This window comes from Desulfonatronovibrio magnus (genome assembly GCF_000934755.1).
GTDB classification, from domain to species: Bacteria; Desulfobacterota; Desulfovibrionia; order Desulfovibrionales; family Desulfonatronovibrionaceae; genus Desulfonatronovibrio; species Desulfonatronovibrio magnus.
Genome location: NZ_JYNP01000017.1, coordinates 1 through 57671, shown reverse-complemented (window position 1 = coordinate 57671; position 57671 = coordinate 1). Strand labels below are relative to the sequence as shown.

General features: G+C 42.9%; 53 protein-coding genes and 1 tRNA gene (1 of these 54 running past the window's edge). 31 read left to right on the top strand and 23 right to left on the bottom strand.

The features are described from left to right. Nucleotides 1-311, top strand: partial view of a PAS domain S-box protein gene (locus tag LZ23_RS22155; protein ID WP_052507049.1) — the 3' portion only. It extends 4081 nt beyond the left edge of the window; the window shows 311 of its 4392 coding nt (coding positions 4082-4392); the start codon falls outside the window, past its left edge; it ends in the stop codon at nucleotides 309-311. A gap of 44 nt (nucleotides 312-355) precedes the next feature. Here LZ23_RS22155 and LZ23_RS02555 read toward each other — a convergent pair whose 3' ends face one another. Together LZ23_RS02555 and xerD are read right to left on the bottom strand one after the other, a co-directional pair. Further along, a complete protein-coding gene (locus LZ23_RS02555; RefSeq protein ID WP_045211329.1) occupies nucleotides 356-3019 on the bottom strand; it encodes a CBS domain-containing protein in 2664 nt (887 codons plus the stop codon). Beyond that, nucleotides 3016-3939 carry a site-specific tyrosine recombinase XerD gene (gene xerD / locus LZ23_RS02550; protein WP_045211327.1) on the bottom strand — a complete coding sequence of 308 codons (924 nt, stop codon included), beginning with the start codon at nucleotides 3937-3939 and terminating at the stop codon, nucleotides 3016-3018. Before xerD ends, LZ23_RS02555 begins: the two co-directional genes overlap by 4 nt. Nucleotides 3940-4107: 168 nt before the next feature. Here xerD and folK point away from each other — a divergent pair, with 168 nt between their 5' ends. The 5 genes from folK to LZ23_RS02520 all read left to right on the top strand — a co-directional run bounded on the left by folK (nucleotide 4108) and on the right by LZ23_RS02520 (nucleotide 8520). Continuing rightward, entirely contained in the window at nucleotides 4108-4608 is a 501-nt protein-coding gene (gene folK / locus LZ23_RS02545) for a 2-amino-4-hydroxy-6-hydroxymethyldihydropteridine diphosphokinase (RefSeq protein ID WP_084590866.1), read from the top strand. Nucleotides 4609-4779: 171 nt separating this feature from the next. After that, a complete protein-coding gene (locus LZ23_RS02540) occupies nucleotides 4780-5058 on the top strand; it encodes a YHS domain-containing protein (RefSeq protein WP_045211326.1) in 279 nt (92 codons plus the stop codon). A gap of 60 nt (nucleotides 5059-5118) precedes the next feature. Further along, the gene (gene fsa / locus LZ23_RS02535) at nucleotides 5119-5760 is read left to right on the top strand and encodes a fructose-6-phosphate aldolase (RefSeq protein WP_045211324.1); all 642 of its coding nucleotides are present in this window, start codon (nucleotides 5119-5121) and stop codon (nucleotides 5758-5760) included. Nucleotides 5761-6245: 485 nt separating this feature from the next. Then, on the top strand, nucleotides 6246-8255 hold the full coding sequence (locus tag LZ23_RS02525; protein ID WP_045211320.1) for a tetratricopeptide repeat protein: 2010 nt from the start codon (nucleotides 6246-6248) through the stop codon (nucleotides 8253-8255). A gap of 31 nt (nucleotides 8256-8286) precedes the next feature. Continuing rightward, entirely contained in the window at nucleotides 8287-8520 is a 234-nt protein-coding gene (locus LZ23_RS02520) for a hypothetical protein (protein WP_045211386.1), read from the top strand. 219 nt (nucleotides 8521-8739) lie between these two features. Here the strand turns inward: LZ23_RS02520 and LZ23_RS02515 are convergent, their stop codons facing one another. Continuing rightward, entirely contained in the window at nucleotides 8740-9363 is a 624-nt protein-coding gene (locus LZ23_RS02515; protein WP_052507048.1) for a lysophospholipid acyltransferase family protein, read from the bottom strand. Nucleotides 9364-9765: 402 nt separating this feature from the next. On the opposite strand from LZ23_RS02515, the gene yedF reads away from it, so the two are divergent. Continuing rightward, nucleotides 9766-10386, top strand: a complete 621-nt coding sequence (gene yedF / locus LZ23_RS02510) for a sulfurtransferase-like selenium metabolism protein YedF (protein WP_045211318.1) — start codon at nucleotides 9766-9768, stop codon at nucleotides 10384-10386. 72 nt (nucleotides 10387-10458) lie between these two features. After that, nucleotides 10459-11319 (top strand): menaquinone biosynthesis protein, encoded by an 861-nt coding sequence (locus LZ23_RS02505; RefSeq protein ID WP_045211317.1) that lies wholly within the window; start codon nucleotides 10459-10461, stop codon nucleotides 11317-11319. Nucleotides 11320-11928: 609 nt separating this feature from the next. Here the strand turns inward: LZ23_RS02505 and rpsT are convergent. The 8 genes from rpsT to mfd all read right to left on the bottom strand — a co-directional run bounded on the left by rpsT (nucleotide 11929) and on the right by mfd (nucleotide 22879). Next, nucleotides 11929-12189, bottom strand: a complete 261-nt coding sequence (gene rpsT / locus LZ23_RS02500; protein ID WP_045211316.1) for a 30S ribosomal protein S20 — start codon at nucleotides 12187-12189, stop codon at nucleotides 11929-11931. A 277-nt stretch (nucleotides 12190-12466) separates the two neighbouring features. Further along, on the bottom strand, nucleotides 12467-14554 hold the full coding sequence (gene glyS / locus LZ23_RS02495; RefSeq protein ID WP_045211314.1) for a glycine--tRNA ligase subunit beta: 2088 nt from the start codon (nucleotides 14552-14554) through the stop codon (nucleotides 12467-12469). A gap of 35 nt (nucleotides 14555-14589) precedes the next feature. Further along, nucleotides 14590-15465 (bottom strand): glycine--tRNA ligase subunit alpha, encoded by an 876-nt coding sequence (gene glyQ, locus LZ23_RS02490; protein ID WP_045211312.1) that lies wholly within the window; start codon nucleotides 15463-15465, stop codon nucleotides 14590-14592. A gap of 131 nt (nucleotides 15466-15596) precedes the next feature. Beyond that, nucleotides 15597-16310, bottom strand: a complete 714-nt coding sequence (recO, locus tag LZ23_RS02485) for a DNA repair protein RecO (protein ID WP_045211310.1) — start codon at nucleotides 16308-16310, stop codon at nucleotides 15597-15599. A 16-nt stretch (nucleotides 16311-16326) separates the two neighbouring features. After that, nucleotides 16327-17328, bottom strand: a complete 1002-nt coding sequence (locus LZ23_RS02480; protein ID WP_045211308.1) for a helix-turn-helix domain-containing protein — start codon at nucleotides 17326-17328, stop codon at nucleotides 16327-16329. A 132-nt stretch (nucleotides 17329-17460) separates the two neighbouring features. Next, entirely contained in the window at nucleotides 17461-18387 is a 927-nt protein-coding gene (locus LZ23_RS02475) for a SurA N-terminal domain-containing protein (RefSeq protein WP_045211306.1), read from the bottom strand. 40 nt (nucleotides 18388-18427) lie between these two features. Further along, nucleotides 18428-19387, bottom strand: coding sequence for a peptidyl-prolyl cis-trans isomerase (locus LZ23_RS02470; protein ID WP_084590864.1), 960 nt, complete (start codon nucleotides 19385-19387; stop codon nucleotides 18428-18430). A gap of 57 nt (nucleotides 19388-19444) precedes the next feature. After that, nucleotides 19445-22879 (bottom strand): transcription-repair coupling factor, encoded by a 3435-nt coding sequence (mfd, locus tag LZ23_RS02465; protein ID WP_232300370.1) that lies wholly within the window; start codon nucleotides 22877-22879, stop codon nucleotides 19445-19447. Between the two features lie 1265 nt (nucleotides 22880-24144). On the opposite strand from mfd, the gene LZ23_RS02460 reads away from it, so the two are divergent. Next, entirely contained in the window at nucleotides 24145-24459 is a 315-nt protein-coding gene (locus tag LZ23_RS02460) for a DVU0772 family protein (RefSeq protein WP_045211303.1), read from the top strand. A gap of 18 nt (nucleotides 24460-24477) precedes the next feature. On the opposite strand, the gene LZ23_RS02455 is transcribed toward LZ23_RS02460, so the two are convergent. Next, on the bottom strand, nucleotides 24478-24756 hold the full coding sequence (locus tag LZ23_RS02455; protein WP_045211301.1) for a hypothetical protein: 279 nt from the start codon (nucleotides 24754-24756) through the stop codon (nucleotides 24478-24480). 174 nt (nucleotides 24757-24930) lie between these two features. On the opposite strand from LZ23_RS02455, the gene LZ23_RS02450 reads away from it, so the two are divergent. The 8 genes from LZ23_RS02450 (at nucleotide 24931) to LZ23_RS02415 (ending at nucleotide 34004) form a co-directional block, all read left to right on the top strand. Beyond that, on the top strand, nucleotides 24931-25830 hold the full coding sequence (locus tag LZ23_RS02450) for a DMT family transporter (protein ID WP_332308253.1): 900 nt from the start codon (nucleotides 24931-24933) through the stop codon (nucleotides 25828-25830). 33 nt (nucleotides 25831-25863) lie between these two features. Beyond that, entirely contained in the window at nucleotides 25864-26301 is a 438-nt protein-coding gene (locus tag LZ23_RS02445) for a PaaI family thioesterase (protein ID WP_045211300.1), read from the top strand. Between the two features lie 162 nt (nucleotides 26302-26463). Next, nucleotides 26464-27201, top strand: a complete 738-nt coding sequence (locus LZ23_RS02440; RefSeq protein WP_045211298.1) for an AzlC family ABC transporter permease — start codon at nucleotides 26464-26466, stop codon at nucleotides 27199-27201. Then, the gene (locus LZ23_RS02435; RefSeq protein WP_045211297.1) at nucleotides 27198-27512 is read left to right on the top strand and encodes an AzlD family protein; all 315 of its coding nucleotides are present in this window, start codon (nucleotides 27198-27200) and stop codon (nucleotides 27510-27512) included. Before LZ23_RS02440 ends, LZ23_RS02435 begins: the two co-directional genes overlap by 4 nt. A 633-nt stretch (nucleotides 27513-28145) precedes the next feature. Continuing rightward, the gene (locus LZ23_RS02430) at nucleotides 28146-29393 is read left to right on the top strand and encodes a branched-chain amino acid ABC transporter substrate-binding protein (protein WP_052507047.1); all 1248 of its coding nucleotides are present in this window, start codon (nucleotides 28146-28148) and stop codon (nucleotides 29391-29393) included. Nucleotides 29394-29570: 177 nt separating this feature from the next. Next, nucleotides 29571-32657: a response regulator gene (locus LZ23_RS22150; RefSeq protein ID WP_052507046.1), complete on the top strand. Its 3087-nt coding sequence runs from the start codon at nucleotides 29571-29573 to the stop codon at nucleotides 32655-32657. Nucleotides 32658-32671: 14 nt separating this feature from the next. Continuing rightward, nucleotides 32672-33241, top strand: coding sequence for a UbiX family flavin prenyltransferase (locus LZ23_RS02420; protein WP_157493083.1), 570 nt, complete (start codon nucleotides 32672-32674; stop codon nucleotides 33239-33241). A gap of 67 nt (nucleotides 33242-33308) precedes the next feature. Next, the gene (locus LZ23_RS02415) at nucleotides 33309-34004 is read left to right on the top strand and encodes a metal-dependent hydrolase (RefSeq protein WP_045211295.1); all 696 of its coding nucleotides are present in this window, start codon (nucleotides 33309-33311) and stop codon (nucleotides 34002-34004) included. 192 nt (nucleotides 34005-34196) lie between these two features. Here LZ23_RS02415 and LZ23_RS02410 read toward each other — a convergent pair whose 3' ends face one another. Beyond that, a complete protein-coding gene (locus LZ23_RS02410) occupies nucleotides 34197-34673 on the bottom strand; it encodes a chemotaxis protein CheX (RefSeq protein ID WP_045211293.1) in 477 nt (158 codons plus the stop codon). Nucleotides 34674-35144: 471 nt separating this feature from the next. Between LZ23_RS02410 and LZ23_RS02405 the strand changes: the two genes are divergently transcribed. The 13 genes from LZ23_RS02405 to LZ23_RS02345 all read left to right on the top strand — a co-directional run bounded on the left by LZ23_RS02405 (nucleotide 35145) and on the right by LZ23_RS02345 (nucleotide 48429). Next, nucleotides 35145-35882 (top strand): basic amino acid ABC transporter substrate-binding protein, encoded by a 738-nt coding sequence (locus tag LZ23_RS02405; protein ID WP_045211292.1) that lies wholly within the window; start codon nucleotides 35145-35147, stop codon nucleotides 35880-35882. A gap of 600 nt (nucleotides 35883-36482) precedes the next feature. Next, complete coding sequence (locus LZ23_RS24505) at nucleotides 36483-36770, top strand: hypothetical protein (protein WP_198145880.1); 288 nt, start codon at nucleotides 36483-36485, stop codon at nucleotides 36768-36770. A gap of 3 nt (nucleotides 36771-36773) precedes the next feature. Then, entirely contained in the window at nucleotides 36774-37160 is a 387-nt protein-coding gene (locus LZ23_RS24500) for a PD-(D/E)XK nuclease family protein (RefSeq protein ID WP_198145879.1), read from the top strand. 166 nt (nucleotides 37161-37326) lie between these two features. Further along, nucleotides 37327-38112 (top strand): amino acid ABC transporter permease, encoded by a 786-nt coding sequence (locus LZ23_RS02390; RefSeq protein ID WP_045211289.1) that lies wholly within the window; start codon nucleotides 37327-37329, stop codon nucleotides 38110-38112. Beyond that, nucleotides 38099-38842, top strand: a complete 744-nt coding sequence (locus tag LZ23_RS02385) for an amino acid ABC transporter ATP-binding protein (protein WP_045211287.1) — start codon at nucleotides 38099-38101, stop codon at nucleotides 38840-38842. Before LZ23_RS02390 ends, LZ23_RS02385 begins: the two co-directional genes overlap by 14 nt. A gap of 96 nt (nucleotides 38843-38938) precedes the next feature. Next, entirely contained in the window at nucleotides 38939-39427 is a 489-nt protein-coding gene (locus LZ23_RS02380; protein WP_045211283.1) for an HIT family protein, read from the top strand. 10 nt (nucleotides 39428-39437) lie between these two features. Further along, nucleotides 39438-39794: a LapA family protein gene (locus tag LZ23_RS02375; protein WP_045211281.1), complete on the top strand. Its 357-nt coding sequence runs from the start codon at nucleotides 39438-39440 to the stop codon at nucleotides 39792-39794. A gap of 382 nt (nucleotides 39795-40176) precedes the next feature. Then, the gene (locus LZ23_RS02370; RefSeq protein ID WP_045211279.1) at nucleotides 40177-41286 is read left to right on the top strand and encodes a tetratricopeptide repeat protein; all 1110 of its coding nucleotides are present in this window, start codon (nucleotides 40177-40179) and stop codon (nucleotides 41284-41286) included. 27 nt (nucleotides 41287-41313) lie between these two features. Next, on the top strand, nucleotides 41314-43962 hold the full coding sequence (gene mutS / locus LZ23_RS02365; RefSeq protein ID WP_232300368.1) for a DNA mismatch repair protein MutS: 2649 nt from the start codon (nucleotides 41314-41316) through the stop codon (nucleotides 43960-43962). After that, nucleotides 43959-44459, top strand: coding sequence for a hypothetical protein (locus LZ23_RS22145; RefSeq protein WP_052507045.1), 501 nt, complete (start codon nucleotides 43959-43961; stop codon nucleotides 44457-44459). Before mutS ends, LZ23_RS22145 begins: the two co-directional genes overlap by 4 nt. Before the next feature lie 11 nt (nucleotides 44460-44470). Next, on the top strand, nucleotides 44471-45718 hold the full coding sequence (gene lysA, locus LZ23_RS02355; RefSeq protein ID WP_045211277.1) for a diaminopimelate decarboxylase: 1248 nt from the start codon (nucleotides 44471-44473) through the stop codon (nucleotides 45716-45718). Nucleotides 45719-45883: 165 nt separating this feature from the next. Continuing rightward, nucleotides 45884-47977: a succinate--CoA ligase subunit alpha gene (sucD, locus tag LZ23_RS02350; RefSeq protein WP_045211275.1), complete on the top strand. Its 2094-nt coding sequence runs from the start codon at nucleotides 45884-45886 to the stop codon at nucleotides 47975-47977. Next, entirely contained in the window at nucleotides 47965-48429 is a 465-nt protein-coding gene (locus tag LZ23_RS02345) for a 23S rRNA (pseudouridine(1915)-N(3))-methyltransferase RlmH (RefSeq protein WP_045211273.1), read from the top strand. The genes sucD and LZ23_RS02345 overlap by 13 nt, the downstream gene beginning before the upstream one ends. 155 nt (nucleotides 48430-48584) lie before the next feature. Here the strand turns inward: LZ23_RS02345 and LZ23_RS22140 are convergent, their stop codons facing one another. The 4 genes from LZ23_RS22140 to LZ23_RS02325 all read right to left on the bottom strand — a co-directional run bounded on the left by LZ23_RS22140 (nucleotide 48585) and on the right by LZ23_RS02325 (nucleotide 51737). After that, nucleotides 48585-49601, bottom strand: a complete 1017-nt coding sequence (locus tag LZ23_RS22140) for an ABC transporter ATP-binding protein (RefSeq protein WP_052507044.1) — start codon at nucleotides 49599-49601, stop codon at nucleotides 48585-48587. After that, a complete protein-coding gene (locus LZ23_RS02335) occupies nucleotides 49598-50299 on the bottom strand; it encodes an ABC transporter permease (protein ID WP_045211272.1) in 702 nt (233 codons plus the stop codon). Before LZ23_RS02335 ends, LZ23_RS22140 begins: the two co-directional genes overlap by 4 nt. A gap of 6 nt (nucleotides 50300-50305) precedes the next feature. Further along, nucleotides 50306-51151, bottom strand: a complete 846-nt coding sequence (locus tag LZ23_RS02330; protein WP_045211270.1) for an ABC transporter substrate-binding protein — start codon at nucleotides 51149-51151, stop codon at nucleotides 50306-50308. Between the two features lie 211 nt (nucleotides 51152-51362). Continuing rightward, complete coding sequence (locus LZ23_RS02325) at nucleotides 51363-51737, bottom strand: winged helix-turn-helix domain-containing protein (protein WP_045211268.1); 375 nt, start codon at nucleotides 51735-51737, stop codon at nucleotides 51363-51365. Between the two features lie 803 nt (nucleotides 51738-52540). On the opposite strand from LZ23_RS02325, the gene LZ23_RS02320 reads away from it, so the two are divergent. Then, nucleotides 52541-52627, top strand: a tRNA-Leu gene (locus tag LZ23_RS02320). A 1040-nt stretch (nucleotides 52628-53667) separates the two neighbouring features. Here LZ23_RS02320 and LZ23_RS02315 read toward each other — a convergent pair. The 6 genes from LZ23_RS02315 to LZ23_RS02295 form a co-directional block, all read right to left on the bottom strand. Further along, nucleotides 53668-53922 carry a hypothetical protein gene (locus tag LZ23_RS02315; RefSeq protein WP_045211266.1) on the bottom strand — a complete coding sequence of 85 codons (255 nt, stop codon included), beginning with the start codon at nucleotides 53920-53922 and terminating at the stop codon, nucleotides 53668-53670. Continuing rightward, on the bottom strand, nucleotides 53912-54472 hold the full coding sequence (locus LZ23_RS02310) for a hypothetical protein (protein WP_045211265.1): 561 nt from the start codon (nucleotides 54470-54472) through the stop codon (nucleotides 53912-53914). Before LZ23_RS02310 ends, LZ23_RS02315 begins: the two co-directional genes overlap by 11 nt. A 1-nt stretch (nucleotide 54473) precedes the next feature. Further along, nucleotides 54474-54779, bottom strand: a complete 306-nt coding sequence (locus LZ23_RS02305; RefSeq protein WP_045211263.1) for a type II toxin-antitoxin system MqsR family toxin — start codon at nucleotides 54777-54779, stop codon at nucleotides 54474-54476. Next, the gene (locus tag LZ23_RS23870; RefSeq protein ID WP_157493082.1) at nucleotides 54749-54886 is read right to left on the bottom strand and encodes a hypothetical protein; all 138 of its coding nucleotides are present in this window, start codon (nucleotides 54884-54886) and stop codon (nucleotides 54749-54751) included. Before LZ23_RS23870 ends, LZ23_RS02305 begins: the two co-directional genes overlap by 31 nt. 256 nt (nucleotides 54887-55142) lie before the next feature. Beyond that, nucleotides 55143-56171 carry a DEAD/DEAH box helicase family protein gene (locus tag LZ23_RS02300; protein WP_045211262.1) on the bottom strand — a complete coding sequence of 343 codons (1029 nt, stop codon included), beginning with the start codon at nucleotides 56169-56171 and terminating at the stop codon, nucleotides 55143-55145. 479 nt (nucleotides 56172-56650) lie between these two features. Then, complete coding sequence (locus LZ23_RS02295) at nucleotides 56651-57070, bottom strand: tetratricopeptide repeat protein (protein ID WP_045211260.1); 420 nt, start codon at nucleotides 57068-57070, stop codon at nucleotides 56651-56653. Nucleotides 57071-57671: the final 601 nt, after the last annotated feature.

Genomic DNA, 57671 nt, shown 5'->3' with positions numbered 1-57671 from the left:
ATCGGGTTGGTGGTGACAAAGAACTGGCAGTAAATATTCTTAAAGGTTTTCTTGAACAGAATAGACAGCGAATGGTGGAAATGGCAAGGGTTATAGCAGAAGGCAGCTCTATTGGTGTTCAGGAATATGCTCATGCTATTAAGGGATCAGCCATGACCATCTCAGCCCAGGCCTTGGCTGATGTATGCGAACAACTGGAAGAGGCCGGAAAAAATGGCGATATTGAGTTGTATCGAGACCTGGGCCAGCGGATTGAGTATGAGTTTGAGCGCTTGAGTGAAAGATTGGAAATAGAACTAAGGGCAACTTAAGCCCTCACAAAGTTTTACTTCTGTGAGAGGGCCATGATGAATTATTATTCTTTGGGCAGTTCATCAGGATAATGATTTTTCACCCAGTCTATTTGTGTTTGTCTATCACATGGCAGCCCGTCTATTTGCGCCGACTTAAGCTCATGCAGGATCTTTCCAAAAACAGGACCAGGCTCTATACCCATGTTTTTAAGGTCTTTTCCTGAGAGTTGGGTTTCAATATTTCTTAGTTTTGTTATGTAATAAGATATTTTTTTCTTCAATTCTTCGCTTTTGGTTCTGGCCATCACAAAAAGAAGTCCTTCTATCGGCAGAGGTCCAAGTATATCACTTAAGAGACTTAACCTGCCTTTTTCCTTGTGCCATCTGTAAAGCTTAGCAACTGCATCCCTAATCTGCTCTCTGAGAATAAAAAAACTGTTTTCCTGCTTTTGGGAAAGATTAAACCTGTTGAAAATAATCTTGACCTGGGTATCGTTTATGGTGTTAAGCAGGCCCAAAAGATAAAGCATCCATTTGTTTAATACTTCTTCGGTATAAAGCAGCTGAAACCAGTTGATCACTTTTTCTGTTTCCAGCATAATATTATTGATACCTGGAGTAAGTTTAAGCAGGGGATGAATGTTACGCAAGAGACCAAAGTTTTCCATTCTGGAAATACATCCAAGAGGGTTATTTTCCTCGAAAATCATCCTCAGTTCATGAAATATTCTGCTTCCAGAGAGCTTATGAAAGATGTTGAGGTCCACCGCATTTTTTATAAGTTTTTCAGTCTGGGCCCCAATTCTGAAAGAAAAACGCTGTTCAAACCTGATGGCTCTTATAATTCTGGTGGGATCTTCTACAAAGCTCAAGGAGTGTAGCACTCTGATAACCTTGTCCTTTATGTCTCGTTGTCCTCCGAAAAAATCTACAAGTTTGCCGAAGTTATCAGGATTAAGGTGGGCTGCCAGGGCGTTTATACTGAAATCACGGCGGTATAGATCCATCTTTATGGAAGAAAGTTCCACAGTGGGCAGGGCAGCAGGGTGTTCATAGTATTCCAGCCTTGCTGTAGCAACATCAATCTTCTGCTCATCGTCCATAATCACCACAGCGGTTTGAAACTTATGATGGGCCCGTACCCGTCCTCCAAGCTCGGTAGCCAGTTTTCTGGCATATGCAATTCCATCACCTTCCACTACAAGGTCAACATCAAGATTGTCCCTGTCCAGCAGAATGTCTCTGACAAAACCGCCCACAATGAAGAGTTCATAACCCATATCCCGGGCAATCCTGCCACACTCATCCAAAAGGTTGTAAATTTTATCAGGAAGTCTGTCCCGTAGAATCTTCTTAATATTTCTTTCTCGCTTTTTTTCAGGAAGCAGGGTTTCTGGAATGCGGGCCGGTTCTTTGATGATATTATTTATCAGATCAGTCCGGGTCACAACCCCTGTGAGTTTATCATCTTCAACAATGGGAATCAGGCGTTGTCTCTGACCTATGATGATTTCCATAACATTATAAATATCATCATTGCTGGTCAGAGTTTTAAAATCAGTAATCATATATTCTTTGATGGATACTTTACCCAGCCCATGTCCAACAGCCTTGTCAGCAGTCTGATGTTCCAGGATGCCGGTACAGATTCCGTCTTTCTTGCTGATAATCGGCACTGCCTTAAGTCCGAACCTGGTCATGATCTCTGAAGCGTGAGTGAGGCTTTTATTTTCCTCAACACTAACCGAAGGGGAAGACATAAGATGAGTGACAAGTATTTGAGGATTGACCTGGGAGTAAAGCAGACCGAATAACTCATCTTTAACCTGGGTCAGTGACTTATGCTTGATAGTGGCGGAAGCTGCAAATGAATGCCCGCCTCCTCCCATGGAAGAACATATTTTACCAACATTGACATCCGTGGTCCTGCTTCTGGCCACTACATGAACTCTGTCCTGCATTCTGCTAATGGCAAACAGAACCCTGATATTTTCCATATCCAGAAGTTTATGAGCCAGAAGGGCGAAGTCACCAACATAATGGTCCAGGGAAACTTCAGCCACCACAACGTCAATTCCATTTATTTTATGGGAAGTGGCAGACTCAAGAAGAGCATTAAGTATTGAAATCTGCTCGGCTGAAAGATCCCTGTTGGTCAAGTCAGAAACCATATTCAGGTCCATGCCTTGAGAAAGAAGCCATGATGCAGCCTTGAAGTCATGAGTTGTCGTAGAGTTGAAGGTGAAGCACCCGGTATCTTCATAAATACCCAGCCCGAGAATAGTAGCTTCATCTTCAGTAAGCTCAACTTCCTTTTCCATGAGAATTTCCGAGATAATGGCTGTTGTGGATCCCCAGGGTTTAATTACTTCCAGCTTGCCATGGATATCTTCCTCAGAATCAGGATGGTGATCATAAAGGTGAATTTCAATATCTTTTTTGTCGAGAAGGGGGGCTACATGTTTGACCCTTGACTTTTGCCTGGTATCCACGACAATTAACTGCTTTACACTTTCCGGATCAATATCTTTAAATGCCATAAAATTATATAGATATGTCGCGCTTTGAATAAAGAAGTTTTTCAGGTTTTTTTCCTGGCTTCCGGGAAATATTAGAACTGAGTCAGGATAAATTTTTCCAGCTGCAATGATGGAAGACAACGCATCAAAGTCAGCATTAACATGACAGGTAATAACTGTTGGAGCCTTGATTTTTTCTTTTTTCATGGAATGATTTTTCGAGGTTTGGTTTTGGATCGGGGATGAAAAGCTTCATGTGCAGGCTTAAGCCTGTCTGCCTGGATATGGGTGTATATTTCAGTGGCTGTTATATCGGAATGTCCCAGTAATATTTGCACAGTGCGCAGATCAGCACCACCTTCCAGCAGGTGGGTTGCAAAAGAGTGTCTCAAAGTGTGGGGGGATACATCCTTTTGAATGCCGGCCTGCGTGGCGTACTTTTTGATCATCTTCCAAATGCCCTGTCTGGTCAATCCATTTCCAGAACGGTTCAGGAAAATATAGTCTTTTTTGGGGGTGAAAAGAGAGCGCCAGTTCTGCAGATAGTTTTCTAACCACTTCATACAGGTCATATGCAAGGGAACCAGACGTTCTTTTCCTCCTTTACCCCATACTCTGACAATCCCTGTCTGGGGATCAAAATGAAATACCTTTAGAGAGGCTGTTTCTGAAACTCTCAGGCCTGCAGCGTAAAGCAGTTCCAGCATTGCCTTGTCACGTACACCAAGCTTTGTGGCAGTATCAGGCTGGTCGATAATACTGTCCACTTCATCAACGCTTAGAACTTTTGGCAACAATTTGGGCAGTTTGGGGTTTTCGAGAATACCTGTGGGGTTATTATCTAAATGATTGTATTCTTTCAAAAAAGAAAAAAAGCCGCGCAGGGTAGCCATGTGCCTGGCCAGACTTCTGCTTTGCAGTCCTTTGCCGCGCAGGTGCATTAGATAAATAAAAATAGAGTTTTCACTAACCTTATTGAGTTGAAGAGACTTTTCTAAAAGAAAACCTTGAAACGCGGCCAAATCTTCAGCATAAGAACTTACTGTTGCTCGTGACAAACCTTTGATAACTAAAATATGCTCCAGAAAGCTCTCAATAAGTGAGTTGGTTTTGGTGTGGATATCCATATAAGAAAAGAGGTAATAGTTAAGCCCTTTTGCAGGTAAGCAGGGGACAAGCACTCCGGGACCAACTTCAGCTCAAACTTTGCAACTTGCTCTGATAAAAATAAAGCGCTAAATAGTTTTGATACGGCAACGATACTCTTTATTCCTAAAACAGAATACAGATGAACAGTGGCACAAAAAGTTTTTTTAAGCCTTGGCTCCAATCTCGGATTATGCAGCAAGAATCTGGAAAATGCAATTGCATCTATTTCTCGATTTAAAGGTGTGCGGGTAGGGAAGGTATCTCAAGTCTACAAGACCGAACCTCAGGATGTCAAAGAACAGCCGTGGTTTTACAACCAGGTCGTTGAGCTGGAGGTGGATGACCTTACTACGCCTGAACACCTTTTAAAATTGTTAAAACAAACTGAAAAGGTTATGGGACGGCTGGATATTCAGAAAAAGGGACCGAGAATAATTGATCTGGACATTCTCTGGTTTGATAATATGATTATCAATACTAATGACCTTATTATTCCTCATCCAGCCATGCGTAAGAGGGCGTTTGTACTTGTTCCGCTTCGTGAAATTTGTCCGGATTTTACTTTTCCCGATGGAGATAATATCAGTATGGTGCTGGGCAAAATTTGCTACAAAGTTAAAGACTATACCATTTTTCAACCGGAGTAGATTTCTCAAACCAGGGATTATTCCTGCACCACTTGCAAAGATGATATAATCCGTAAATAAAAGATTAAGCCAGGGGACTTTATGCCTGTCCCCGGTGGCCGACGCGATAATTTGCTCAAGGTGTCGCTGTAGTGATAAAGACCTAAACAAATACACTTCAAGGAAATTGCCATGCTCAAATTTATTATTCTCGCTGTTGTTGGTTTTATTTTATACAAACTGCTCATCAATGATCAAAAAAAGAAAAAGGACATGACCATAAAAGAGCAGGAAAAAATGGCTGCCAATGGAATCATGGTCAAAGATCCTGTTTGCGGCACTTATGTTGATAAAAACAGTGACATAAGGGTAAAAGAACAGGATAAGGTTCATTGTTTTTGCAGCTATGACTGCCGGGACAAGTTTATTAAGAGAATTGGTGCTGAAGATGTCACTGATAAGGATCAGTAACTCGATACCAGGCGCGTGAGGGTGCCATTATCCAACTTTTAAATCACAGGGAGTTGTAAAATGAAATTTTTTATTGATACAGCCAATATCCAGGAGATCAAGCAGGCCATTCAATATGGAATGGTTGACGGAGTTACCACAAATCCCAGCCTGATGGCCAAAGAAGGAAAAGACTGGAAGGAAGTGGCTGCTGAAATATGCGAACTTGTTCCTGGACCAGTCAGTCTTGAAGTGATTGCTACTGAAACAAAAGAAATGATCAGTGAAGCACGTGACCTGGTTAAATTCGGGCCTAATGTTGTAGTCAAAATTCCCATGACCATGCCTGGAATTGAAGCAGTCAAGGCCTTGTCCGGTATGGACATTGAAACCAATGTGACTTTGGTTTTTTCTCCTTTGCAGGCGTTGCTTGCAGCCAAGGCTGGAGCCGCTTACGTAAGTCCGTTTGTGGGACGATTGGATGATATTGGTCAAAATGGCATGGATGTGGTCTCTGACATTATCAGCATTTATGACAACTATGCTTTTGATACTGAAATAATTGTGGCCAGCATCAGACATCCCGGACATGTGATGGAGTCAGCTCTTATGGGTGCGGACATTGCGACAATACCATTTAAGGTAATTGAAAAGCTTTCCAGACATCCACTCACAGACATTGGTCTGGAAGCCTTTCTTAAGGACTGGTCAACCAGAAAATAATCCCTGACACCAAACTTGGTTTAAAACCGGCTTTTTCGCAAGGAGAAGCCGGTTTTTTTGTGCCTGCTGCCCCCCTGCCTTTGAAACCTATTTGTCCCATAATGTAAATTATGTAAACTTTAATAAAATTTTCAAGATACCAAGAAGGGGGCTTGAACAGTTCATCAAAAGATTTTATTCAGCATTCGTAACTATTCATCATGTTGTAAGCTCCTCACCCGGGCGGCCCGGGACCGAACTTGTGAGTAACTGTTTTTAAAGTGGAGCCTGCATCCTGCAGGCTATTTAACTCCAGGCGGCTGGAAGCCGCCTCCACCTTGAAGAACAGTCCCATATTTGGAAATTGGGACAGTCCCCGCGAGGTGCTATAAAAAAGAAGGATACTCCTTTGGTTCCTGGAAGAAATGACACCTGGGCTGTCAGGGATGTATCTTCCCTGTCCATGATTTTGACAAGAAAATTTTTTACCGCTTCAAGAGGCAGATATGAAAAATACACTGACTTTTCTGATCCTATTTTTATTCATTTTTTTACCAGCTCCAGGTCATACGTCCAGCTTGGACAACCTGGAATCTTATCATGAGTGGCTAAGGCATTATGGAGCCATTGATGTCTATGCCATGAGTATTCGAGAACGTGAAGCCGGGCCTGCTGGACAGATTGATTATGCAGATGCACTTGTTTCCATGGGAAATCCAGATGCTGCTCTATCTATCTTGAAACAGGTTCATGTTGATGGACAGGATGAACTTCAGGGTAAACTTGAGTGGATCAGGCACAGAGCTCTGAGAAAGCTTGGCGAATTTGACCTGACGATTCTGGCAGTGATTGAGGCGTCAGGTTTTTTGGGGCTTGATGATAGTGCAAAACTCATGCGTAATGAACCTGGACTTGACAATTTATGGGCCAACGTCTGGAAAAGATGGTATTTTCACACCCTGGAACCCAGTTCTATTCCTGAAGGTCGTAACTCAATCATGGAGCAGGCTGTGCTTCTGGCTCGTGCTGCCTGGCCAGACCATAAGCTCTGGCAGGCTGTCTCAATTCCCATTGAGACCAGGAACATAACATCTGCCCCCCCATCTTCTGATCAGATCTATATTGCCAGAGCCATGGCATTGTGGAGTATAGAGCACTGGACGCTTTCTGAGGCAATGCTGTCTTCCATAACGGATAGAGATAAGCGATCATTTTTTCAGAACTATCAGAACTTTCTGAGATCAGGAAGTCTTGAACGATGGGATGCAAGTTTACGAAGTGATAAAAGCAGAGAATTTACTTATGTTTACCTTGATCATCTTATGGAGTTTGCAAAAGTAAATCACGCCCTTGAAATACAAAATGACAACTCCTGGAATCAGTTTGTAAGCAGAATTAAAGGGTTGGATCCTTCAGAAGCCTTAAATATTGTAAGACAGGAATTGTCATCCGCCCTTCTTCCTAACCTGGTTCGTGGAAGGCTTCAGGCTTTGCAGTTTGTTTTTGAACTGCAGAAGGAACCTGGAAGCGATAATCAAAATGCCTGGAGAAACGCCCTTTCCAATGCACCCGACCTTCCCTATACATTGTATCTTGCTGCTGCCCTGCTGTGGAAGGACATGTCTGAAATGAAAAATTTGCCTGATGCTCGCTATCCTTTTTTAAAAGAAGTTCTCAACAGCGCTGGTTTCAATCCCGACCCAGCTAATATGGCTGATTTTTGGGAGCATGACATTAATCAGGTATCTAAACTATACAATCATTATCCTTTTGATTACGCTCTAAACTATTTGTTTTACAAAGATGCTTTTATAAACCGTCAAAATATGCAGGCAGCCAGAACCCTGGCTTTTCTTTTTCCTCAATCTGAAATTGGTCAAAGCTCTTTTCTTGCATTGGCCAAACATGCTTATAAGGAGTCAGACAAAAATCTTGCATGGAGATATCTGCAAAGTATTTCCGAAGAATTTGCCAAAGGTCCAAGGCAGATGGAGCTTCTTGAGGCTAAGGCAGGTATTTTAATGGATATGGGACGTGAAGATGAATCTTTAGAAACATATCTGACAATTTTAGAAAAGGATCCGGACATATTGTCTCATCAACGCAGACTGAGACTGGCCCTGCTCGCTCAGGAAAGTCAGAAATGGGTTCAAGCTCAAAACATCCTTGAGGCCATATGGGATGACAGAAACAATGTTTCTACTGAGATACAGGCCGAAGTTCTTTTTTGGCTCGGCGAGGGAGAGCAGCACCAGGGTAATCTGGAAAAAGCTCTTGACTACTACCTGCGTCTTTCCTGGCAGTTTCCTGAACAAAATATCTGGGCAGTAACTGCCATGTATCGCGCTGGTCTTATTTATGAACAGCGTGGAATGCTGGATACTGCCAGAAATCTTTTTGAAAATGTTTTGAAAAATGCGGGAAGAAAAAGTCAGCAGGAAGCAGCTCGTCAGCGCCTTGATGCCATTGATGCAAGAATGGGATCTTCAAAAGACAGTGGCTCTTTTCTATTTTAATTATAATTACAACCAAACCAAGGGAGAAAAAATGAAGTATATAATATTTGAAGATTTTGCCGGTGAAGCGACTCCGATTATATTTCCGGAACGTGTATCATTTCTGGAAATGAGAGAGCAGATTCCATACACAAAGGTTTTGTCCGCGGGGATAGTAAGCCTTGATAAAGGACAGATTCGTTGCAGTGGACAATCAAAAGAACTGAAGATGTCTGCTTCTTCAAACGACAGTAAAACCATTGCAGAGTATTTAAACAGTCAGTGATGTGACTTGGAAGTAAAAGCGCCTCATCCGAGGGGACCGGGACCGAACTTGTGAGTAACAGTCTTTAAAGTGGAGCCTGCATCCTGCAGGCTGTTAAAGACCAGGCGGCTGGAAGCCGCCTCCACATTGGAGAATAGTCTCATATTGGGGAATTGGGACATTCTCCGCCAGGTACTATAAACAAGATTGTCAAAAGACCGGATTCTGGCTCAGTCAAACTTAAAGCAGGGCTTTAAGTTTATGGTCGAGTTCTTGCGTTTTGATATTAATCTCCTCAGAGCTTAATCTGGCAGGAACTCTGTATGGTTTTCCATAAATCACCCTGCATCCTGACCACAACCAGGGAAGCCTGAAACGATCCCAGGATTGAAACTCGATTTTTGTACTCATGGCCACCCTTGCCGGAATAATAAACGCCCTGCTGCGTGATGCCATATATATTATACCGGGTTTGGACTTATGTCTTGGGCCTCTTGGGCCATCAACGGTAAACACTACATCAGTTTTGTGTTTTTTCATCATTCTGGATGCTTCAAGCAATGCTCTCAACCCCTGCCTTGAGCTTGACCCGCGTGCCAGGTTGAATCCCAGCCTGGCAAGAATCTGTCCTATAAGTTCCCCATCCCTGCTCTTGCTGACCAGAACAGTTATCTCTTCGTCTCGGTGCAGATAGCAAAGAGGAAATACCTCCCCATGGAAAATAGCAAAGATCACCGGATGTTGTTTGCGCAACTCCAAAACCTCGGGATAATTGACTCTTGAATAATTGAGAGAACAGGACCACAACCTCATGAACAAAGTCAGGCCTGAATAAATGTATTTGTTGTTCAGATTAAGTTTCATTTTTTTATTATTTTACCATGGCTGTGTATGGTCCCTTTTCTGGAAATTGAGGCAAACGAAAAAGTTATGCCCATGCCTGAAAGTATTGATATTCTCTATGGATATCTTGAAAATCTATTAATATTACCTATTTGACCGAGGTATATCAACGAGCATATATTTAAAAGTTGTGCATATAAACTTTTTCCATCAATTTGATGCTAACTGAAATAAAAAACTGGATGCTGCCTGTCACTACAGCGACAACTATACTCTGGGCCCGGATGCAGGCTCTTATACTGCCGGAATTCTAAAGCTGTCTGAAACTTTTTTCGGCAGTAATGCCTGCCCCCAATTTGTACACAACGCAGAGTTTTTTTTAGTTTCGTTGAAGTGTTATATGGTGCGCCAAAAGGTGATTCTATGTCTAAAGAAAAAAAAATTCAATGCCAGGGTCTGCCTTGCCCCCAGCCAGTACTTAAGTGCAAGGAAGCTATTGAGAATGACAATCCATCTGAAATAACCGTGCTGGTTGATAATGACCCAGCCTTGGAAAATGTATCCAGGTTCCTCGCCCATCAGGGATACGAATTACATAAACCTGAAAAAGATGATGACAGCAACTGGGTCATTGCTGCCACACGTTCATCTTCATCTGCAGAACCACTTATTGAGAAAACAGCACCTGAGAATCAGTCTAAACATGATAATCGCATACTTGTCTTTCTATCAAGTGATAAAATCGGTAACGGAGATGATGAGCTTGGATCTAAGCTCATGCTAAGTTTTCTGAGCACCTTGCCGGAAATGGGAGACAGTTTGTGGCAGGTAGTTATGGTCAATTCAGGGGTTAAACTGAGTGTAGAAGGCAGCCCTGCCTTAGAGAGTCTGCGCAAGCTGGAACAGGAAAATGCATCTTTACTTGTATGCGGAACTTGTTTAGAATTTTTTGCTCTCACTGCGAAAAAAAGGGTTGGCCAGACTACAAATATGCTGGACATTATCAGCAGTATGAACATGGCTGATAAAGTTATTGCTTTTTAAGCGCCCTCCCCGGCTGCCTTGGGCCTGGCTTTTTTGTTTGCCTGAACCTGGTCACCAAAATACATTCTCACCATGGATAAACTATGTGTCGGCCGGATAGATTATCTAAATATCTGGCCCCTTTTTCAACTTTTGCAGGATGATCCCCTGACCGACTGCATAGAGTTCCAGGCCGGACATCCTTCCATGCTTAATGAAGGGTTAGCCCGGGGAAGTATTGATGTTTCCCCGTCCTCTTCTTATGAATACCTGATTCGTGCGGAGCAATACAGTGTTCTGCCTCATCTGGGGATTGGTGCCTGTAATGAAGTACAAAGTGTGCTTTTTTGTCTGCCTTTTCCATTTGAGCAGCTTGAAAAACACATTCAAAAAGGAGGGCCGGTACTTATAACCAGCGCTTCAGCAGCTTCTGTAGCTTTGCTCAAGGTGCTGTGGAACTTTTATTGGAAGTTGCCGGAACCGCAATGGAAAAAAACCGTACCCGGCACTTCCGGGTCTGAAAGATTACCTTTTCTGGAAATTGGCAATCATGCGCTTAAGATATATATTGATCAAAGACCTGATCTTTACATTATTGATCTTGCCAGGGAGTGGAAAAATTTTACAGGTCTGCCCTTCGTGTTTGCTCTATGGATAGTCAATCAGCATGCCTTGCAGGTCAAAACCGGGCTAATTGAAAAATTGCATGAATCTCTTATGAGCAGTGCACAGTCTCTGTCCGACAACTTTAAGAGTTTAGCTCAACTTTACCCTGACCCATGGGTTAGTCCGCAGATGATAGTGAATTACTGGCAGGGTATGGATTTTATCCTGACACCTGACCATATGGCTGGGTTGACTCTGTTTGGGCACTATCTGACACAAATGAATTTAATCAAAGGGATGCCAGTTCTCGAAGGCCGCATTAGGAGAAAATATGTGCTCTGGAAATGAAAAGCCGGATTTGAAAGATTTTATAAGCAACCTCAAAAAGCCTATGCCTTTGTCAGAGAAAGCTGGTCTTTATCTGCGCAATAACTTTTTGAAGATCAGGAAACTACAGTCCTGTTGCGGTAATCACGGTGAGCCTGGTTGCTGAGTTTCCAACAAATCAGCTGGTCCAGCTGGATAGGAAAGGTATTTGAGAGTTGATAGCTTTGAGTTAATTGTAAAATTCTCACGCGGGCTGTGCCCACAACCCAATTTAAACAAGAATAGTTAAGTTTGGGCGATAACCTTGCTTTTCAGACTAAAGACTGAAGGCTGAAGGCTGAAGGCTGAAGAATAAAGATCTTGGGCGTCATTGCTCTTTCAAGGTTAAAAAAATCTTATTTTTTTCTACAGATTGAAACGGTAAGCTACTAAAAAACAAAAAAAGAGCGAACCCGAAGTTCGCCCTTTTAAATATAATAGATTTGTCCTTTTGCATGTGGCATGGGACTAGATTGTTTCAAACATTAGCCATTGAAAAAACGATTGCTGTTCAAGTGAGTTCGGAGTACTTGCCCACTGCATGTTATCAGCTTTTTATTTTTCAGGCTGAAATAAAACATCCGTTCTTTATTAAATATTATTAACTGCCCTGCTCAGACGGGAAATTTTTCTCGAAGCAGCACGCCAGTGGATTACATTCTTTTTGGCTGCTTTATCAATACAGGAAGCTGCAAGCTGTAAAGCTTTTGAGGCAGATTCTGAATCCTTTTGTTCTATGGCTGCCCGGACAGCTTTGGTAGCGTTTTTAACACGTGTCTTGACTGCTTTGTTACGTTCTCTTGCTTTGAGGCTCTGTCTGTGTCTTTTTAATGCGGACTTATGGTTGGCCAAGGTAAAAACCTCCTGATTATTTAATCAATATTAATATTTACAAAAATAATTTCCAAGTATCTAAGAGTCCAGCCAGCATTTCGCATATTTCACAATGCTTGTATGATTGTTAAGCTAAAATGAAAAATTATGCATCTGCCATAAACAGCAAGTGCTGAAAAACTATGTCTTTTGCTGCTGTTTCCCTTAAAGCCTTTTACCGTTATAGCAAATAGATTTTCATGTCAAGCTAAAATAACTAAAGTCATAATGGAATGCAGACAAAGTCCGTTTCAGGTTATACCTGCAGGGCGGAAAAGTCAGCCAGTCTGCTGAGTCTTATGGCAAGAATGTTCAGCATGTTGAGCCTGTTCTCACGCAAGTCTTTGTCTTCAGCCATAACCATAACATTATCAAAAAAGTCATCCACTACAGGACGCAGTTGGTGCAGCTGGTCAAACAGGGCATCAAAGTCTTTTTGTTCCCACAGCTCATCCCATCCAGCCTGGATTTGCATTATTTCATCAGCCAGGGCTGATTCAAATTTGTCCTGAACAAGTTCTGATTTAAATTTGTCTGCAAGATCAAACCCTGTATCCACGCCCTGCTTGCGGATTATATTGTCAATTCGTTTGAATGTAAGAACTGCCGGTTCAAAGCCTGCATGCTTGCTGAACCTGATTAGAGCATCAAGTCGTTTTTCTGCTGTGAGTATGTTATCAGTTCCAGCCTGCAGCACAGCATCAACAAACTTGCCATTCACTCCCCTGCCCTGCCAGAAAGCCTTTAGTCTGACAGCTACAAAACGTAAAAGATCATCCTGGGCTTTTTGGAGGTCCTGTTTCCATTCAATGCCTTGATAAGTTTTACAACAGAAATCAAAAAGTCTTTGCAGGTTCAAATCAAGCCTGTATTCTAATATAATTCTGATTAGCCCAAGGGATTGACGTCTAAGCGCATAAGGATCAGCAGCCCCCGTGGGAATCATGTTCAAACCGAAGCAGCCCAATAAGGTATCTGATTTATCCGCCATGGATATAATGGCTCCGGCAAGAGTTTCAGGAACCTTTGATTCAGGCCCGGTGGGAAGGTAATGTTCATAAATTGCCCTGGATACCTCTTGAGGATAGCCTTCAAGCCGTGCATAAATACCTCCCATTATACCCTGAAGATCAGCAAATTCCCCCACCATTTCTGATACCAGATCAGACTTGCATATAAGGGCAGCCTTGGAGATATTATCTTTTGAATCTATTCCGAGCTCCTGACATAGATAATCAGCTATCTTTTCCATTCTTCTGACCTTGTCACCCATGGAACCCAGCGGAGCAAGGAATACCACCCGGTCAAGCTTGTTCTGTCTATCCTGAATGGTGACAGATCTGTCTGCATTCCAGAAAAACATGGCATCTTCCAGCCTTGCCTTAAGCACTCTTTCCCAGCCTTTGCGAACCAGGTCAACATCTTGTGGCTGATTATTAATAACAGTCAAAAAATATGGCAGCAATTTGCTGTTTGCATCTTCAAGACCAAAACTTTTCTGGTGAGCTTGCATGCTGGTAAGCAAAACTTCCCTGGGCAGCTCAAGATATTTATCTGCAAATTTGCCAAGAACAGGATTAGGATATTCTGATAAATTGGCTGTTTCTCTGATTAGATTATCATTTTCTACTATGTTTCCACTTACTTCATCTGCCAGTTCCTTGGACCTGTTCCTGATAATATTCATTCTCTGCTCAACATCGAGGATTACTCCAGCCTGCTTACTGATTATGGAAAAATAATCAGCAGCTGATGAAACCTGCCATGGGCCTGGCCCCAGGACTCTGTGCCCGTAAGTTGATGCTCCAGATTTTACATCAGAGATTTGAAAAGAAATGACTTTATCATCCAAAAGAGCCAGGATCCAGCGTACTGGACGTCCAAAAGTAAATGCGTCAGACCAGCGCATTTTTTTAGGAAAGTTCAAACTCTGAACTGCTTCAACACAAATTACCGGCAGAACCGAGGCTGTCTTTTGTCCACCAATAGTTTTATTGACTGCCAGGTATTCACCCTTGTCAGTCTTATGCCTGAACAAACTTTCAGCATCAATGTTTTGCGATCTGGCAAACCCCTGGCCAGCTTTGGTCAAATTATTGTTTTCATCAAACGCTATGGCACAGGGCGGTCCTGTGACCAGCTCCTGCTTTGAGTCCTGATGTTCCGCCATGGCTGATACATAAATGCAAAGTCTTCTTGGAGTGGAGTAAGCCCTCGTTGATTCATAGCTGATCATTTTTTTACTGAGAGCGTTTTGAAAAATTTGGTTCAGTTCAGTAGTAAGAGGTTGAAGAAAGCGAGCAGGCATTTCCTCAAACCCAATTTCCATAACAAATTCAGGCATTTTATTGTTCCTTGATTATAACTTAAATTATTATTTTAGCGCAGTGAATGGAGCATGGGGTATCCCATTTTTTCTCGTTGTTCATTATAGAGTACCGCTACTTTTGAAGCCAGTTTCCTGACTCTGGCAATGTATCCCGTTCTCTCGGTAATGGAAATGGCTCCTCTTGCTTCAAGCAAATTGAACAAATGAGAACATTTGAGACAATAGTCATAGGCAGGCCATGCCAGTTGTGCTTTGCATAATTGCAGGCTTTCCTGTTCAAACTTGTCAAAAGAGTCCAGCAGCATTTGCGGGGTGCTCATTTCAAAGTTATATCTGGAATGCTCCACTTCTCCCTGATGATGGACCTGCCCGTATGTTACATCAGGGCTCCATAGCAAATCATAAACTGATTCTTTTTCCTGAAGATACATGGAAATTCTTTCTAAGCCGTAAGTGATTTCAACACTTATTGGATCAAGATCAATGCCTCCGACCTGCTGAAAATAAGTAAATTGTGTGATTTCCATGCCATTTAGCCATACTTCCCAGCCCAGGCCCCAGGCCCCTAAGGTTGGTGACTCCCAGTCGTCTTCAACAAAGCGAATGTCATGCTTTTGAGAATCAATGCCCAATACGCTCAGGCTTTGCAGATAAAGATCCTGAATATCAGCGGGTGAAGGTTTCAGAATAACCTGAAACTGATAATAATGTTGCAGACGATTGGGGTTTTCTCCATATCTTCCGTCCGTGGGTCTTCTTGAGGGTTCAACATAGGCAGTCCTCCAGGGTTCAGGACCGATTACCCTTAAAAAAGTTGCTGGATTGAATGTTCCGGCACCTACTTCCAGGTCATATGGCTGTTGAAGTACACAGCCTTTATCAGTCCAGTATTTCTGGAGACTTAGAATTACTTCCTGAAACAACATTTTTTTCTCCATAGTTTGTAACTGTTCACCACCATGAGGCTACTTTCAATTCAGTCATTCCTTATCCCTGGTCATGGTCCGGGATGACGGACTGTTACAGTATTTGGGTTTTGGGTTTTTTAAGTTTTTGATTATTCAATATGAAATCCTACAAGTGCCTCTACAATTTGATAGCAATCCTTAAGCAGATCATTAGACAGAGACCATTGCGCCCACTCATACGGTCTGGTTTCCCTTAGTCTGTTCATGAAAAGCAAAGAATCTCTGCGTACCTTTATTCCCCTGTAAGCCTTGCTCATACAGCCCGGACAGGCCATCCTTCCCTGAGCGTACAGGAAAAAGGGATCAGCAATATTGATGAGTTGTTTGCCGCAATCTCGACAAGAGTCAATGCTGGGGCCAAATCCATGAATGAAGCAGGCCTTGGCTCGGAAAAGCAGTGGCAAAAAAACCGGAGCCTCAGGGATATCTTCAAGTGTCTGCAGATAGTCAATGGTAAGATTGTAAAGCTGTGCAGAATCATCACCTTCAAGACAAATTTTTTGAACAAAGCGCAGACTGTTAACTGCCATACCCAGTTTTGCCTGATTCTTCTTCAGTTCAGGGTACCCACAGATAAGGCTGCCCTCTTCAAGGGTAAGATATTTATTTCCCGGGCTTGAGTTGACTTTAAAAAGGACAAGATTAAGCGGATCAAGACATCCACAAAACCTGCGTCTGCTCCTGCATCCCCCAAAAGCAAATCCGGTCAGCACCCCCCTTTGAGGTGTCAGAAAACGGACCCAGAGGTCATATTCCTTAAATTTCCCTGTACGGGTTATTAATACTTTTTCAGCAAAGTACATTGGACAGGTGCCAAAATCACGGAGAGCTGATATCTATTGTCCTGACCTCACCAGAAGCAGCATCAAGAGGGTAAGGTTCACCATTAATGACTAAATCTACTCCACCTGCATTACCGAGAGTCAGGCGGACCCGATCTTCAAATTCAATAGAAATCCGTTCTCCGGAGCGCAGGTAAACTTCGCGACTGGAGCCATCTATCATGGCCATCATCCAGCAGTCTTCCCTGGCCTGAATCACAAGCTGGTTTATCTCGGGCTGTTCTTGAAGTTGTTCTTGTTGTTGTGCGGCAGGTGCCTGAAATTCCCGGTCGTCTGCATCTGCCTGAGCCGGAGGAACTTCAGGTTCGGCCGTTTCCAGGGTAGTTTCATCTTCCAATATGGTGTCATCCTGACTCTGCCGGGTAGAGTCTTCCTGCAAAGCTTCCTGATCCTGAGCTTCATATTCTGGAATGCCTGTCTCAATCTGCAATGCATCATCTGTTTCATCTTCAAAAGCCTGGAAGTCAGGCGCCTGGTCCTGCGGGTAGGATGGAGGAATAAACGGATCTATTTCCTGATAATGTGATTCCTGCGGTGCTGGATCGCTGAAATGATCATTTTGAGCATGTTCATATCCTGATTGGAAAGCATTATATACAAACCATCCAAAACCGCTGACAACAATAACAGCAAGGAGAATTACCAGTACCTTGAGGTAATCACACAGTTTAGACTTACTGTCTGAGGATTTCAGGGAAGTTGGCAGGTCATCCTCGCTGATTTTTCTGAAATGATCCTCAGCTGAACATATTGTGGCAAAATCATCGCTGATTTTCTTCCAGTCTAAGTTGAGATAGCGTGCATAGTTCTGGACAAAACCTTTTGCGTAAACCGGATGAAGGGATGCAGGCACTTCTCCATTTTCCAGCGATTCAAGAAAGTTTAAGCTTATGCGAGTATCTTCGTGGGCTTTTTGCAGGCTGATCCCTTGATTTTCTCTTTCAGCCTTCAGTAACTGTCCTATATCCAATAGTTCCATAATAACCCCCAGGCATACCATTCAGCAAAAATGCAATGACAGGCATTTGCCTGATTAATTAATGTTTTTTATCAGTCTCAGCGCATGGGAGCATTACGCTTTCTCTTCTTCGCGATAATCCGGGAAGAGTGCTTATAACCTGATATCTATGACCGCGTTGCTTCTCAACCCCTGGATATATTCATCATATCTCGTATCCAGTTTGGTGTCGAAAATTATTTCACGAATGTCGTCTTTGACCTCTTCCATGGGAATGGATCCGCCTGATTTACCTTCCACTAACTTAAGAAGAGCGCCTGCTCCTCTGACTTCAAAAGCTTGACTGATATCTCCCTGGGTCATTCCTGTAAGTGCGTTGCGCCAGTCTGAGGCAAGTCGATTCCAGGCGACAAAACCCAGGTCACCTCCCTCATCTGCATTGGGACCCTGTGAAAACTCCTGGGCAGCAGAGTTAAAGTCCATTCTGCCAGCCATAATCTCCTCTCGGACACGTTGCGCGTGGCCTTTGGTGGGAACCAGGATCACTTTGAGATGGACCTGTTTTTCCTGTGCAAACTGATCTATATTATTTTGATAATAAGCCTTGATTTCATCCTGGGTAACCACAATTTTTCTTCGCACCATCATGCTCAGGACTCGCTGGCGGATTATCGAGTCTTTGATTTGATCTTCAAAAACTTCGCGGGTCAGACCCTGTTGGCGCAGGGTCTGCTCAAACTGTTCTTTAGTAAAGTTATTTTCAATCTTGATCTGTTCAATATGGTTGCTGATTTCCCTTTGTGTAACTTCAATTCCGAATTTCTCAGCTTCCTGTTTAAGAAGGAGATCGTTGATCATCTGCTGAAGAACCTGCTGCTGAGTCTGTCTAAGCTGGCTTTCAGGGATTTGCGAAATATCTACATCATCAAACAGGCCTATGAGGTGCCTCATCCTGGCATCAAGTTCAAACAAAGTAATGGATTTGCCATCAACAAGCGCCACAACTCTGTTGACCAGCGAAGCTGAGACAAATTGCTGGCTGAATATAATCAGCAATGTGCACAATAGTATCTTTTTCATTAAAACTCCGAAAAACTATAAAACGCGAACTGCTCCCGTTTCAACCTATCTCTTTTAAAAGTGTACTGTTAATTTCAATATTTGATTTCAATACAGCCTGTTCCAACCATTGCTTAAATTTATCGGACAACTTTTTTTCCAAAATTTTTTCTTCAATAAGATCGTAAACCTGGTAAGGCTTTAAAAGCTGGTCCTCCAGAAATTCTGCAACGTATAGCACAAAAAAACCCTGATTGTCATCCGGTCTTATTCTGTTGAAGGAGCCAGGCTCCATAACCTTTATATCGCCTGCAAGGTTCAGAGGCAACTGATCGACTCTCATCTCATATTGATTGGCTTTAAGTCCTTCAATGCTCAGAATCTTAGTAATTAAATCCTGGCTGCTTTCCATAGAGGAAATTTTTTCCATGGCTTGCTCAAGAACTTCCTGGCTGCCTGCATTAAGATAAATAAAAATGACCCTTTCCGGCAGGTGGAATTTATAAATATTGTCTTGATAATATGACATTATTTCTTCTAACCTGACATCAATATCAGAGTATAGAACCCGTGTGACGAACTTATCCCACATGACCTTGTTTTTGATTCCTGTCCGCCAATAGTTGAGATCAATGTACTCTTCAATGAGGATTTTTTCGAACTCATCGTCAGGGTAGTCTTCTCTGATCTGATCTTCTATTTCCTGAATTTCGCTGTCAGCAACGTTTAAGCCCTGCTCTTTGAGTTCATCCTCAATAAGAAGAAGCAGTATCTTATCCAAAAGTACCTGTCCATAAGCACCTTTCATTTCCTGCAGAGATGGAGGTAGAGGGTCCATCCAGTCAAAAAAGAACATGTCATACCCTGCCTCTATATCTTTGAGATAAACAGGATTGCCGTTGACCCTGGCCACCACATCTTCTGAATATTCATTTTGACTGCAGGACCATAGAAGCAACAGTGATAAAAATAGAATCAAGAACAAAAATCCTGGAATTTGCTGGGTATGGCGATGGAACATTGGCTGAAAGTTCTAAATATCTTGCGAGTTAAAAGTTATCACAAATTGAGCACATTATCATAACATCTCGTTGACCATGGATTCAACCATTTTTCTCAATTGCTTCAAGTTGTTGTTTATAGATTCATTATTTGACAAACGCAACTCCAATTTAGAGGGCGGAACCAATCTCGCTGTATCACTGTGTTTTTCCACCCATTGCACAAGTTTTACAGGATTTAGCTGCTGATTGTTTTCAGACCATTCAACTGCAAACCTGTTTTCCTGAAACTCAACCTTATCCGGGTTTAAATTTTTTATGATTTGTTTAGCCTCAAGTACGGACAGAAAACTATCGAGCTCTTGGGGCAGATTACCATATATGTCCTTTATTTCCTGGCGCACATCGCTGATGCCAGCCAGGTCCGAACAGGCGGATAACACCCGATAGTAACGCAGCCTTTCTTGAGAGTCAGGGATGTATTTTTCCGGTATAAAAGCAGGAAATCCAATTGAGGTCTCAAAATCACCTTTTGCCTGGACAGGGTCTCCCTTTTGTTTGGCCACCTCTTCCTGAAGCATGTCCAGAAATAAATCAAGACCCACTTTCCCAATCTGACCAGATTGGACTTCACCAAGAAGATTTCCGGCTCCACGAAGACGCAGATCTTCCATGGCAACCTGAAATCCTGCTCCAAGGTAGTCCAGATCAAGAATGATCTGCATTCTTTTCCTGGCTTTATCATTAAGACTGTCATCCTCGGGCACAATAAAATAGGCATATGCCTGTTTTTCTGACCTGCCGACCCTGCCTCTAAGTTGATAAAGTTGCCCTAACCCGAATAACTGGGCCTGATCTACTATAAGAGTATTGGCCCGTGGAAAATCAAGTCCGGATTCAATAATTGCCGTGCAAACCAGAATATCCAGTTCATGTCGCCAGAAACGGTGCATTGTTTCTTCCAGCAACCTTTCGGGCATTCGACCGTGAGCCATGCCCACCCTTGCTTCAGGGGCAATTTCTCTTACATATCGACTAACTTCATCTAACCCTCTGATTCGATTATAGACCCAGAAAATCTGGCCTTGTCTGTCCAACTCTCTTTGTATGACCTGCTGTAAAAAATCACGATCTTTTTCAATGATGGAACTCTCCACAGGCTTGCGGTCCACAGGCGGAGTTTCAATCAAACTCAAAGTTCTGATTCCTGAAATGGACAATTGCAGCGTTCTCGGGATGGGAGTCGCGGTCAGGGCAAGCACATCAATGTTCTGCCTGAATCTTTTGAGTTTTTCCTTATGTTTGACTCCGAATCGTTGTTCTTCATCAAGAATCAAAAGAGAAATATTGGGCAGGATAACATCTTTGGAAAGTATTCTATGAGTTCCAATGAGGATATCCACCTCACCTCTTCGCGCCGCATTCAGAATGTTTTTTTGTCTGGCCTGGGTTACAAACCTGCTCAACATACTGACATTGACGGATAAATCTTCCATGCGCTTGCGGAAGTTAAGGTAATGTTGTTCTGCAAGAACAGTTGTCGGGCAGAGGATGGCTACCTGTTTTCCATCCTGAACAGCTCGAAAAGCGGCCCGCATGGCCACTTCAGTCTTGCCGAATCCTACGTCGCCGCAAACCAGGCGATCCATTGGTTCGGGTTTCTCCATGTCTTCCATGACCTGCTTAATGGCCTGCTCCTGATCCGGTGTTTCATCAAAACCAAATGTGGCTTCAAACTCCCTGTAAAGCTCTCCTTCAGGACCGTATGAATAGCCCTTGGCCACTTTACGATAAGCGTACATGTCAACCAGATCTTTTGCTATCTTTTCAATAGCCTTTCTGACTCTTGCCTTGGTCTTGGACCATCCGGTGCCGCCAAGACGATCCAGTGCTGGAGAAATTCCTTCAGGACCTTTATATTTTTGAACAAGTGAAAAGCGGTCCACCGGAAGATAAAGCTTATCATCATTAGCATACTCAATGATAAGAAAGTCATTGGCTGATCTGCCGGCGCTTACTCTTTGCAGACCATGAAATCGACCAAGTCCATAGTCTCTATGAACCAGAAGATCACCCTGGGCAATATCGTCAAGTCCTGACAAACCGGCAAATTTACCCTGCACAGCCCTGCCCCGGTCTGATTTCAAGGGCTGAATAACATCTTCACCCAAAATAACTATATGGTTCCATTCCAGACTCATCCCTCTGCCGAGAGGAGCAACAAGGGCATACAAACCTCTGCGATCAGGGTCATACTCGGTTTCGAATCTGAGTCCGTCCTGACTGATTATGTTCAGAAATTTTTCTCTGGACTTATGGGTATTAAACGCCAGGATTACCTGATGAGCAGTTCTTCTCCATTCTTTTATGGCTTCTACCAGAGTATGCCATGGACGCTTTCCATGCTCAGGTTTCCAGAAGATATCTGAAAAAGCCCGATAGTCTTTTTCCGGCAGATCCAGCCCATGCTGCTTCTGTCCAATGATCAGTTTTTCAAACATCAGTTGCGGCTTGTTCTGCCAGATGGTGCGAGACCTTGATTGGGTCTGAAAAAAATAATTTTGCGGATACTCTCTTTCTTCTGCTATGCAACGAAACTTCCACTCTTCTTCCTCAAGCCCTGTTCTGATCTCATTGAGGTCAGTAAGAAGAAAAAATGTATCTTCAGCAATGAAATCAGCAAGAGTGGAAGGAGTCTCATAATACATGCCCACGGGATAATTCTGCTGCTGCAGAGATAGTTTTTCCCGAAGAAGATGATATACAGCAGGGCTTACTTCACTTATGGTTTTCAGATGAAACAGTTTCTGCTCTGCCTGGGTTTTCAGTTCTTCATCGAACAGGCAAGGTGCGGCTGGCATGATCAGGCATTCATCCAGTTCTATCAGAGATCTCTGTGTCAGAGGATCAAAAGTTCTGATGCTTTCAATACGATCTCCGAAAAATTCCATTCTTACAGGATAAGAGTAACCAGGAGGAAAAATATCAAGAATATCTCCCCTGGAAACAATTTCACTGCTCTGGGAAACACTGGCACGACGTTCATATCCCCAGGCAATTGCCTGGGTTAGAATACGTTCCGGTGAAAAATCTTCATGCGGAACTAATAAAAGATAAGAGTTTTCAACCACTTTTCTGGGAGGAAAGTAATGCAGAATTAAATTGGATGGAATGATAGACACGGCAGGCTTGTTGTTGATAAGGCTGAAAAGTCCTGGCCAGAGACTGTTCCATCCCTCTTTTCTCCTAATGGAAACATCCGGCAGAATATTCCAGGACGATTCCCAGAATTTATCCTTGTCGCGCTTGAAGTTGGAAAAAATACCGGATAAGGCGTTATATAGAGAAAGATTTTTGCTCGGAGGTACAAGCAGAACTACATTTTTATTTTTGCTGAGAAGATACCTCGCGAGGTAAATCTGACTTGCCGGACCTGATTTATAAAAGTATACCTGTTTATGATCTCCCATATGGGAAAACAAAGTGTTTTTCAGTTCTGTGGTTATGAACAATTGTGATTCCTTACAAGTAACTAGAATAGTTTTGATAATAAAATCAAACGGTTAAAATTTTCATTTTTTTCGATTTTTGCTTATGATTGATGGACATTTGCCTGAAAAATTCCGTCAAAGATGAGAGCTTTACGCCAGGCACAGGGACTGTCCCTCGCTGTGTATTTTTTATCATTAAAGCAAATTTCTTCCAGGAACCAATGGAGCATCAGTCTTGTTTGTAGCACCTCGCGGGGACTGTCCCAATTTCCAGAAAAGTGACAGAGTCTTAAAGTTACTCACACGTTCGGTCCTGGTCCGCCCAGGTGAGGAGCTTCTAAGTAACTACAATCGAATATGTAATAAATTCAAGCTATTATGCTTTTACCATACAGATTGCTTCGGTCGCTTAGGCTCCCTCGTGGGTGACAGGTTTTCAGCAACCACATCCCTGACAGTTCAGGTGTCATTGCGAGCGAGTCTTCGAGCGCGGCAATCCTTGTTGCGAGCGAAGCGAAGCAATCTCGTGCTAAGGTTATTTACCTCTTTTTTTGTGGCTTAAGCCACATTTCAAAGAAGCGGCTGGAGCCGCAAGAACAAGACGTCCTTAGGCTGGAGCCTGGGAACGAGTGGTGTAAGTTACTCTCAGGTTCGGTCCCGGGTCGCCCGGGTGAGGAGCTTCTAAGTGACCATAATTTGATTTAAGCTGTTTCAGAATATTGCTGTTACACAAGTTTGTCAGGGAGCATTACGCGTTTTTGGTAAGTTAACCCCAGTTACTATTACAAAGGGATTTATTGACCGTTGACGTAAAAACTCTTATTCAAACTGCGTCCGGGATGAGAGCTATATAATCTTGATGATCATTATTTGCAATTTCTGAAAATGTGCCTGCCGATTATTTTTGAATCAGCTTTTCCGGTTACAGAAAAATCAGATGATGCTCCAACCTGGGTCTAACTGAGGTATAAAGGGGATTTTTAAAGAACTTTTTCCGCAACCCAACAGGAATTGGATTCGTTGTAATAGTTTAGCCCTTTTCTAAGGAAAGCAGGGGGCAGGCACCCCAGCCCTTGTTTTTTGTTGATGTAAAACACAGACTTAATAAAACAAGGGCTGAGAGAGCCAGTCCCCCTCCGGGCTGTATGCCTCCGGGCAGGAAGCCATGCCACATGCAAATGGCTAAACTGTTACGATTCGTTAACTTGGTGTGATAAGAAAATTCAGGACGAAGGCTGATGTTTCAGGCCTCTAATCATTGCAAACGATAAAAAATGGAGATTGATATGGGAGAATTGACAAAATTTAAGGATCTGCCCATTAATTGGGATATTGGTCCGGCCGATGCTGTGGCTTTACATCTGGAGTGGGGAAATACCGGGTACTTGGGGAAACACCAGAATTCCGACGACGAAACTTTCTATTTTTCAGTAGACTCCTGGAGTGAGCCATATATAGTCCGACTGCAGAAAATGACCAAAGATGGTTCTGAAACCTTGCATGAAATGGAACTTCCCAAAGAGTTCTGGGATTGTTGCAGGGCCAAGGGAGCTCATGAACTTCCTGAAGATATTAAGGAGTGGTTGAAAAAAAAGTTCTAACAGGATGCATCTCAGGATTTAGCTTGACCCGTTTACTTTTAAACGGGTCATTTGTCCGTTACGATTATAAACATGGTAAGTACCTTGATTACTGGAGCGTGTACTTACAGTGTCTGGGGCATCAAAAAACTGTTCTTCATCCCTTTCCTGTTTTTGCTGCTGCCTGCCTTGATCCTTAGGACGTTCCCTGCCATGGGCGTCAGGGTCTATTTTCAATGCCCTGATTCCAGGCTGAAGCCCTGCTTTAATTTCTTCAGGGCTTTTAGAAGTGACTTGCACAAAATTTTGAACCAGCATAATAGAACCTCCTTTCAACCTGACAGTCCCGCCCGGTGCAAAGAGCCTGACTGCTAACTTTTTCTGAGGGGATCATATTTTCCTTATCGGTTAATCAACCAAAGATCTTTAGAAGTTTTTTCAATAACTTATGAGAAACTTTTTGATATTTTCATAAACTTTTTTATGCTTTAATTGTTTATTTTGATTTACATAAAATTAATTTTGGCCACCATGTTCTGGGGAGGAACCTTTACTGCAGGCAGACTGGTTTCACAGCACGTCCCCCCTTTTTCTGCAGCTTTTCTCAGGTTTCTCATAGCCTCTGCCTGTCTTGTTTATCTGGTCAGAACCTTAGAAGGAAGGTTACCCGGTCTTGATCGTGGGCAGTTCTTGCAAATTTTTTTTCTCGGTATGACCGGAGTTTTCGCTTATAATGTTTTTTTCTTTTATGGTCTTCAGACTGTAGAGGCCGGCAGGGCTGCGGTCATAGTTGCCACAAATCCCATTTTCATTGCCCTGCTCTCTGCCTTAATGTTTAAGGAAAGCTTAGGAAGCCTGAAAATTGCCGGTATTTTTCTTTCTGTAAGTGGAGCAGTTCTGGCCATTACACGGGGACAACCCTTTCATGTTCTGGATCAGGTCATTAGCACGGGTGATCTGGCCATAGCCGGATGTGTTTTAAGTTGGGCTGCCTATTCCATTATGGGCAAGTACTCCATGTCAAGACTGTCTCCTCACAGTGCTGTTACTTTTTCCTGCATAACTGGAACAGTTGCTCTTTTTCCTCCTGCTGTCCATGAAGGACTGTTTCAATATGTTACTACTGCTCCATTTGCAGTCTGGGGGTGCCTTGCTTATCTTGGTTACTTTGGAACGGTTTTAGGCTTTACCTGGTATTATGAAGCTGTCAAAAGCATTGGCCCTTCCCGTGCTTCAGTGTTTATTAATTTTGTTCCGTTATTTGCTGTATTTATTGGCTTTATAATTCTCAAAGAATCACTTGATTACTCTCTGTTAGCCGGTGCTGTCATGGTCAGTTGCGGGGTTTACCTTGCCAATAGACAATCCTTTAAAACAAAAATAAAATACTAACTCAAAAATATTCATTATCTACAGAGTGAAAAAATGACCACAGACAATTCTTCAAGTAAAAGTTTAACTTTCTTCCTGGAAGAGCAAATCCCATTCAATAAACACTTAGGCATCAAGGTTGTGGCAGCTGAAAACGGTTTTGCCCGTCTCTTGCTTCCGTTTAAGCCCGAATTTGTTGGTGATCCAAGAAGACCTGCACTGCATGGAGGTATATTATCCACTCTTATTGATACCTGTGGTGGAACTGCTTTGTGGACCAGGTGTCGGGTCAACGATGCTATTGCCACCATTGACATGCGTGTGGACTATCTTCGTCCTGCACCGGAAGCAGACCTTATTGCCGAATCAAATGTCAGGCTCATGGGAAATCGTGTGGGCAACGTACATACAAGGGTCTTTATTGAGGAAAAACCGGACCAGAGTATAGCTGAGGGCAGAGCTGTGTATAATATACGCAGGAAGACTTCTTAAAAACCGTCAAACATTAAAAAATCCGTAATAGTTTAGGCATTTGCATGTGGCACGGCTTACTGCCCGGAGGCTTACTGCCCGGAGGCATACAGCCCGGAGTGCCTGTCCCCTGCTTTCCTTAAAAAAGGGCTAAACTATTACAAAAATACAAAGTTTAAAAATATGAAGTCTACTTCCCAGTTTTCCCCTTCCTCCCTGAAATATAAAAGCCAGGTTGTATTTACTACGCAAGGCATAAAGGATGGCTTTATCAAATGCCTGCCTCTGGGAATAGGAGTTTTTGCTTACGGCCTTGTTTTTGGTGTTCTTGCAGTACAAAGCGGTATGACTCCGGTACAGGCTCAGCTTATGAGTCTGCTGGTCTTTGCAGGAGCTTCTCAACTCATGAGTCTGGAATTATGGGGACCTCAACTCCCTGTATTAACCATTATACTGACAACTTTTGTCGTTAATCTCAGACATATTTTGATGGGAGCAGCCATGAGGGACTGGCTTGTCCGGACAGGACCCGGAAAATCATATTTCAGCCTTTTTTTTATGACAGATGAGTCATGGGCTCTTTCAGTAAGAGAAATGGCCTCAGGTAAAAAGGATGCCGCGTTTTTGCTTGGGTCCGGACTATGTATCTATTTTTTCTGGAATCTTTCCACGCTATTTGGAGCAAGTGCTTCGTTCTGGATAGACAGGCACCTTGCTGATCCTGCCGTAATTGGTCTGGACTTTGCCTTTACCGCAGTATTCATAGCCCTGCTGACCTTTTTCTGGCAAGGTAAACATCAAATCCCAGTCTGGTTAACCGCAGGCGCAGCGGCCTGGATTACTTTTCTGCTCCTCCCGGGGAAGTGGTACATTATTATAGGCGGAATAGCCGGTGGAATAGCAGGGGCTTTTAGAAAATGACTGAACTTCCTGCCCTGCTTATATATGTAACTATTTTTGCCATGGCCCTGGTTACATACATAACAAGATCAGGTGGCCTGTTTATTGTCAGCAGAATCAGTCCCTCGCCCAGGGTACGTGCTTTTCTCCAGCATATGCCTTCTTCCATCCTGGTAGCCATTATTATTCCAACTCTTGCAGGCAAAGGGCCTTCAGAACTGCTGGCAGCTGCAGCTGCAGCACTTGCCGCTATTCTCACTCGAAACCTGATAGTGTCCATTATCTCAGGCTTGCTTGCAGTATCCATCTTGCGTAATTTTGTGTTCACCTGAACTTGATCATCTTTATCTCGTTCCATCCCTGCACTGCAAGTGATCTGATATTTGGCAATCAACTACATGGGCTTTACAATTACAGTAAAGTAATTGTAGGATTAAATAAATATAATGGCTAAAGCTGGTTTCGCCCACAAGCTAGCATAGGATGCTGGAAGTTGCTTCAAAGCTGTCGTTACTTCGAAGCTCCTCACCCGGGCGGACCAGGACCGAACCTGTTAGTAACTAACACCCCTCGTTCCCAGGCTCCAGCCTGGGGACGTTTAGTTCTTGCGGCTCCAGCCGCTTCTTCAAAATGTGGCTGGAGCCACAAAAAAGAGGTAAATAACCTTAGCACGAGATTGCTTCGCTTCGCTCGCAACAAGGATTGCCGCGCTCGAAGACTCGCTCGCAATGACACCTGAGCTGTCAGGGATATAGTTGCTCAAAACCTGTCACCCACAGAAAGCCAGTGCACTATGGGATGATCCTGATCGCCTGGATATAGTTGCTGAAAATCTGTCACCCACGAGAGAGCCTAAGCAACCGAAGCAATCTGTATGGTAAAACCATAATGCCTTGAATTTATTACTAATTTGGTTTTAGTTACTTGCAAGCGCCAAACAGATACAAAAACGGTAGGGTTAAATCATGAAAGAATTTTACTTAGTGCTCTTCAACATAATACTGTTCCTCACCGCCTGCGGGCAAGATAAGTCCTCCCACTTTGATTGCACAGATCCACTTGGATGTGTCCATTTACAGGCAGACGATCCCATAAAAATTGTTACTCTGCAGGCCCTGACAGGGCCACTCGCCAATTCCGGCCTTGAATACACACAAGGTATGAAGCTGGCATCTTCCATGAGAAACCATGTCATTAAAGGCCATCCCATTGAGATAAGTATATTCGACTGCAGGTGTTCACGGGAAGGTGGCTTTATTGCCGCACAGAAGATTACGTCAGAGCCATCAGTAATAGCAGTTCATGGCACTACTTGTTCAAGTTCCAGCGTTCCAGCTGCAGAGATTCTATCCAATGCAGGTATGGTGCTCATTTCAGGCAATGCTACAGCTCCTTCTCTAACTTCAATTGAGGGTCGCAAGGGAGAACACTGGCAACCTGGTTTTTTCCGTACTGTAGCCAGTGATATTTATCAGGGTGTTGCTGCAGCACATTTTTCTTTTCAATACCTTGGCATTTCTAAAGCAGCCACTGTAAATGATGGAGATCCATACACAGCAGGTCTGACGTCGTCTTTTGAGAGTGCTTTCAAAAATCTGGGAGGGGAAGTGGTTTTTTCTTCAGAGGTAAATAAAGGTGATACAAACATGGTTCCTCTTCTGGAAGCTATTGCCATGTCTGGATCTGAAATGCTTTTTCTGCCTCTTTTTCCCAGTGAGGGATACCATATTGTTAAACAAAAATCCCAAGTCGACGGACTTGACCATCTAATTCTCATGACTGCAGACGGAATGCTTAATTATACCCTTATCAACACTGTTTCAGACAATGCCCCTGGTTTATACTTTGTTAGCCCCAAGTTTCCTGATACACTTGAATACAAAGACTTTACAGAAAGTTTTTCCGCCATGTTCAACCAGAAACCCAAAGCCACCTTCCATGCTCAAAGCTTTGATTCAGCCTTATTGTTATTATCCGCCATTGAAAATGCTTCACAAAAACTTGGGGATGGTTCTCTAATTATTATGCGTCAAGAATTGCGTGATGCCCTGTACTCAACCCGAAATTTTACCGGCGTTACTGGATCACTCAACTGTGATGAGTTTGGAGATTGCGGAATTGCCGGTTACAATCTGCTTCGCTTTGATGAGCCTGAAGCAGGGTTTGAGGGCCTGATAAATAATATAGTTTCTACATATAAATCAACTCCTTAAATCTACTCTTTTTCCTGCTTTGCATATGGCACGGGACTTTTGCCATGAAAAAGGTTTAAGCAGCTTCAGAACCCATGCGGCAAAAGACTTAGTTCCGAGGTCGGTTAATAACTCGCGTTGAATTGTAAACGCGACAAGCAGATACCTTAACTGGATTAATTGCGAGTTTTTTAGGAAATGAAACTCTACATATCTAAAATCAAACACAGATGGAAAAACTTAAAAGTCGTCACTAAACTGGCAATTTCCATGGGCTGTCTACTTTTGCTGCTTCTGCTTATTGCTGGTAATGGCTTTTTATCCATGGCCATTATGCAGAAAAGAATGGAGAATACTATCATTGCCAGCACAGAAATCCGCAAAACTGCCATGGAGATGGAGGCAGGTCTGCATAAAACCAGACAATTGGAACGTGACTTCTTTTTACGCTGGCCCCGCATAGGTTTTTCCAGTGCATATGATATTTATGTCAGTCAGATTCGTGATGAAATGAATTCTGTCATCAAAACCAGCCAGAAGCTTCAAACACTTATTGAAGAGTCTCATGTCAGCAGTGAACTGCGTCAGAATATACCATACATTGATTTCTATCTCTCTGCTGCAGAGAGATATTCTCTGGCTCTTAATGAGGCTGTCAGTCTTGTGGCTCTTTTGGGGGAGCAGGACACAGGAGCCCAGTTTGTATTGGAAAAAAGATTTCATGAACTTTTTGAGAAGCTGCAAAGTATTGATCAGCCTGATCTTGTTATTCAGGCCCTTGAGTTTGAATCTCTCAAAAAAGACTATATTGCCACCAGACAAAGACCAGCCATGCAAGCCTCCTTTAATATCATGTCAGGCCTGGAATCCAACATCAAATACCTGATGAATATCTCACCCGAGATGAAGATGGAGATTCTGAACAGTTTACAGCAATACAGGGATCAAGCCTTGAAAGTTCTGGAAATTGACAGAGATATTCTCAGCAAGTTTAATGAATTCGATGTTCAGATACAGTCCCTTGAGCCAATATCCGCATCCTTGATTGCCATGGCCAACCAAGAAGTAGACATGGCAAGGCAGGTTATCTCCAGAACAGCAAAAACAGCAAATATTATCCTGGGCAGCGCTTTGTTCTTTTCAATTATGTTTTCCGGACTGGTGGCCCTGATAATTTACAAAAGCATTGTTCGCAATGTTGCCAGACTTTCCAGAACAGCGAAAGAGTTCAGCCAGGGTAACCTGTCTGCACGAGTTCCTGTCATTTCAGATGATGAATTGGGACGTCTGGCCGTAACTTTTAATGATATGGCAGATCGTACATCTGACCTGCTGGTTGAGCTTGACAGAAGAGCTGAACTTGCAAAGGCCAGACTGTTTCAGGCCATTGAGGCCATCGAGGACGCGTTTGTGCTGTTTGATAAATCAGACAAAATTTTATTCTATAACTCAAATTTTAAAGAATTGTTTTATGATCTCGGTTCCTACTCCGGTCAGGGAGTATCGTTTGAAGATTTTATCAGTGCTTGTGCCCGCTCTGGACTGTTTCTGTCTGCCAATAATCGAGAAAAAGAATGGATTGCTGATAAGGTTGAGGCGCATGCCTATCCTCACAAACCCCATGAAGAAGAGTTAAGCACGGGTTCATGGCTTGAAATAAGTGAGTTCCGAACAAAGAATATGGAAACTGTTGGCATTATCAAAGACATAACTGAGCGCAAGCAAAATGAGGAAGCACTGCAACTAAGCGAGGAAAAATACAGACTGTTAATTGAGAATCAGACTGATCTGGTGGTTAAAGTCGATGCCTCAGGCCATTTTGAATTTGTGAGCAAGTCCTATTGTGATCTTTTCGAGAAATCCGAAAAAGAGCTTATTGGCACCAGCTTCATGCCTCTTGTTCATGAAAAAGATCAGGAAAATACTGCCCGAGCAATGGAGTCCCTGTTCAAGCCGCCATATCAATGCTATCTGGAACAAAGAGCCAAAACCAGGCTGGGATGGCGCTGGCTGGCCTGGGCTGATAAGGCAATACTTGATGAAAATAATGAAGTGGTTTCCATTGTAGGAGTCGGCAGAGATATTACTGATCTGAAAAAGGCTGAAAAAGAACGTTTAAGTATGGAAAGACGCCTTTTACACTCCCAAAAATTAGAAAGCCTCGGGGTTCTGGCCGGTGGAATTGCCCATGACTTCAACAATCTGCTGGCTGCTATGATGGGTAACCTTGAAATGGCCCAAAAGGAAATACCCGAAAAATCAACCCTTGCTCAAAGGGTTCAACGGGCCTTAATGGCTGCTACTCGGGCTGCTGATCTCACAAAGCAAATGCTTGCTTACTCAGGCAAGGGAAAATTTGTTTTGCAAAATGTTGATCTTAACAGAATTTCTTCCGAAAATGCTCAACTTTTCATGGGCACCATTTCAAAAAATATAAAACTCGACTTGCATTTAGATCCTACTATTTCCAGCATTCTGGCAGATCCAGGCCAGATTCAGCAGGTAGTGATGAATCTTATCACCAATGCATGTGAATCAATGGGCCAGGAATCCGGGTGGCTAACCATTTCAACTGGTGAAATGGACTGTGATAAGCAATATTTAAATCAGACAAGGGCTGATAATACCCCTGCTCCGGGACGTTATGTCTGGCTTGAAGTTGTTGACACTGGCCATGGCATGGACAATATTACCCTGCAAAAGCTTTTTGATCCCTTTTTTACTACCAAATTTACAGGTCGAGGACTTGGCCTTTCTGCTGTTCTGGGCATTATTCAGGGACATGAAGGTGCCATAATTATCAGCAGCAGGGAAAACTCCGGCACCACTGTTAGAGTGCTTTTTCCAGTAGCTAACCAAATAAGCACCATGGACAACCAGGCGGAATTTGTAGACCTGCAATTAGAAAGTAATAAAGAATCACTTACAATTCTTGTTGTGGATGATGAAGAGATGATCAGAGACTTAACTAAGGAAGCTCTCGAAGATATTGGCTACAAAGTATTGACTGCTGATGACGGACAAGAGGCTTTAAAGGTTTTTGAAAACAATATTAACGAGATAACATGTGTCATTCTGGATCTCATGATGCCCAATATGGACGGGGTGACAACTTTTGAGCATTTGCGTAAGCTGAGTCCGGACATCAAGGTAATATTGTGCAGCGGTTACAATGAACAGGAAGCAACACAAAGATTTCAAAATCAGGGACTGGCCGGATTCGTACACAAGCCATTTAGAATAGAAGAGCTTAGAAACGAATTATTACGGGTACTTAACCTTTAAACAAGGATGTTAAGTTGAACTCTAATAAAAAGATTGTATTAGCTGTGACCGGAGCCAGTGGAATGCCGTACACTATGGAATTGATTAGACAGCTCAAGGCTGGAGGCCTGGAAGTGCATTTGATCGTTTCCAAAGCAGCTTACAAGGTGTTAGATATTGAATCTCCCGGATTTGAACAGGTTCTGGAACTGGCAGATCACAGGTACACACAGGACGAGCTGGCAGCACCCATGGCCGGAGGGACTTTTATTCATCAGGGCATGATTGTCTGTCCATGCTCCATGGCAAGTCTTGGAGCCATAGCCAATGGGCTTGGCAGCAATCTCATTCACCGCTCCGCTGATGTTACTTTAAAAGAGAAGCGGCCCCTTGTTATTGTTCCCCGGGAGACACCTCTGAACAGAATACACCTTGGAAATATGCTTAAAGCCCACGACGCTGGAGCGACTATACTCCCACCCTGCCCTGGTTTTTACCACTCTCCCAAAAGTATCGACCAGCTGATCAAGCACATTGTCAGCAGGATTCTTGATGCGGCTGGCATAGACAATAATATTTTTAAAAGATGGAGCGGGGTAAAATAAAATTTTTATCAGTATATTACAATGTATAATTTCACCTATAAAGTCAGTAACAAAAGGAGGTTAAAGTATGTCTAATCAAATCCTATGGCATGGACACGCCAATTTTGAAATTATCACACCTAATCTGAATATAATCATTGATCCCTGGTTTCAGGGCAATCCTTCAGCCCAGACTGAATGGCAGCAGATTGAAAAGGCTGATTTAATACTTATTACCCATGATCACGCAGACCACATCGGTCAGGCTGTGGAAATATGTCAGAAGACTGGAGCCAGTATTGGAGCCATAGTCGAAGTAGCCGCCAAATTCCAGGAACTTGGCGTTCCTCAGGACAAGATAGTTAACGGAATTGGTTTCAATATCGGCGGTACCATCCAGTACCAGGGCATCAGTGTCACCATGATCCAGGCTGACCATTCTTCAGAAAAGGGTGAGTGCGTGGGCTTTATTATTACACTGGAAAACAATACTGTTATTTATCATGCCGGTGATACCTCTATATTTTCCAGCATGGGGTTGTGGGGTGAGCTTTTTGATATTGATGTGGCAATCCTGCCCATTGGAGGTGTGTTCACCATGGATCCGAGACAGGCTGCACTTGCTTGCAGTTTATTGAAGTGCAAAAAAGTTATTCCCATGCACTGGGGATCTTTTCCGGTTCTGGAGCAGGGCACGGACCTTTTTCAGCAGGAACTGACCTTGCGCTCTCCTGAAACTGAGATGATTGTTATTAAGCCTGGTCAAAAGATAGTTGTGGAGTGATGAAAAAATTTCACCAGGATTCAGTAAGATAGCAATCTTGTTTAATCATTGACTGCATGGTATCAACACTTACTGCGCCCCTTCCTGAGAAGGAGGGGCTCGGTGTTGCTCTAAAAGATCACTTCCTTATTAAAATACTCACATATTTTGAAAATGGCTTGCCCGGGTGACGGCTGATGAGCAGGATGCCAGTTAAGAAAAACACACTTCCACAATTATAGGGCCAAAAGGGGTGTCAAAAGGAATAGCCAGAATTGCAGCAGAAGAAACATGGCGTATGGAATGGTTCTGGCCTGTAATTACCGAAGGTATGGCCCCCTCATAGGTCATGCCCAGCTCTGCAAGTCCTTTTCTGGCCTGCCCGCAAATCATGTTGGTCAGCTCTCCAACTGCATCTGCTACTTCATCAGTTATTTCCTTTAACTCTTCTCCCAGCATGCTGTTAATTATGCCCAATACTGACTGCTGGGTAAAAGTGACTGACATGGTCCCCTTGCTTTTCCCTGAAGGACTGGAAAAACCTATAACCCCGGAAATATCTCCCTTAGCCTTATTGTCTTTTTTTACATAGGCTTTACTGGGTTTTGCTTCAGTCATAGCCATGGTACCCAAAACATTGACTACTGATTCAGTAAACTTTTTGATAACCTGCTCTACTTTTTTCTCCATCAGACTCAGCCCCTTATCAAGTTGACTATATAGTTTAGCACTTTGCTCGTCTCCTGCTTTGGCGAATGGCTCTATTCTGATACCAAACTGGAAAAATGTGCATCAACAGAAAAAAACATTGCCTTATATTGGCAAATTAATCAATTATTAAAAGTGGTGACAAATTACCAGCTTTTTTTGCCGAGACAATAATTATTACTTATCGTTTTTCGCGCTCTATTCCCCGTGCCACATCCAAAGGTCTAAGCTATTACGAGATTTGTTTTTTTATCATAAATATTACCATAAATATTATCGTACAAGGTAGATGCAGGGCTTCTCTAATTTGAAGTTTTTTGAGTCAGTCAACAAAATGGAAATCAAACATTGCCTCGACTGCATTCATTACCTTCTTGACCTGTGCCTCCCAATAAAATAGAATACACTCTTTCCATTTTATACTCAAAATAACTTTTTTCAGGAGGCATTAAGATGTTTAAAAGGTTGGTTCTGCTTTTTCTTGCCATGTCGTTTCTTGCTTCCCCGGCCATGGCCAGGGATATTGTCTTTGCAGTGGATGCTACATGGCCCCCCATGGAAATGATTGATGAAAACAGGGAAATGGTTGGTTACTCCATTGATTACATGACAGCAGTTGGTCAGGAAGCCGGATTTAATCCGGTATTCAGAAATACTGCCTGGGATGGTATTTTTGCCGGGCTGGCAGCAGGCAACTATGACGCTATCTGCTCTTCAGTAAGTATTACCGAAGAACGTAAAAAGGCTATGGACTTCAGCATTCCTTACTATGAAGTCAAGCAGGGCTTAGTTGTTTCCCGTGACAGTGATTTCCAGACTCTTGAAGACTTACAGGGTAAAACAGTTGGTGCACAAATAGGAACCACCGGTTATTTTGCTATTCAGCGAGTTGATGGAGTTACTGCCAGATCATATGATGAAATCGGTCTTGCCATGCAGGATCTTTATAATGGAAGAATTGAAGGTGTTGTCTGTGACGATCCTGTAGCTGCCCAGTACGCCTTGAATGAACCTCGTTTTTCAGAGAGGTTGCACCTTGTATCCGTGATAGACTCTGATGAACCTGAATATTACGGAATTGCCGTACGCAAAGGTAATGATGAAATTTTGGAGCTCATTAATAAAGGAATTAAGGCTGTCCAGGAAAAAGGCATTGAAGACGAACTCAAGAAAAAGTGGTTTGGGCTTTAAAAATTTGGAGGCCGGAAAATTTAACAGTTTTCCGGCCTTTTTCATGCCTTCAAAGTAAATACAATCGAATGTCCAATAAATTCAGAAAATTATGGCTTTAGCACACAGATTACTTCGTTCGCTTAGGCTCCCTCGTGGGTGACAGGTTTTCAGCAACTACATCCCTGACAGCTCAGGTGTCATTGCGAGCGAGTCTTCGAGCGCGGCAATCCCTAACGTGCTAAGGCTATTACCTCTTTTTTTGTGGCTTAAGCCACATTTCAAAGAAGCGGCTGGAGCCGCAAGAACAAGACGTCCCCAGGCTGGAGCCTGGGAACGAGGAGAAAAAGTTCCGTCAAAGATGGGAACTTTGCACTTGGCACAGCTTCCTGCCCGGAGGCTTACAGTCCTGAGGGGGACTGTCCCTCGCTGTGCAAATTATTTTCATTTAAGCAAATTTTTCTCAGGAACCAATGCAGTATCAGTCTTTTTTATACTACCTCGCGGGGACTGTCCCAATCTCCATTGACGTTTTTTCTGGTACTGATTAGAAATCATAGCGTAGGCTATGACAAATTCAATTGTATAAAAAAGGTCTGAAAAAAATGAAAGAAGGATGTTATGACCACAAGCCTGGAATCCATAAAAAGCGAAATTCTTGAACAAATGCCTTTGCTAATTGAGCAGGACCCCGCATTTTGTGCTGCCATGGCTAGAGCTTTGCGGGGAGAGTTCGTTCCCAGGGATGAATCAGAGTCGCGTTTTGAAATGCTTTTGCGTGAACTGCGTCAGGACCGGGAGGAACAGAGACGAAAATGGGATGAGCAAAATAGAAAATGGGAAGAAAACCAGCTTGAGCTGAAACGTCTTCATAATGAAGTCATGGCCGTATCCACAAAGATAGACTGAACTGTGGGCGGACTCGGTGCCCGCTGGGGCATGATGTCTGAACGTTCTTTTCGTAACTCTTTGGCAGGAATTCTGGAGAAAAGCTTTGGAGTGAAAGTACTTAATGTAACAGAATACGACACCTCAGGCGAAGTGTTTGGGCGACCTGATCAGATTGAACTGGATATCATCATCAAAAACGGAATGTTGATAATATGCGAGCTTAAGTCTTCCATTGACAAGTCAGCCATGTATGCTTTTGAGCGCAAGGCAAGGTTTTACGAGAAGCTCCATGGCCAAAAGGCTGACAGATTAATAGTAGTCTCCCCCATGATCGATCCATTAGCCAAAGAGGTCGGAGCCCGCCTGAATATCGAGATGTTTACCGACTCCGTTGATGTGTCTGCTTGATACAGCATGCAAAGTGCTACTCTATTACAATAGTTAAAGAAAAAAGCTTGACGATTTCAAGTAGTTAGACCCATAGCATCTGTGAAATTTTTTATGGCATACAAAATTGCAATAAACCCAATCATTACGCAAAACTTTTGACTCTCCAGCAGTTTAAGCATTTACCATGAATGATACCAAAGTTAAGATAGAAGTTACTGATGGTGCTGCCATTCCCTCTTCCAAAGATCCGGGCATGTTTAATGCCTGGCGGGTAACCCTCATTGGAACAATCATTGCCATTGTTTCACTTGTTATATATAAGCCTGATCCCTACTTAAGAATAATCAAGTTCGTACCCGACGGAATTATCATAACCTTTCAGGTTACTTTTCTGGCAATTGCATGCTCTCTAATTGTCGGGCTCTTCACAGGACTTGGCAGGCTTTCTGAAAATCGTTTCATAAACCTCATTGCATCAGTATATGTAGAAGTTGTCCGCGGGATTCCTCTGCTGGTCCAGCTATTTTATATTTATTACGCTTTGGGCACATTTTTCAGGATCCATCCATTTGCAGCAGCTGTAACTGCAATGACGGTATGCTATGGAGCTTACATGGGAGAAGTATTCCGGGCCGGCATCCAATCCATAGATAAAGGACAGACTGAGGCTGCCAGATCTCTTGGATTCAGCAAATCACAAACCATGTTCTATGTCATTATTCCCCAGGCTATGCGAACCATTCTTCCTCCCGTGGGCAATGAATTTATTGCCTTGTTAAAAGATACATCTCTGGTATCAATACTTGCAGTTTCTGATCTTCTCAGGCGTGGACGAGAGTTTGCCACTCAAACCTTTGCCTATTTTGAAACCTATACCATGGTTGCTCTGATTTATCTGATGATTACCCTGCTTCTGTCAAAAATTGTGAGCATTATGGAGGACAAGGTTAAACCCTATGACAAAAAGTGAAGAATATATTATTCATATTCAAAATATCTATAAATATTTTGATAATATTGAAGCCTTGAGCAATGTTTCCCTCAATGTAAAGCAAAAGGAAAAAGTGGTGATAATCGGCCCCAGCGGGTCCGGGAAAAGTACTCTTTTAAGGGCTATCAACCGCCTTGAGACTGTTGACAAAGGCACCATTATCGTTGACGGAGAAGACATTACTGATAAAAAATGCAATATCAATAAAGTACGCATGGAATTGGGAATGGTTTTTCAAAACTTTAACCTGTTTCCGCATAAGTCGGTTTTACAAAACCTCACTATGGCACCCATAACTTTGAAAAAAATTCCTCCCCTTGAAGCCAAAGAGACTGCCATGAATCTGCTGGCCAAAGTTGGCATAAGTGAAAAGGCAACTTCATATCCAGCTCAATTGTCAGGTGGACAGCAGCAGCGAGTAGCCATAGCCAGAGCACTGGCCATGAACCCTAAAATTATGCTCTTTGATGAACCTACTTCAGCGCTTGATCCGGAAATGATTGGTGAAGTCCTTGATGTTATGGTCAATTTGGCCCTTGAAGGCATGACCATGGTCGTGGTAACACACGAAATGGGCTTTGCGAGGCAGGTCGCAGATAGGGTTGTATTCATGGATGAAGGTAAAATTTTGGAAACAGGCACTCCTGAACATTTTTTTCAAAGTCCTGAACACGACAGAACCAAAAAGTTTTTAAGTCAAATTTTGTAATACCCCACGCCTGCTTAAAAAAGAGAAGTCGTAAATGTTCAAATTAAAATTTGTATTTTTTTCAGGTTCAGTATACACTGTTTTCAGGAGCAGGTCATGAAAGCCTTGTGGGCCCCCTGGAGAATAGATTACATATTGGGACCAAAGCCTGATGAATGCGTTTTCTGTCTGCCTGAGCATAGAGATGAAGACGAGGAACGCCTTGTATTGCACAGGGCTGAATTCTGCTTTGTTATTATGAACAAGTTCCCTTATAGTAACGCCCATATCATGGTTACACCCTACAGGCATGTGCAGTGTCTGACTGAACTTGATGATCAGGAAACTTGTGAAATCATGACCTGGATGAAAAAGTGTACCGGCATATTGAAGTCTGCCTTTAATCCTGCTGGCATAAATATCGGTTTGAATATCGGGGAAGCTGCCGGGGCAGGAATCAAGGAGCATATGCATTTTCACCTTTTGCCCCGCTGGGTAGGGGACCATTCGTTCATGGCCGTTATGAATGAAACTACTGTAATTCCGGAACATTTAATTTCTACTTACCAGAAACTTAAGCCTTTTTTTGAAACTTCTATTTTATAAGGAGCCTTGCATGAAATATCTGAGAGTAATTGCCCTGATTCTTTTGTTTTTCTTTTCCATGCTTTTTTTCGTTCAAAATCATGAGTTGCTTTCTACTACGGTCAGATTGCACCTGGAACTTTTCGGGGCTGAGTTTGAAAGCAGGGAGATCCCCTATTACCTGATCGTGCTGCTTGCTTTTGTGGCTGGTGGATTTATTTCTCTGGTTTACCTGCTGGCAGAAAAACTTCGCTTGTCCTCAGAACTTAAAAAAGGCAAAGCCCAAATTAAGGATCTGGAAGAAGAGGTTAATTCCTTGCGCAATATGCCTCTTGACGACGAAAACTATACATCTGAAACTCCTGAACAGCAGGAATCACGTCCTTAGTTCTTTATTGGTAACTGTTCACCAGGTTTTTCACTTTTGCGTAAAGCCTGCATCCTGATTGGTTTTTGCCATTGCTGTTTGCTTGACTAGTCCTGAGCCTGTTAGTCAAAATCAAGGATATGAAGACGGACTCTCGGCTACGTTAATTAATTACTGGTTTTGACTTACTGGCTCATGCCGGGAGTTTGCAGCAGCTGAAAACTAATCAGGATACAGGCTGTCCTCCCAGCATGGTGAATAGGTACCTTATTATTTGATCATTCCTTTTTTCTGAGGAAGGCAGGGGGCAGGCGTCCCAGCATTTATTTTTTGATGTAAGTATTGCTATTTAAAAATAAATGCCGGGAGAGCCGGTCCCCTTTTTTTCTTAACAGAGCAACATATGCTTAAATGGATTAAAAAGCTGAAACGCGGCTCATCTAATGACAAGTCTTCTTTAGTCCACTCTGATGAAGGATTTCTACCGCCTTCGCAAGATACTTTTTCAGCTATCAGCGAGCTTAGTCGGGTTGTTAGAAATAACCCTGATGCTGTGGAAATTTATCTTGCCCTCGGCAATTTATTTCGTTCTCAGGGTGAGCTTGAGCGGGCCATCCAGATTAGAAATAATCTGATTGCCAGGCCTCAACTAAACAAACAGTTTAAAGCAAGAGCATGGTTTGAGCTGGGAATTGATTTTAAAAGAGCAGGCATTCATGATCGTGCTCATTCTGCCTTTGAGCAGGCTTACCAGATTACAGGTGAAGATCCAGCCATACTTAAAGAAATGGCCAGACTTTACGCAGAAACCAATGATTTCCAGAAGGCTGCCAAATATTATGGCCTGCTTGATCAACCTCTGCCTCAAGCTCATTATCTTGTTAAGGCAGCACTGGCAGCCAATGATGAAAGCCAGTCTCTGAAGCTAATTAACAAGTCCATAAAAATATATCCCGGATGTGTTGAAGCCTGGCTTGAACTTTTGTGTCAGGATTATGCTTCAGGTCGATGGAAGGCATTTAAAAGCAATCTGCAAAAGGCATTAAGCAGTGTCGAGCCCGACTTGAGATTTGTTTTGCTGGAAGGACTTTACCAGTTTATCAGGAAAAACAGCCAGAACAAAGACCGGACCTTTGTCATAAATCCTGATTGTGCAAAGGTTATTGTTGAAATTCTCAGCAGCATGGAACAGAATCTGATTTTCAGCTATTATTGTTCGATTTTTCTTAAAGAATCAGGTCAGTTGGAGCAGTCTAAGCAATGGTTGGAAAAGTCTCTCGTGATGGACCAGCAGTTCTGGCCTGCCAGGCTGGAAATTCTTGACATATCTCAGAGCGAGCAGATCATGACGGAGTCTTTTAAGACCCAGCTGACTTTCTTTACTCAAAAGGCCAGACTGGTAAAAAGATTTGTCTGCCGCAGATGCGGCCTCAAAAGGGAGCATATCTTTTTTCTGTGTCCAAGATGTTTAAGCTGGCATTCCATATCATTTCGAACTCAACTTACTGAATAGTCTTTGTTAACAGCTCCAGGTTCTGTAATGCCCTCTTCCAGGAAGAAATTCAATATACCATCCAACATAAAGCTTACTCCCATGCTTGAGCAATATTTGCGGATAAAGCAGGAAAATCCTGGTACACTGCTTTTTTTTCGTATGGGAGATTTTTACGAGCTTTTTTTTGAAGATGCGGAAATTGCTGCCCGACAGCTGCAGATTGCGCTGACTTCGAGAAATCCCAATTCTGAGCATAAAATTCCCATGTGCGGAGTGCCGCATCATTCCTGTGACGAATATCTGAGGCAGCTTCTTGAAAAAGGCTACAAGGTGGCCATCTGCGACCAGGTGGAAGACCCCAGGTCGGCCAAAGGACTTGTCAAAAGAGCCGTAACCCGCATTCTTACTCCAGGCACAGTCGTGGAGGAACATACCCTCTCAGCCAAGGAGAATAATTACCTTAGCGCCCTGTACTGGAATCATAAAAAAAATCATGGCGCAATATGCTGGGCGGATTTTTCCACTGGAGAATGGACAGGCCTTGAATTATCCGGGCAGGATCAGATATGGCAATGGATATATAAGATACAGCCGTCAGAGATTATAGCACCGGATGGATTCAGCATTCCTCCCATCCACGGCCGACTGCGTGACAGGTTTAATTTTGTTCCTGCCTCTTCATACTTTGATCAGCGTTCCGCCACGGATTTAGTCCTCAAAGATCAGGGGGCTGCATCACTTGATGTACTGGATCTGACAGACAAGCCCGAACTTGTCCGTATCTGCGGAGCCATACTTATGTATCTGATTCAGACCCATAAAGGTGAGCTGGGACACATGGCACCCTTTAAGCCTTTGAATCCTGCCGGATTTTTGCAGTTAGACGATGTCACCCTGAGAAACTTAGAAATACTCAGAACTCTTTCTGGTGACAAAGGTCCGGGCACGCTGATACATTCCTTAGACAGAACCATTACACCCATGGGTGGGCGTTATCTGGAAAAGTGCCTCACTGCACCCTGGAAGGATCTTAATATCATCCGTGACAATCAGAATATGGTTGATTTTTTCTTAGCCCGGGACCAGACACGCACCCGTCTAAGAAAAGAACTGCAAAACACCTTTGATCTTGAAAGACTGTCCACCCGGGTAACTCTGAACCGGTGCACTCCCAAAGATCTTTTGTTTCTGTCCAGATCACTTCAGATACTGCCTCATATCAAATCCATACTCATGGAAGATAAGGACCACCACCCTGCCCTGCTTCAGAAACTTTTGCAGCAGTGGGATGATCTCCATGATCTGTGTCTGACTTTACAAAACGCCATAAAAGATCCCCCTCCAAACATCATTACAGAAGGAGGAATTTTTAAAAAAGGCTACAGCCACGAACTAGATGAGCTTATTGAACTTACAGATCATGGACAGGGAAAGCTGCAGGAACTCTTGCGCAGAGAACAGTCCCAACATAATCTGCCCAAACTCAAATTAGGTTACAACCGTGTATTTGGTCATTACTTTGAACTTTCCAAGGCCTCGGGACTTAAGGCTCCGGATCACTTTGAAAGGCGCCAGACTCTGGTGTCCGGAGAAAGATATGTCACTGCCGATCTGAAAGAGCTTGAAGAAATACTTCTTAGTGCTTCAGATAAAAGAAAGGCCAGGGAGTATGACCTTTTCAATGAAGTAAGAGAATTTACAGCAGGTCATAATAAAAGAATCAAATCAATGGCCACGGTCCTGGCTCGCATTGATTTCTGGCAGGGGCTTGCTGAAACTGCCAGAAGACTTGACTGGGTTAAGCCTGAACTTAACAGCGAATTACAAATCTATATCAAGGCAGGAAGACACCCTGTTATTGAAACCATTCAAGGCAGGGCCAACTATGTACCCAATGATTTGAACATGGATGATCATTCTAAGGTACTGCTTATTACCGGCCCCAATATGGCTGGTAAGTCGACTGTTTTGCGCAAGGTAGCCATAATCTGCATTCTGGCTCAAATGGGCTCTTTTGTTCCGGCTGCCAGAGCTTCCATTGGGTTATGCGACCGTGTCTTCTCCAGAGTCGGAGCTTCAGACAATCTGGCCATGGGACAGAGCACCTTTATGGTGGAGATGACTGAAACCGCCAGGATTCTTCGCCAGGCCACCAAAAGAAGTTTAATCATTCTGGATGAAATCGGGCGGGGCACCAGTACTTTTGACGGTCTGGCACTGGCCTGGGCAGTTGTTGAAGATTTAACTGGCAGGTATGGAGGAATTAGAACTCTGTTTGCCACTCATTATCATGAACTAACCTCTCTGGAAAAAAAAATCCAATGTCTGCGCAACTTCAATATTGCCGTCAAAGAATGGAAAGAAGATATTGTTTTTTTGCGTAAGCTAATTCCAGGTCCGGCAGACAAAAGTTATGGGATTGAAGTGGCAAGACTGGCCGGAGTTCCGCCGAGGGTTGTCTCCCGGGCAAGAGAGGTCCTTACTTCACTGGAAAGACAGCGAGACAAAAAAAAGATTGTCGTTGAAACAAAAAAGCCTCTTGATCCTGCCTTGACCAAACCACTGCAAAATCAGGTGCAGGAAAACAGCCATGATCTGAGTTTACAGCTTTCCAGACTTGATCTCAATTCACTTACACCCATGCAGGCTTTGAATACCTTGCATCAATGGAAGAGCATGCAGGAGAAAAAATGAAAATCAACTCATACTGGTATCTTGTAGATAGCTTGATCCCCCGCTGCCTTTGTTTCAAAGTTCTGAAGTGTTTTACATTAATACTTTTTACTTTTTGCTTGCTTGCAGCAGTTACAGGATGTGGAAAAAAGGAATGGCCGGAACCCGATGACTCGGCTGAAAAGTTCACCATTTCCATTTCAAATCATGAATTTTCCCATGGTTGCCTGAATATTCAAGCACTGATTGACGGCAATATCAGAAATCTGTCTCTTATCCTGTTAGAAATTGAGGGTTCGGACGAACCTTGCCCGGCCTGCCCTTTTCTTGTAACGGATACTTTTGCATTTCAAAGGGATTCTAAAGGATTGACTATGGATGGTTCGAAGGTGAGCATCCGTCAGTGCGGACTCAATCCTGATTTGTATTACCGGGCAAGATTGCGGGCAGTCAATATATATCCCATGATCAGGGACACTGTTTCAAGTGTTTCAGATATCATATACCCAAAGCCATAACCGGAGTTGCTATGCATTACTTTGAATTTAGAGAAGGTGAATTATTTGCTGAAGATGTCAAAGTGCGGGACCTGGTCAAAAAATATGACACACCCTTGTACATCTATTCATCTAAAACATTTAAAAGACATTACGAGGCATTTGATTCCGCATTTGACGGCATCGATCACCTGACATGCTATTCTGTCAAGGCCAATTCAAACCTGTGCATTCTCAAAATGCTTTCAGAAATGGGTTCAGGAATGGATATTGTCTCTGGTGGAGAATTGTTCAGAACTCTTAAGGCAGGAGTTGATCCTTCCAAAATTGTATATTCCGGGGTAGGTAAAAGAGAGCATGAAATAAGAGAAGCACTGCTGTCAGATATTCTCATGTTCAACGTTGAATCCAAACAGGAACTGGAAAAAATTAACCAGGTGGCAGTCGAAATGGAAGCCACTGCCCGCATCAGTTTACGCATTAATCCTGACGTTGATCCCCAGACACATCCCTACATATCTACAGGTCTTAAAAAAAACAAATTCGGTCTGGATATTGAGCAGGCTATGGAATCATACAAACTGGCTCAAAAACTTCCCAATATCGACCCTGTGGGTATAGACTGTCATATTGGCTCCCAACTTACCTCCATTGAACCATTTATTGAAGCCCTCAACCGAATTAAATCCTTTCATGCCGAACTTATGGATATGGGCATTGAGATTAAATATCTGGATCTGGGTGGAGGACTGGGCATTACTTACAATGAAGAATCTCCACCTCATCCAAGCGCATTTGGAAAAGCAGTTAAAGAAAACCTCCAGGGCATGAAGCTGAAATTGATATTAGAACCAGGGCGGGTCATTGCAGGGAATGCCGGCATTTTAATAACCAGAGTCCTTTATACAAAAAAATCACCATCCAAAAATTTTATTATTGTGGATGCAGCCATGAATGACCTGGTCAGGCCTTCCCTTTATGGTTCCTTCCACAGAATTGACTGCGTTACTCAGAAAGACGCTCCACTCCAAAAGGCTGATGTTGTGGGTCCCATTTGTGAAACTGGTGATTTCCTTGCCCAGGATAGAGAAATAAGAGAAGTAAACCAGGATGAATTGCTGGCTGTTTTTTCAGCAGGAGCATATGGCTTTACCATGTCATCCCAGTATAATTCCAGACCAAGGGGAGCCGAGGTACTTGTGGACGGAAGCAATGTGACCCTGGCCAGGCGCCGGGAGGTTTATTTTGATCTTGTTGATCTGGAAGAACAGTGTTTCTAAGTAACTATATTTTTATGTCAATTATTTCATAAGGTTGATGTCACACAACCTTAACAAAGACTCATTTTCAATTACTCGCAGGTTCGTTGCCCGGATCACTTAGATGAAGCGCTTATAACGTTTAACTCACAAGACTGTAAACTTTGGCTCTAAAAGGAATTAAGAATGAAGCTCAATGAACATCAAAGTAAATTATTGTTTGCAAAATATAATATTCCCACTCCACAAGGAGATCTTGTGCAAAAGGACACCCTTGAGGATTATACTCCATCATTTAGTCTGCCTGCTGTCGTCAAGGCTCAGGTATTGAGTGGTGGTCGTGGCAAGGCCGGTGGTATTAAAATCGTTCATTCCTCTGAAGAGCTGAGCATGGCAGCACGCGACATTCTGGGAATGAGCATTAAGGACGAACCGGTTCCTTTTGTACGCATTGAACCTGCATCCCATATTGACCAGGAAATATATTTATCTTTTACCGTGATACGCTCCACAGGCAAGTATGCTCTGACCATCGGCCGGGAAGGTGGTGTAGACATTGAGTCATCCGGACCAGACAACCTCATGATCATGGAAATCGATCCCCTTTTGGGGCTTCAGGATTTCCACATCAGACAGGGATTTTTTCATATTAAACCAGCAAAAGGGCTGCTTGCACAGTGGATTGAACTGGTTAAAAACCTGTTTAAAGCTGTACAGGAAAATCATTTGCTTCTTGCTGAAATTAACCCTCTTGTCATTAATTCAAATAATGAATTAGTTGCCCTGGATGGAAAGATTGAAATTGACGATAATTTTGTTGATCTGCACAAGGAGCTTAATGACTATTACAATCCGGAACACTATAGCCCGGAAGAAGTCAGCGCCAGGCAGGCCGGTCTCAGCTATCACAATCTCAATGGTTTTGTGGGGCTAATGGTCAATGGAGCAGGTCTGGCCATGGCCACCATGGACCTGCTGAACTTTTCCAATCTTCCTGTGGCCAACTTTCTTGACCTGGGAGGTGGTGCTGATCAGGAAAGAATTGGCAAAGCTCTGGATATTCTATTTCATAATCAGTCGGCCACTACCATATTCATCAACATTTTCGGCGGCATTTTATCCTGTGAAAAGGTTGCAGGCGCCCTTGCTGGAGCATTAAAGGGGAAGACACCACCCAAGCCCATTATAGTAAGATTCTCAGGGTTTAAGGCAGAAGAGGCCATGGAGCTGATTGCCGGTCTTAAAGCAGATAATATTTTTGCAGTTAATGAACTTTCTCTTGCAGTGGAAGAACTAAAAAAACTAAACCCTGATCCTGTCAAAGATTTGCAATTTAATCGCATTGAGTTTCCCGTTGATGCATCCTCCATGCCTTCTTGCCAGCATGATCAGCTGATTACTTTTCCTCTTCATAAAAAATCTAAAGTACTGGTTCAAGGAATTACAGGGAGAGAAGGCCTGATGCACACACGGGAAATGCTGGGATATGGCACCAATATTGTCGCTGGAGTGACTCCGTTTAAAGGCGGCACTGATGCTTTGGGTATCCCTGTCTATAATACTGTATCTTCTGCGGTCAAAGAACATGATATTGAAGCGTCCATAATCTTCGTGCCGGCAAGATTTGCTGTGGATGCCATACTGGAAGCCGCAGCATGCTCAATACCCTGGATAGTGTGTATTACTGAAGGTATTCCACAACATGACATGATCAGGATTTTGCCTGTTTTAAAACGATCCGGTTCCAGACTCATTGGGCCAAATACGCCAGGTCTTATAATTCCCGGACAGACTAAAATAGGTATTATGCCGGGGTCAATTTTTACTCCTGGTTCTGTGGCTGTTCTTTCCCGAAGCGGCACTCTTACTTATGAGTGTGTTCACAGGTTGACCCAGGAAAACATAGGTCAGCGTCTGTGCGTAGGTATTGGTGGTGACCCTTTTGTTGGGCAGGATTTTAATGATATTTGTGAATATCTGTATAATGATGATCAATGCAAGGCTTTGCTTATTCTTGGGGAGATTGGAGGTACAGCTGAAGAAGACTTGGGCCGTAAATTGCTTGAAAGCGGATTTGGCAGGCCAGTGTTCGGCTTTATTGCTGGTCAGACCGCTCCTCCGGGAAAAAGGCTGGGCCATGCCGGAGCAATTCTTGACCCTGCTGGTGGAGGAATAAAATCAAAGCTGCAGGCCATGCACGATTCCGGGATAACCATTTGTCCTGACCTTGCTTCCATTGCACCCATCATTAAGAAAGGAGCAGATGTTTGCCGGGTATAAAGATCATTCTTACAGGCAAAATCAGAAAAGGTTTTAGAGCTGAAGCTTTTGATTATTATCTAAAAAAGTCAAGGCACTATATTGATATCAGCCTGATTGTGATCAAAGATGCCAGATCAGGTGATGCTCTGCTTAGAGCTGAAACAGAAGGAAGGACTTTGTTAAAAAAAGTTACCCCGCACGATTTACTCATAGTTCTTGATGAAAAAGGTAAAGAACTCACATCCTGCAAGTTTGCTCAGAAAATGCAAACCTGGGATGAACTTCCAGGTAAAACACCCTGTTTTATTATCGGAGGCTCATACGGGTTATGGGACCAGGTCAGGCAACACGCTGATTTTATACTAAGCCTTGGGCCCATGACCATGCCTCATGAACTTGCGGCAATCGTGCTAATGGAGCAGATATACCGTGCCAGGACAATCATCCAGGGGCATCCGTATCATCATTAAACCTGCAGCGAAATTTGTACACTGGTCACCCGAAACAGGCTATTTTACGCCCAAATTTTTATACTGTTGCTAAGGCCATTTTTTAAGTTACTCACATCAATGCAGAAACCAAACTTAATCTTATTTTTGTCATCATTAATTCCTTTTATGAGCAGTTAAAGACTGATTTCCAAAGCATCTTCATCAAAACCAATCATAACTTCATCACCCACCATGACCTGTTTATCTGCAACCTGCTTCCGGGTCAAAATGGTCCTGAGGGGAAATCCCATATCCAGCAGGACCTTGATATACTCTCCTTCTGCAGTCATCTGCTGGATGCTTGCGGCATAAAGTTTCTGGTCAGACAGGGCTTTGGCCTGAGATAAGCTGTACATCAGAACCTTTTCCGGTCTGACAAAAACTCTGCATTTCCCGCTTATCCCTGCCTTGACCTTGACTTTGACCTGATCCCTAAGAACACAAACCTGCTGACCATTATCCTGGACAACATGACCGGACAGAAGGTTCTCGCCCCCTGGGCCGCTCAGCTTTCCTTCAAACATAAATATTTTATCCTGGCTGAGCCTGGCTGCTTCTAACCGCTTATGGGTTGAAAATATAATGGATATTCCCAGTTCCTTCTGGATATCCCGGACAACCTTTTCAATGAGAGCCTGATTTTCAACATCCACGCTTGCTGTAGGCTCGTCAAAAAGCATGACTTCAGGCTGGCAGGCCATGGCCCGGGCTATGGCAATTCTCTGAGTTTCGCCCCCGGAAAGCATATGCGCCGGCCTGGGAGCAAAATCCTTCATACCGACTCGCTCGATACTTTCCATAGCCAGCCTGTATCTTTTTTCTTTGGATATTCCCCTCATTTTCAAACCATATTCAACATTTTTCAAAACTGTAGTGCTGAACATGATGGGATGCTGATCCACAAGCACTACCTTGCGTCTGAGAGGATAAAGATATTTTTCCCTCCACAGCACCTGCTCACCCTTAAAAAACACACGGCCTGAAAAAGGTGCTCTCAAGAAAGCAAGGATATGCAAAAGAGTTGTCTTGCCGCATCCATTAGGTCCAAGCAGGGCATAGCTCCCCCCCTGGTCAAGCTGAAGGTGCTCAAGATCAAGAACAGTGCGGCCCTCAAAAACCTGTTTCAAATCTTTTAACTCGTAAAGGGTCACCGGTTCCCTCCGTACCGGCCTTGAACCACCTGCAGAAAAATATTCATCATCAGGCTGACTAACAGCAGAACCACACCCAGGGCCACTGCGAGAACGAACTCTCCTTTATTATGCTCTAAGGCCATGGCCGTGGTCATGGTCCGGGTAAACCCCTTGATATTTCCGCCCAGCATCATGGCTATACCAATTTCAGCAATTACCCGGCCGAAGGCAGCAATAATGGCTGCCAGGATCCCGAATCTGGCTTCCCTGGCAATGGCCAGTGATGCCTGCAAAGGTGCTGCTCCAAGTGTCAGGGCAGTTCTTCGGTAACGTTCATCAATTCGGCTGACTGCGGACAGGGTAAAGGTGGTGACCCAGGGCAGTATCAGGATCACCTGGCCAACTATAATAGCGGCCGGGGTATAAAGAAGCCCCAGATGACCCAGCATGCCCCTTCTGGACAGGAAAGCGTAAACAAAAAGGCCAATAACCACGGTAGGCAGGGCAAGGAGGGTATTAAGCACAGTAATAACCCCTCTTTTGCCCATGAACTCATTGACAGCAATGATAAAGCCCAGGGGCACACCCAGCACCGAGGCCACAATGGTAGAAAAAAAGCTTACATATAGCGAAATGTAAACAATATAATACAGCTCAGGGTCAAGAGACCAGAGCATTTTGAAGGCCTCAACAAGGCTCTGACTTAAAAAATCCATGAGCTCTTATTTGGCATCTGGAAAAAACAGGGGCTGTCCATGAAGCTGATAAGAACCAATCACTTCCTGGCCTCTTTCAGAAACAAGCCACTGAGCAAAAGTTCTGGCCAGATCATACTTAACGTGGGGATGCATTTCAGGATTCACTGGAATCACACCATAAGGGTTTTGAAGCATGTCTCCGCCTTCATAGGCAATACCCAGTTCATATGTTTCCTGCCTGCCAAGCTTGTAGTGCAGGTAGGTTCCCCTGTCCGCCAGAACATATCCGTTCATTTCTTCAGCAAACAAAAGCGCAGCGCCCATGCCCTGGCCAATGGAAAAATACCAGCCTGAGCCATCTGCCGGAGACATTGCATCTGTGAGGGCAAGTCCTGTTTTCTGCCACAGCTGTTTTTCTCTGCCATGAGTTCCGCTGTCATCACCTCTGGATACAAAAGGTGCTTTGGCAGAAGCTATGCGCATCATGGCCGCAACTGCATCTGAAGCATCCCTGATTCCAGCAGGATCAGCTTCAGGACCAACAATGATAAAATCGTTATACATGACATAATAACGCTTGGTTCCATAACCTTCTTCAACAAACTTATTTTCTCTGACTACATCATGCACAAAAACAACATCAGCATTGCCGTCCATGCCGTCGCGAAGCGCTGCTCCTGTTCCTTTGGACATAACCCGGACAGTAATGCCGGTATCTTTCTTGAATTCAGGAAGCAGATAATCCAGCAGTCCTGAAGCTTCAGTGCTTGTAGTGGTGCTCATGGTAATGACTTTGTCCTGAGCTTGACAGGGAGTGATTCCAGCAAAAATAAAACCAGCGAGAACTAACAAAATAATCATTCTTTTCATAAAAAAACCTCCATGGCTATAAGTTATCTGACACTTTCAGATTCTGAACAAGCATACACAACCGGGCAGCGTGTTGCCGGAGCGTTACAATACTTATAGCAATAGCATAAACATGAAGGTTGTAAATCTATGCTTAATTTAGCATAAACATCTGATGGTGTTGATTTATGCTCCATGCAAAAGAATAGAGCACAAATTTGTGAAGGAAAGTCTATTGATGGGAAGCTTTAATAAGTTCCTCAAGAAGGGATTTTAGCTGAGAAGATTCTGATGCTGCTAAATTTTCTACCAGTTGTCGCCATGACAGATACTGGATTAGAATTTTCTCGCCTTCAGCTGTCAACTTATAACATTTGGGCCTGGAAGAACTAAGAGTAACCAGTTCGCAACCAAGAACCTCCTGAGTTTGTTTGAGCTTGCCCCAGGCAGCCCTGTAGGACATTTTGAGACTTTTGGCTGCCTTGCGCAATGAACCATGCTCTCTGATCCTTTCAAGCAAAAGTGCCCGGCCCTGACAAAAAACAGTTTCATTTTTAACATCTATCCAAATATTCAGTCCAACATCTACAGCAAATTTATTTTCCATAAAAATATCACAATATTAGGCGCTTAGTGGAAATTTCAAACAAACATTTTTGTTGTTAAAAAATCCTTGCTTTCATGTTTGTGGGGACAGGCACCCCGGCACTTATTTTTTATTGAGCAAGAAACAAATTAGAAAAATAAATGCCGGAAGAGCCAGTCCCCGTGCTCAATCCGTCATTCATAGGTTTAGCTGAAGCTGCCCCGAAGGGGTCACTTTTTCCGTGCAAGGTCGCGGAAAAAGCTTAGTAACTTACCGTTTCAATCCTTTAGAAAAAAACAGGAAATTTATTTAATCTTGAAAGAGCAATGATGCCCAAGATCCTTATTCTTCAGCCTTCAGCCTTCAGCCTGAAAAGTAAGGTTATCGCCCAAACTTAACTATTCTTGTTTAAATTGGGTTCTGGACACAGCCCGCCTTAGTACTACAAAACAGTTAAATAATTTGGGTATTTTTAAAAAGTTACTAAAGGCAGCTTAGCAGTTAAAAGGTCTAAGCCTCTCAAAAGCTTTGGGTAAAAGTTAAAAAAGATTTCACCTGTTGGTTAATGTGTATGTTTCTCTGTAGTTATAAATATAGTATATTGTCAAAGTATCTTTTGAAGTTTTGAGATTGTCAATGCAGTATCAGTCTTTTTAATGTTTCAGTGCGGGGTTTCTCACAATTTCCAAAAAAGGTCTATCCATTAAAGTCACTCTCCGGATTGTTTTCTGACTGCCCTGTGAGACACTGACAGATAAATTGAGTGGTTATCGATAATAAAATTCTTGACTGATAAATATGAAAGTAATATGAGAACAAGTTCTGCCGGAGTGGTGAAATTGGTAGACGCACGGGACTCAAAATCCCGCGGCCTTACGGTCATGAGAGTTCGAGTCTCTCCTCCGGCACCATAGAATTTACAAGGGTTTTCAGAGATTTCTAAGAACCCTTTTTTTATTTGCATAATCCCCATATTTTAATTTTGTCCAGCCCCTGTCCAACCATCTTTATTTTCATACGTTATTTTATTGTCAAAAATTCATTACAGATATGTTCCGGTGATCCATCAAGAAAAGGATAAGAATTGACAGAAGATGTCTCTTGTCTCTCTTTCCGGGGAGGTGAGCGGGAAAAGATTCTTTGTGCTTTTCCTTAGTTCTTAGGGTGTGGCGGGTGGGTATATCCTGGTTGTTCATGCCTGGATGGAGTTTGGTTGTGGTCCGGGGTTTCTTCTGATTTTATGGAATGGATTGACGGTAATTTTCAGGAAATCTGAAAATAGAATCTTTACCCCTTCTTGTCCTGCCCTTAGTTGATCATCCCATCTTTTTTTTTGTGGTTCATGGTTATTTGGAGCATTGCTCCTTTTAAGCGAACCCTCTTTATCCCTAACTCATCCCCATAAATGTTCATCACTTACCCTGCCCCCGGGAGCAGCCGGAGCTTTTTCTTTTTGTTGGTGGTTATTTTCATGATTCGTGGGAATAAAATTTTCATGACTATAAAAGGGTGTTGCAATGATTCTGTAACTATATATTAAAATCAGATACTTACGTTCAAAACCAATTCAGTTGCCATTCAGTGACAAACGCCTGATTTTATTCAATTTTTAACGTGCTGTTGCAACACATTTTATAAGCCCTACCTTATAATTGCCTTTCACTCACCCTATCCCCAGGAGTGCCGTTTCATTTATGCTGTTGGCCAGTTCTCTGGTAACAGTGGCCAGAAAAACGCACACCATGCCCAAATTAACGCCCTAAGAGTTATGGTAACACTCAAGGTCATAAAATGATTTTGAAGGACCTTAAACGGTCTTCTTTGGCTTCATTTTCTGAGGGGGAAGCCTCAAAGTGCATCAATGCCCCCTTTATCAACCTTACCACCGCACCACCCTCACCAACAAAAAAACCCCGCCGAAGCGGGGTTGGGGGTTATACTATTTTGTTGATTATTCTTTGGGTGGCTTTTTGGGATAGTAGTTTGTAGCTGAGCATAGAGCTTTAACGAAATCTTTCAGTTTATCTTCACTGGTAACAAAACGGAATTGTTCAAAATTGCCCTCTGGTAGGCGGGTAAACATTCTTGCTAAACACAAACCATCATCACGAACTGCTATTGTAAGTTGATCAACCCACAAAGTTTTATTGTTGTTGTTTAAATGTAATTGAATGGTCTGGCTATCTTGATCGTTTTTATTGGACATATGTATACCCTAACGACTTAGTTGATTTATTTTTAATGATACCCCATTGGCTCGTAATGTCATGGCTACTATAACTATTAAAAAAATCGATGGAAATCTTGTTACTGACTGAGGGTGAGAAATATTTTATTGGTTTTTTAAAGAAACTTTTCCTTGGAGACAGGGGAAACCTGCCATCACCTTTTTGCTTGTATAGTCTGACAGATTTTTCATGGTAGAGTATTTTATCTTCATGCAAAATAGAATAAATAAACCCCCTTCGTATCCGGCGATGTTTATGCAATGCCTGCCTGGATATCTCAAGAATTGAGGATGCTTTTGATGCACCAATAAAGTCCTTGACAGGCAGGTTCTTTAGGCAATCTTCTATCTGTTTTTTTTCTTCATTATCAGCTATTTTCCAAGTTTCACTAGGCAAAACAACCTCTTCACAATGCTCACATTTGAAAAAAAGAACATTATTTAAAGTTATATCTGAGAGTATCTTGCTTGGCAGTTGAAGAGTTCCTGTTTGAGAAATTAATTTTTCCCCACAAAGATGGCATTTCATATTAAATCTCCTTAAAGCTGCAAATTACCAGACAATCATTTTCTACTCGAAAATGTATGTATACATTTTCTCCCATTAAATTGTTTGCCCTGTAATAATCAACGAAAACACTGGGATCGTCATATTTTTTTTCTGTCTTGTAGTAGTGACTGTGTTGGAGCTTTAAAATGGCATTGGTTATGTCTGAAAAATCCCACCCAAAATCATTACGTGCAGTCACTCTGGCCTTTGAGTTAATAGAGCAATTACCTGACTTAACAAGGCTTTTTACTTTTCCTAAGCTGTAATATGCGCTGTTTCGAGCCATAAAGTATACTCATGGTTGACAGATGTCAACTCCAGATTCATTTTTTTTACTTCTCCGTCATATCCGGCCAGCTCCAGATCACCGCCCGCCAGCCACAACCCCAACATAAAACTCCTCAAACTTTAAAGATGCTGCATGAACATCTGAATCTGAAGTTCCCCCCAACAACATGACTCAGAAAAGGAACCTGCCCTATCACAGACGGAAAAGGATGCCACGGCCTCTTACGTCGCTTCTCTTCAGAAAGAAGCGGAACAGGCACTGCTCGAGATGAGAGAATACATCAAGTCCAAAAAGAAAAATCAGAAGTAGGTAAATACCCAAGGCCAAAAAATTGATTAAAGTAAAATATGCGGGATTAAGCTATTCCCAATAGCCATCAAGATATTTCCGTATTCGTTCATTTGACCAATCATCAGCAGCAGTCAGAACGTATTCGTTCATAATATGATTGGCAATTGAGCTTTCATCATAAAAAACATTAGGGCTGTTCTCGTTTTCAACCAGCCAGTCAATACCATCACCTGTCTGAAACCAAATCGCCTGGGCGATATGTCCTTCAAGTTGTTTTACTTCGGACATAAGCAAAGAAAATATTGTGTCTTCGTAAGCATCCCACATAAAAGAATAGCTATCCTGAAACTGGCGCAAATCATAGCGGTAAATAACCTTATGGCGGTATTTGTTGACAATATTTCTCTGAGTATAATCCAAAGTGGCGGTAAATTCTAACAGAATATTGTCTTCATTCTGTCTGAAGATGCGCTCAACTGTGTTTTCCCAGCTCACAGCCAGCATTTTTCCTGTCGTGGTGCTGACATTCATGTGATGAGCTTCATCAGATAATAACACTATCTTTTTATGCCTGAAGTCCTCGTATGTGATGGAATTTTCTTTTTCAGTGGTCAGGTCGGAGTGCAGTTTTTGGGTGGTAGTAAAGCAGATGTTAATATCACTGTCATTTACGTCCTCAAAATTGATTGCCTGGGAGATGTTTACTCTTGAGGTGCCAAAGCGAATATCTTCGTTAAACAAGAACTTTGAAGACCTCGGATTGAGAAAATTTTCCTTAGTCTTCTCAATAATGTTGGTGGAGTTAACAAAAAACAGAAAATTCCTGTAACCCCGTTCATACAGGTACAGGATCAATCCGGCCATGATAAGAGTCTTGCCGCTTCCAGTGGCCATGTTGAATAGAAGATGCAGCGGATAGTCCTTACCTGGAAAATCACTGTTCAGACAGTAAAAAAATCGTGCAAAGGCCTCATCCTGATATGGCCGCAGCTCAAACCTGGGGTTGAGATTATCTTTGAGATAATCAGGTATCTCTTTGTTCAAAAATCCCATTCTGGATACAGCATCCAGTTCATCATATAAGAACTTTACGGGCATTACTCTGCTCCCCGGAAAAACAGCCTGTTCAGCTTGTTATCTTCCTCACTGACATTAAAGTTCTTGTCCTCAATTTCAGAAAGATTGACGTAAAGCTGGTTTTTGTTGAGCAGTTCTGCAAGTAGCGTTTTCTGCTTACCCAGGCCATTTTCAGAATTAGCAAAAAGATTGTAGTTACTTAGAAGCTCCTCACCCGGGCGGACCGGGACCGAACGTGTGAGTAACTTTAAGAGTCTGTCACTTTTCTGGAAATTGGGACAGTCCCCGCGAGGTACTATTAAAAAGTTTGATGCTGCATTGGTCCCTGGAAGAAATTGGCTTTAATGACAAAATTTACACAGCGAGGGACAGTCCCTGTGCCAGGCGCAAAGTTCCCATCTTTGACGGAATTTTTCTGGCAATTGATAATCAATCATATGTAAAAATCTTAAAATTGTGATAATTATAAGCGTCTGATTTTATTAGCAAAAAGATTGTAGTTACTTAGAAGCAAGCCCCAAATTGATCCAGGCACCAACATCTTCTGGGATAATTTCCAGGGCTTTTTGGTTTGCGTCTCTTGCCTGTAAATATTGCTCTGTTTCTAAATAAGCACTCCCAAGGCCGTGCCAGGCTTCAGCAAGATGTGGGTTGATCTTTAAGGCTCTTTGGTAAGCGAATATTGACTGAGAAAAGCGACCTAATTGAATATAGCCAAACCCTAACTGGAACCAAGCCATATCATCATCAGGTACAGCTTTTGTCCAATCCAAAGCATGATTAATAACACCCTGCCAGTCCTCTTTCACTTCTAAAGCAATGGCTTCATTTCTCCACTCAACAGTAGTTTTAGTAGTTGCCAGTGCACAATTCATCAACAAAAAAGTAAAAATCATGACAATTGGTAAAATCTTGAACATAAGCACCCCCGGTGTAAATTTTCGAATTTGTTTTTTTTGTCATGCACATGATTATTTTAAACTACAACAAAAAACCCATCCCCACCATCAAAGGCAGGAACGGGCTTGTGCTTATATTTTTTCTCTTTTCAGACCATCATCAAGGTTCAGAATCTGTGGCAAGGGCCATCCATAATAGTTACCACATTCCCAAGACATGAACACCACTTGAAAACTCCCTTTTGAAGGGTTAAGGTTAATTGATAGAATAAATCATTACTTATACTAATATGACTGATCAATCAATAAAATTTATAACCTATATTTTTTTGGTTTTCTCCAGCCAATCAAGAAGATCATCCGTATAGTAACAAACCGTCCTGCCCATCTTGAACATGTTCTGTGGGCCTCTTCCCCGTGAATCTGCATTGGCCAGCGTACACGCGGAAACAACGATAATGCACGTCTGAGAGGCAAAGGTTTTTTTGACACACTTCTAAACTTTGGTTGCCTGGTTACAGAGGTGGGCGGAATACATGTTGAACGAAAAATACTCTTTCTTTTTTTACGTCCACCCAATGGCTGTAACCACTACCCTCACTCCATCCACATCATGTTTGCC

Coding starts and splice junctions, on each gene's coding strand:
- LZ23_RS02555 (WP_045211329.1), bottom strand. CDS start 3,019: ATGAAAAAAGAAAAAATCAAGGCTCCAACAGTTATTACCTGTCATGTT.
- xerD (WP_045211327.1), bottom strand. CDS start 3,939: ATGGATATCCACACCAAAACCAACTCACTTATTGAGAGCTTTCTGGAG.
- LZ23_RS02540 (WP_045211326.1), top strand. CDS start 4,780: ATGCTCAAATTTATTATTCTCGCTGTTGTTGGTTTTATTTTATACAAA.
- fsa (WP_045211324.1), top strand. CDS start 5,119: ATGAAATTTTTTATTGATACAGCCAATATCCAGGAGATCAAGCAGGCC.
- LZ23_RS02525 (WP_045211320.1), top strand. CDS start 6,246: ATGAAAAATACACTGACTTTTCTGATCCTATTTTTATTCATTTTTTTA.
- LZ23_RS02520 (WP_045211386.1), top strand. CDS start 8,287: ATGAAGTATATAATATTTGAAGATTTTGCCGGTGAAGCGACTCCGATT.
- LZ23_RS02515 (WP_052507048.1), bottom strand. CDS start 9,363: ATGAAACTTAATCTGAACAACAAATACATTTATTCAGGCCTGACTTTG.
- yedF (WP_045211318.1), top strand. CDS start 9,766: ATGTCTAAAGAAAAAAAAATTCAATGCCAGGGTCTGCCTTGCCCCCAG.
- LZ23_RS02505 (WP_045211317.1), top strand. CDS start 10,459: ATGGATAAACTATGTGTCGGCCGGATAGATTATCTAAATATCTGGCCC.
- glyS (WP_045211314.1), bottom strand. CDS start 14,554: ATGCCTGAATTTGTTATGGAAATTGGGTTTGAGGAAATGCCTGCTCGC.
- glyQ (WP_045211312.1), bottom strand. CDS start 15,465: ATGTTGTTTCAGGAAGTAATTCTAAGTCTCCAGAAATACTGGACTGAT.
- recO (WP_045211310.1), bottom strand. CDS start 16,310: ATGTACTTTGCTGAAAAAGTATTAATAACCCGTACAGGGAAATTTAAG.
- LZ23_RS02480 (WP_045211308.1), bottom strand. CDS start 17,328: ATGGAACTATTGGATATAGGACAGTTACTGAAGGCTGAAAGAGAAAAT.
- LZ23_RS02475 (WP_045211306.1), bottom strand. CDS start 18,387: ATGAAAAAGATACTATTGTGCACATTGCTGATTATATTCAGCCAGCAA.
- LZ23_RS02470 (WP_084590864.1), bottom strand. CDS start 19,387: ATGTTCCATCGCCATACCCAGCAAATTCCAGGATTTTTGTTCTTGATT.
- LZ23_RS02460 (WP_045211303.1), top strand. CDS start 24,145: ATGGGAGAATTGACAAAATTTAAGGATCTGCCCATTAATTGGGATATT.
- LZ23_RS02455 (WP_045211301.1), bottom strand. CDS start 24,756: ATGCTGGTTCAAAATTTTGTGCAAGTCACTTCTAAAAGCCCTGAAGAA.
- LZ23_RS02445 (WP_045211300.1), top strand. CDS start 25,864: ATGACCACAGACAATTCTTCAAGTAAAAGTTTAACTTTCTTCCTGGAA.
- LZ23_RS02440 (WP_045211298.1), top strand. CDS start 26,464: ATGAAGTCTACTTCCCAGTTTTCCCCTTCCTCCCTGAAATATAAAAGC.
- LZ23_RS02435 (WP_045211297.1), top strand. CDS start 27,198: ATGACTGAACTTCCTGCCCTGCTTATATATGTAACTATTTTTGCCATG.
- LZ23_RS02430 (WP_052507047.1), top strand. CDS start 28,146: ATGAAAGAATTTTACTTAGTGCTCTTCAACATAATACTGTTCCTCACC.
- LZ23_RS22150 (WP_052507046.1), top strand. CDS start 29,571: ATGAAACTCTACATATCTAAAATCAAACACAGATGGAAAAACTTAAAA.
- LZ23_RS02415 (WP_045211295.1), top strand. CDS start 33,309: ATGTCTAATCAAATCCTATGGCATGGACACGCCAATTTTGAAATTATC.
- LZ23_RS02410 (WP_045211293.1), bottom strand. CDS start 34,673: ATGGAGAAAAAAGTAGAGCAGGTTATCAAAAAGTTTACTGAATCAGTA.
- LZ23_RS02405 (WP_045211292.1), top strand. CDS start 35,145: ATGTTTAAAAGGTTGGTTCTGCTTTTTCTTGCCATGTCGTTTCTTGCT.
- LZ23_RS24505 (WP_198145880.1), top strand. CDS start 36,483: ATGACCACAAGCCTGGAATCCATAAAAAGCGAAATTCTTGAACAAATG.
- LZ23_RS02390 (WP_045211289.1), top strand. CDS start 37,327: ATGAATGATACCAAAGTTAAGATAGAAGTTACTGATGGTGCTGCCATT.
- LZ23_RS02385 (WP_045211287.1), top strand. CDS start 38,099: ATGACAAAAAGTGAAGAATATATTATTCATATTCAAAATATCTATAAA.
- LZ23_RS02380 (WP_045211283.1), top strand. CDS start 38,939: ATGAAAGCCTTGTGGGCCCCCTGGAGAATAGATTACATATTGGGACCA.
- LZ23_RS02375 (WP_045211281.1), top strand. CDS start 39,438: ATGAAATATCTGAGAGTAATTGCCCTGATTCTTTTGTTTTTCTTTTCC.
- LZ23_RS02370 (WP_045211279.1), top strand. CDS start 40,177: ATGCTTAAATGGATTAAAAAGCTGAAACGCGGCTCATCTAATGACAAG.
- mutS (WP_232300368.1), top strand. CDS start 41,314: ATGCCCTCTTCCAGGAAGAAATTCAATATACCATCCAACATAAAGCTT.
- LZ23_RS22145 (WP_052507045.1), top strand. CDS start 43,959: ATGAAAATCAACTCATACTGGTATCTTGTAGATAGCTTGATCCCCCGC.
- lysA (WP_045211277.1), top strand. CDS start 44,471: ATGCATTACTTTGAATTTAGAGAAGGTGAATTATTTGCTGAAGATGTC.
- sucD (WP_045211275.1), top strand. CDS start 45,884: ATGAAGCTCAATGAACATCAAAGTAAATTATTGTTTGCAAAATATAAT.
- LZ23_RS02335 (WP_045211272.1), bottom strand. CDS start 50,299: ATGGATTTTTTAAGTCAGAGCCTTGTTGAGGCCTTCAAAATGCTCTGG.
- LZ23_RS02330 (WP_045211270.1), bottom strand. CDS start 51,151: ATGAAAAGAATGATTATTTTGTTAGTTCTCGCTGGTTTTATTTTTGCT.
- LZ23_RS02325 (WP_045211268.1), bottom strand. CDS start 51,737: ATGGAAAATAAATTTGCTGTAGATGTTGGACTGAATATTTGGATAGAT.
- LZ23_RS02315 (WP_045211266.1), bottom strand. CDS start 53,922: ATGTCCAATAAAAACGATCAAGATAGCCAGACCATTCAATTACATTTA.
- LZ23_RS02310 (WP_045211265.1), bottom strand. CDS start 54,472: ATGAAATGCCATCTTTGTGGGGAAAAATTAATTTCTCAAACAGGAACT.
- LZ23_RS02305 (WP_045211263.1), bottom strand. CDS start 54,779: ATGGCTCGAAACAGCGCATATTACAGCTTAGGAAAAGTAAAAAGCCTT.
- LZ23_RS23870 (WP_157493082.1), bottom strand. CDS start 54,886: ATGTTGGGGTTGTGGCTGGCGGGCGGTGATCTGGAGCTGGCCGGATAT.
- LZ23_RS02300 (WP_045211262.1), bottom strand. CDS start 56,171: ATGCCCGTAAAGTTCTTATATGATGAACTGGATGCTGTATCCAGAATG.
- LZ23_RS02295 (WP_045211260.1), bottom strand. CDS start 57,070: ATGTTCAAGATTTTACCAATTGTCATGATTTTTACTTTTTTGTTGATG.